This is a genomic window from Serratia sp. Sp408, from assembly GCF_057180665.1.
The window spans coordinates 738,665-796,335 of the sequence record NZ_JBXUFT010000001.1; the positions used below are offsets into that span (position 1 = coordinate 738,665).

Genomic DNA, 57,671 nt, shown 5'->3' on the forward strand with positions numbered 1-57,671 from the left:
TAGCTGATATATTCCGGCCCGGCAACGTCAAAAATACGGCTTTCGTCAGCCGGGTGGTGCAACAGTTCGGCCAGATAGACCAGCAGGTTTTCCAGGGCGACCGGCGACGATTTGGAACGCACCCAGCGTGGCGGCGTGAGGATCGGCAGGTTGTAAACCATGTCGCGCATGATTTCGAACGCCGCCGAGCCCGGCCCGACGATGATACTGGCGCGCAGCTCGGTGACCGGAATACCGCTCTGACGCAGGATCTCGCCGGTCAACTTGCGCGCCAGCAAATGCGGCGAACTTTGCCCTGCCGGCTGTAACGCACCGAGAAAAATCACCTGCTTGACGTTGGAACAGCGCAGGGCATCACGCACGTTTTCGGCGGCCTGACGCTCTTTTTCGATAAAGTCGTCGCCATCACCCATGCCATGGATCAGGTAATACACCACGTCGGTGTCCAATAGCGCGGCCGCCAGCGTTTCCACTTGGTACACATCGACATAACGGCAATCGACCTGCGGCCAGCGTTGCTGCTGCAACCATTCGAGGCGGCGGGCAGCGGCGGTGATGGCATGCCCCTGTGCCGCCAGATGGGGGATCAAGTTTTGCCCGATATAACCACTGGCGCCAAGTACCAGGATGCGTTGGGGGATCATCAGCACGACCTTATGCAACAGATAACGGTAAATACAGCCTAACCTAGCATGCCAACTTTGCGGTATAAATGCACTTTTTGTAAGGATAATGGGTGGTTGCAACGATTGCCGCACGGCGTCACACTACGCGCCGTCACTTTATGCGGGCTTTGCTATGCGATTGAACCTGGTGTGTTATCTGTTATTGGCGCTGGCGTTTGTAGCCAGTTGGTTTTTCCTGCATCCGCTGTGGATGTGGTTGCTGCTGGTGAACCTGCTGACGCTGGTGATCTACGGCGTGGACAAGCTGGCGGCGATCAACGCCTGGCGACGGGTGCCAGAGTTGACGCTGTTGCTGTATGGTGTCGTCGGCGGTTGGCCTGGCGCGTTATGCGGCCAGCAGCTGTTCCGGCATAAAACCAGCAAACAGCCGTTCAAAACCTGGTTTATATTCAGCGTGGTACTGAACGTGGCCGCGATAGCGGCCCTAGGGTACGCGGTTTATGGTCGTTTCCTGTAGCCACCCGCATCGCTGACTACAGCAATAGCGGCAGCGTGGCGCTGGCGGTGGTTTGTAGCGACTGCAGATAGGCGGCATCACGTTGCGCCAGTTCGGTCGCCATTAATTCTACCAGCAACATCGCCCCGACCTTGGCCGGCAGCGCGCCGGCGTTCAGCGGTCCTTCGGGTTTGGCGGCCACCAGCAGAGTATTTGCCAGTTTTGCCAGCGGGCTGCGCTGGTTATTGCTGATGACGATCACCTGCGCATGACGTTGCTTCGCCAGGGTCACCGCATGCAGAACGTCTTTGGTGGAGCCGGAACTGGAAATGGCTATCGCCACGTCGTTTTCCGCCAGCGATGCGGCATTCATTGCCGCCCGGTGCATATCGCTGAACAGCAGCGCCGGCTTGCCGAGACGCAACAGTTTATACTGCAGAAAATCGCCGATAATCGCGCTGGCGGCGACGCCATAAATCTGTATCGAGCGGGCCTGATGCAGCGCCAGTGCCGCCTGCTGCAAAGCCAGCCGATCGAGCAGCGCTCCGGTATCGCGCAGCGCCTGCACGCTCTCTTCCACCAGTGATTCGCTGACGCTCCGATCGTTGGCCGTTTCCTGTGTGCCTTGCTGCACACACAGTGCCAGTGCCATCTTGAATTCGGTATACCCCTTGCAGCCCAGGTGGCGGCAAAGTCGCGTAACGCTGGCTTCGCTGGTGCCACTCTCGCGTGCCAGTTCGGTAATCGTGAAGTAGAGCACCCTGGACGGTTGCTCGATGACATAATTCCCCAATTTGTGCAGCGTCGGGCTGTAACCCGCCAAATCTTGTCGCAGCCGCAACAACAAATTTCCGCTATTCATCACGTTACCCTTTTGATTTGGTCTTTTTCTATTGTGACGGAAAGGCGTTGTCGCCCGCCAGTGAATTCCACGCTTTGTGATGACGATCATCTTTGTGATTAAAATTTTCAGTTATTGATTTTATTTGTGGTAAAAATTTTCATCAATAAAAAATATAAACGAGGAAAATTTATGTCATCAATCGGGGAAACATCGTCGAAAAGCTGGTTCGAAAAAGCCCAGCTTTTCGGTAAATCGTTTATGTTGCCGATCGCTGTGCTGCCAGCCGCCGGGCTGCTGTTGGGCATCGGCGGGGCGCTCTCCAATCCCAATACCGTTGAAGCGTATCCGTTTTTGAATATCGGCTGGCTGCAAGGAGTGTTTAGCGTGATGGCCAGCGCCGGATCGATCGTCTTCGCCAATCTGGCGGTGCTGTTCGCCGTCGGCGTGGCGGTGGGATTGGCCAAAGGAGATAAGGGCACCGCCGGCCTGGCTTCGCTGATTGCCTATCTGGTGATGAACGCCACCATCAATGCGTTGTTAAAAATCAACGGCACGCTGGCGGCTGAAAACCCTGGCGCAGTCGGCCAGGGCATGATCCTTGGCGTTCAGACGCTGGAAACCGGCGTGTTTGGCGGTGTGACGATCGGTCTGGTGACCTGGTATCTGCATAACCGCTACAACAAGATTGCGCTGCCGCAGTTCCTCGGATTTTTTGGTGGTTCACGCTTTATTCCGATTATCAGTTCGCTGGCGGCAATGGCTATCGGGGCGCTGATGACCGCGATCTGGCCGTACGTTCAGCAGCTTATCTTTGGCCTGGGTGGATTGGTGGAGGCCACCGGTTATTTGGGCACCTTTATCTACGGCTTCGTGTTGCGCATGCTTGGCCCGTTTGGGCTGCATCACATCTTTTATCTGCCGTTCTGGACCACCGCGCTCGGCGGCAGCGAGGTGATTCAGGGGCAACTGGTTGAAGGCACCCAGCGTATTTTCTTTGCCCAGCTTGCCGACCCGACCACCCAGCAGTTTTACCTTGGCACCGCGCGTTTTATGTCTGGCCGATTTATCACCATGATGTTTGGTCTGCTGGGAGCCTGTCTGGCGATGTATCAAACCGCCAAACCGGAAAACCGCCAGCGGGTCGGGGGCCTGTTGCTGTCGGCAGCGCTGACCTCTTTTCTGACCGGTATTACCGAGCCGATCGAGTTTTCCTTCCTGTTTATTGCACCCGCGCTGTACGTGGTGCACGCGGTATTTGACGGCCTGGCTTTTATGCTGGCGCATATGCTGCAGATTACCATCGGCCAGACCTTCTCCGGCGGCTTTATCGATTTCATTCTGTTCGGCGTGTTGCAGGGCGAAGCGAAAACCAACTGGATGTGGGTGCCGCTGGTCGGCGTGCCGTGGTTCCTGTTGTATTACTGTACGTTCCGCTTTCTGATTGTTCGCTTCAATTTCAAAACACCGGGGCGTGCTGACGACACGGTCAGCGAAACGGTGCAGTCCGCGTCGGCCCGCGCGCAGCAGATTCTGGCTGCGCTGGGTGGCAAGGACAACGTGGTCGATCTCGACTGTTGCGCCACTCGGCTGCGCGTCACGCTCAAGCATGGTCAACGCGTCAACCAGGCCGAGTTGAAAGCCAGCGGCGCTCGGGCGGTGATCGTGCGCGGCAACGGCGTTCAGGTGATTTATGGCCCGCACGTTACCATTATTAAAAACGAAGTAGAGGAATTATTGGATTTATGACGGTTTCCATGTTGCAGCAGATCAAAGGGAAATTGGTGGTGTCATGTCAGGCGCTGGAAGGCGAACCACTGCACAGCGATTATATTATGTCGCGCATGGCGGTTGCGGCCGAAGCCGGCGGCGCGGCGGCAATTCGCGCCAACGGCGTTGAGGACGTGAAGGCGATCGTGCGTGCCGTCTCGCTGCCGGTAATCGGTATCATTAAACGTGATTATGCCGACAGCGCGGTGTATATCACGCCGACCCTGCGGGAAATCGATGAGCTGATGTGCCTGTCGCCGCAGATGATCGCCATGGATGCGACGGCGCATCCTCGGCCGGGGGGATTGTCGTTGGCTGAGCTGGTGCAGGCGATTCGCAGCAAATACCCACGGCTGTTGCTGATGGCGGATATCGCTACGCTGGCTGAGGCGATCAATGCCGATACGCTCGGCTTTGACTGCATCGGCACCACTTTGCACGGCTATACCGCGGAAACGCAGGGGCGCCAGTTGGCGCAGGATGATTTTTGCTTTTTGCGTGAGGTGCTGGCGGCGGTAGGACGACCGGTGATTGCCGAAGGCAATGTGGCAACGCCGGCCATGGCGGCACGCTGCCTGGCTCTGGGCGCCCACGCGGTCGTGGTTGGCGGGGCGATTACCCGACCGCAACAGATAACCCAGCGGTTTGTGCAGGCGATCGGTGGCTGACGCGACCGCCCTGAACGGAGCAGGGCGGTATTTGCTTCTATCGTTGCTGTTGCAGGAACTCACGCCACAGATTGACCACCTGCTGCAAGTCCTGCCGGCTGACGTCGATGTGGGTGATAAGGCGGGTTAACGGGCCGCTGCTCAGTAACACGCCGCGCTCGCGCATCCACGGGCCCAGCTTGGCCGCCTGTTCTGCCGGTTGACGCAGGTACAGCACATTGGTCTGGGCGCCGGGTTCGACGATCTCCAGGCCGATATCGCGCAACTGCTGTTCCAGCCAGGTGGCATTGTTGTGGTCTTCCCGCAGACGCTCGACGTTGTTTTCCAGCGCATATAAGCCCGCCGCTGCCAGAATACCCGCCTGACGCAGACCGCCGCCGGTCATTTTACGCCAGCGAATGGCACGCTGGATAAATTCGCTGCTGCCGCACAGCAGCGATCCTACCGGCGCGCCCAGGCCTTTCGACAGGCAAAGGGTAAAGGTATCGCAGTATTGCACGATCTCTTGCAGCGGCACGTTGAGCGCCACCGCCGCGTTGAAAATGCGTGCGCCGTCGATGTGCAGCGCCAACTGGCGCTGGCGGCTGAACTCCCACGCCTGCTTCAGATATGCCAGCGGCAGCACTTTGCCGCTGATGGTGTTTTCCAGACTCAGCAGCCGGGTGCGGGCAAAGTGAATATCATCGGGTTTGATCGCGGCGGCGACGGCAGCAAGCGGCAAAGTGCCGTCGGCGTCGGCTTCTATCGGCTGCGGCTGGATGCTGCCCAACACCGCAGCGCCGCCGGCTTCGTATTTGTAGTTGTGCGCCTGCTGACCGACGATATATTCCTCGCCGCGCTGACAGTGGCTCAGCAACGCCACCAGATTGGCCTGGGTGCCGCTGGGCAGAAACAGCGCTGCCTGCTTGCCCGACAGGCGCACCGCTTCAGCCTGTAAGGCATTAACCGTCGGGTCATCGCCATAGACGTCATCGCCGACCTCGGCATTGGCCATGGCGGCGCGCATTGCGGCGCTGGGGCGGGTTACGGTATCACTGCGTAAATCGACAAACATGGACGTCCCTTATTCTGGATATGAAGGTTAGCGTTCCATCATAACCGCAATGGCGAACGGGGAAAGTGAAAACTGGGTGCGACGAATGTCACACCCATGGCCGTTAACGCAGCCAGTTGGTTTTGGCCAATTCGACCACTTCATCGCCGCGGCCGTTGATGATCGCGCGCAGCATATACAGGCTGAAGCCCTTGGCCTGCTCGAACTTGATCTGCGGCGGCATCGCCAGTTCCTGCTTGGCGGTCACCACGTCCAGCAGCGCCGGGCCGGGGTGTGCCAGCATCTCCTGTAGCGCAGCGTCCAGCTCGGAGGCCTTTTCCACACGGATGCCCTTAATGCCGGCGGCGTTGGCGATCGCCGCAAAGTCCGGGTTATGCAGATCGGTGCCGTCGGTCAGGTAGCCGCCGGCTTTCATTTCCATCGCCACAAAGCCCAGCACGCTGTTATTGAACACCACCACTTTGACCGGCAGCGCCAGCTGCGCCAGCGACAGAAAATCGCCCATCAGCATGGTGAACCCACCATCGCCGCACAGGGCAATCACCTGCTTATCCGGCGCGGTGGCCTGCGCACCGATGGCCTGCGGCATGGCATTGGCCATCGAGCCGTGGTTGAACGAGCCCAGCAGCCGTCGTTTGCCGTTCATCTTCAGGTAACGGGCAGCCCACACCGTCGGCGTACCGACGTCGCAGCTAAAGATCGCGTCATCGCTGGCATAACGGCTGATTTGCTGCGCCAGATATTGCGGGTGGATCGGTTGATCGTCATTACAGGTTGCCAGGCCATCAAGATCCTTGCGTGCTTCGCGATAGTGCGCCAGCGCCTTGTCGAGGAATTTGCGGTCGCTCTTTGGATCCAACTGTGGCAACAGCGCGGTCAGCGTGGTCTTGATATCGCCGACCAACGCGGTATTGACCGGACAGTGGGCGCCGATGCTGCCCGGATTGATATCAATCTGAATGATATTGGCGCCGGTCGGATAAAATGCCCGGTAGGGGAACTGGGTGCCGAGCAGCAGCAGCGTATCGGCGTTCATCATCGCATGATAGCCGGAAGAGAAGCCAATCAGTCCGGTCATGCCGACGCTGTAGGGGTTGTCCCATTCAATGTGCTCCTTGCCACGCAGTGCATGCACGATCGGCGCCTGCAGCAGTTCCGCCAGCTTGACCACTTCGTCATGCGCGCCGGCACAGCCGCTGCCGCACATCAGGGTAATGTTTTTAGCGCCGTTGAGCGTTTCCGCCAGCGCGTTCAGTTCGCTCATCGGCGGTTGTACCAGCGGCAGGCGTGGGGTTTGCCAGACGATATTGGCATCTTCCGGCGCCATGCGCAGCGCCACGTCTCCCGGTAGCACGATCACCGACACGCCGCGGTTGAGAATCGCCTTGCGCATGGCGATTTCCAGCACCCGCGGCAGCTGTTCCGGATTAGACACCAGCTCGCAGTAGTGACTGCATTCGCGGAACAGTTCTTGCGGGTGGGTTTCCTGAAAATAGCCGCTGCCGATTTCGCTGGAAGGGATGTGGGCGGCAATCGCCAGTACCGGTACGTGATTGCGATGACAGTCGAACAAACCGTTGATCAGATGCAGATTGCCCGGGCCACAGGAGCCGGCGCAGACCGCCAGTTCGCCAGTCAATTGCGCCTCGGCGCCGGCGGCAAAGGCGGCGACCTCTTCGTGTCGCGTGCCGAGCCATTCAATGGTACCCATGCGATGCAGGCTGTCGCTGAGGCCGTTCAACGAGTCGCCGGTGACACCCCAGATCCGTTTTACGCCAGCCCGGTCCAGGGTTTTGGCGATCAAAGTGGCTACTGTTTGCTTCATGATTCCCCCATCAGGTGAAAACACGCGGCTCATTCCGATGAGATGCGTGCAGAACAACTGCAAGCATAGCTCACAGCCGTGCGTCGTTGGCGTCAGGAACGGTAAAGCGCACCCGACCAGAAATAACCCTAGTCAGCGATGGGGAAATGGTCTTACCAATAAATGCCTTATCGCGGAGATAAGGCATCAAGCGTTTAAGCGAGGGTGACGTCGCCTTGCAGCTGACAGCTGCAGGCCAGCACGTAGCCTTGGGCAATCTCGTTCGGCGTCAGTGTCATACTGCTGGAAGTGGTGTAATCACCGGATAGCACGCGGGTTTTACATGAACCGCACACCCCGGCGCGGCAGGCGGCGGTTACTGGCAATTTATGCATCTCCAGCGCCGCCAGCAGCGTGCTGCCGATCGGTACGCGGAACTCACGCAACGGTTGGCCAATGCGCAGCGCCAGCGAGGTTTCGCTGCCCACGTCGCCGGGGGTCGGCGTGTGGAATTGCTCCTGGTGGAACCGCGCGGCGGGGACGCCAAGCTGCTGGCACAGTTGCTCGACCTGCGCCATGTAGGGCGCGGGGCCGCAGGTCATGACGGTGCGCTGTGCGATGTCCGGCACGGACTGTTGCAGCAGTTGGGCGTTGATACGCCCGCTGAGAAAGCCGCGACGGGCGTCATGTTCGGCCATCAGCGTCAGTTGCAACTGCGGGTGCGCGGCGCACAGCTGCGACCATTGCTCGGCGAAAATCACCTCGTCCGGGTGGCGTACGCTGTAGATCACCTGCACATCGCAGCGTGGGCGATTGACCGCCAGCCAGCGGCACATTGCGATGATCGGCGTTACGCCACAGCCGGCGGCCAGCATCAGATAGCGTTCGCTCGGGTGCTGCAGACAACTGAATTCGCCTTGTGCATCAGACAGCCACAGCGTATTACCGGGTCTGACCGCCTGAGTCAGCCAGCCTGAGCCGACGCCTCCTGGTAGGCGGCGCACGCTGATGCTGATAAAGCGACTCAGGCCGGGTGAGGACGAAAGAGTATAGGCACGCAGTGTTTCATTGCTGTTATCAATACTGACCAGTGCGAACTGGCCAGGCTGATACGGGTAAAAATCGTGGTTTATCAGGTTAAGCGTCCAGACATCGGCGGTTTCCTGCTGGATCGAATGCACCTGCATGCGGTTTGGGCAAAGTGGGCTGGGTTGGGTCATAAGGCACCTCAAAACATACGGGGCTGCCTTAGACAGCCCTGGGAAATAATGGCATCAGCCGAGAATGGTGTGCAGATCCTGCTCAACGCTGGTGATCGGACGCATGCCGAATTTTTCGTTGAGGATCGCCAATAGGTTGTCGGTCAGGAAACCTGGCGCGGTCGGGCCGGTAAAGATGTTTTTCACTCCCAGCGATAGCAGCGTCAGCAGAATCACAATGGCTTTTTGCTCAAACCAGGACAGCACCAGACTCAAGGGCAGATCGTTCACCGAGCAGCCCAGCGTGTCGGCCAGTTTCACCGCCAGCATGATGGCGGCGTAAGCATCGTTGCACTGACCGACGTCCAGCAGACGCGGCAGGCCTTCCAGCGTGCCGAAATCCAGCTTGTTAAAACGATATTTACCGCAGGCCAGCGTCATGATCAGGCAGTCTGAGGGTATGGCGCGGGCGAAGTCGGTATAGTAGCTGCGCTCGCCGCGGCTGCCGTCGCATCCCCCTACCAGAAATACGTGACGCAGTTTTTTGCGGCTGACCAGATCGATCACCGTATCGGCCGCATTGAGTAAGGTCTGGCGGCCGAAACCGACGGTGATCAGATGTTCGATTTCACTGTACGGGAAGCCAGACATGCTCTGCGCCTGTTGAATAATGGCCGAGAAGTCATCGCCTTCCAGATGATTGACGCCTGGCCAGCCGACGATGCTGCGGGTCCAGATGCGATCGCCATAATTGCCGACCTCAGGATCGATAATGCAGTTGGAGGTCATCACGATTGGACCTGGGAATTTGGCGAACTCCACCTGTTGGTTTTGCCAGCCGCTGCCGTAGTTGCCCACCAGGTGTTTGAATTTTTTCAGTTGCGGATAGCCGTGTGCCGGCAGCATTTCACCGTGGGTATAGACGTTGATGCCTTGTCCTTCAGTTTGTTCAAGCAGCATGCGCAGGTCTTTCAGATCGTGGCCGGAAATCAGGATCGCCTTGCCGGCGACCGGACGCACGTTAACGGCGCTGGGCTGCGGATCGCCGTAAGCCTGCGTTTCGCCACGATCGAGGATCGCCATCACGTTGAAGTTCATCTTGCCGATGCCCATCGCGTTATTCAGCAAGGTATCGAGATCGCGCGGCTGGGTGCCGAGCCAGGCCATAAAGGCGTGGTATTCGGCATAAATCTGCGGGTCGAACTGCCCCAGTACGTGTGCGTGCTCCATATAGGCGGCAGCGCCTTTCAGGCCATACAGACACAGCATGCGCAGACCGTGAATATCATCGCCGACCGCGGCCTTGTCGGCGTTCAGGGCGAACTGCGCGGCCTGTTGCCGTAGCGTGTCAATATCGTTGCCGGCCAGTTGCAGCGATGCCAAAGGGTGATCGACCTGCGCCGAGGCGTCCAGCAGGCGACAGCGAGCTGCCAATGTATCACGCAGGGCAAGGGTTTCACGCGCATAGCCAATGATGCGTTCAGAATCGAAATTGACGTTGGTCAGGGTTGCGAAAAAGGCGCGTGGGGCGAAGCTGTCGAGGTCATGATCGACAATCCCCAGGGCGCGAGCCTGTAGCGCCCAGGCGGAAAGTCCTTGTAGCGCAGCCACCAGCAGATCCTGCAGATCGGAGGTTTCCGCCGTTTTGCCGCACATCCCCTGAGCATAAGAGCAGCCGTTGCCGGCAGGGGTACGGATGGTTTGTTCACATTGCACGCAGAACATAGTCGCTTCCTTTTTAAAGTTGCATTTTAAATGCTTGTTTAAAAGCATAGATCGACAATCGGTGCTGAAGAAGTCTTTTATCGAGCAATGTGGGGCAAATTTGATTTAGCGCAAAATTGGCTGAGGATGGGAATTATTTCGGGGGCGCACCCCCGATAGCCATTATGAAAACAGAGCGATTAGCACCGGTGCCAGCAGGCTCAGCAGGAAGCCGTGCACGATGGCCGGCGGCACCATTTCCAGACCGCCACTGCGTTGCAGAACCGGCAGAGTGAAATCCATCGAGGTGGCGCCACACAGGCCGAGAGCGCTTGACCGGCTGCGACGGACCAAGGTGGGGATCAGCATGATCGCCACCAGTTCGCGCGCCAGATCGTTGAAGAACGCCGTGCTGCCAAGCACCGGGCCGTAGGCGTCGGTGATCAGGATACCGGACAGCGAATACCAGCCGAACCCCGATGCCATAGCCAGTCCGGTTTTGAGCGGCAGCCCCAGCAGCAGCGCCGCCAGCGTGCCGCCGGCCAACGCGCTGATAGCCACCGCCATGCCGACCAACATGCCGCGGCGATTGATCACAATCTGGCGCAGCGTCATGCCGCTGTTGCGCAGTTGGATGCCCACCAGCAGCAGCAGGAAAATCAACGCGTATTCACTGCCGGTGGCGGCGTGTTCAAACCACGACCACTGCGTCAACCCAAGGGCGAAACCACCCAGCACCACGCCGCAGAGCTTGAGAGATTCCAACGCCATATGCAGGCGCGACGGTAGCTTTTCCTGTTTATGGCCGTTGCGCCAGGGGTGATTGCGTTCCAGTAGGTACAGCGCCAGCAAATTGGCGCAAAAGATACACAGGAAGAATACCGCGGTGTACTGCAGGATCAGTAGCAGATTACTGCTGAGGTTCTCCAGAAACGCCAGGCTGATCCCCATAAAAAACAGAATGACGTATACCATCCAACTTAATAGTCGGTTAATACGTTGGATGAGCGTTTTGCTGCGCAACGGGATCAGATAACCGATAATCAGCGGCAACAGAATAATCAGCAGACCGGAATACATGATGAAACAATCTTCCTTGGATTGGGATAAGGCGAGGCCAACACGCTAACCAAAAGCCGTCATGGAGTAAAGCGGCAGATTTATGCTGGTCTGCTTGACCTGCAAGGGGTTTTTTGACCATGCTCTGGAGGTCACCCCATTCGGGACGGTGATGGTTCGCACGGGAGGCGACGGATGTACTTAGAACGGGTTGAGATTGTAGGTTTCCGTGGCATAAATCGGCTGTCGCTAACGCTGGATGACAACACGCTGTTGCTAGGGGAAAACGCCTGGGGTAAATCCAGTCTGCTGGACGCGTTGACATTATTGCTGGCACCGGAACAGGCTCTCTATCGCTTCGAGCCTCATGACTTCCATTTTCCACCGGGGGATGAGGCGGCGAAGGAGCGGCATCTGCAAATCATTTTCACTTTCTGTGAAAAGGATGTCGGCCATGCCCACCTACCGCGCTATCGCCATCTGTCGCCGTTGTGGATCAAGGGAGCCGATGGGTTGAACCGTATTCATTACCGTTGTGAGGGCGAACTGGCCGATGATGACACGGTATGTACCTGGCGCGGTTTCCTGGATGCCGAAGGCTATCCATTGCAATTGCACCATATCGATCAATTGGTGCATGCGCTTATTCGTATTCACCCGGTGCTGCGGCTGCGCGATGCGCGCTTTATTCGCCGTCTGCGTAACGACACGCACAACCAGCGGTTACCGGTCGACCATCAGGCGATGACCGAACAATTGAATCAGCTAACGCGAGAGCTGGTGCGTAACCCGCAAAAGCTGACTAACGGCGAGTTGCGCCAGGGGCTGGCGGCGATGCAGCAACTGCTGGAGCACTATTTTGCCGAGCAGGGGGCACAGGTCAGCGGGCCGCGCCGACGCCGACAGCAGCAGGAACAACAGGCATGGCGCTCGCTTGACAGCATCAATCGGATGGTTGCCGAGCCGAACAGCCGCAGCATGCGACTGATACTGTTGGGGATGTTTTCCACCTTATTGCAGGCCAAGGGCAATGTGGCGCTGGAGCCGCACGCGCGGCCTTTGCTGCTGGTGGAAGATCCGGAAACCCGTTTGCACCCAATCATGCTGTCGGTCGCCTGGGGATTGCTCAACCAGCTGCCATTGCAGCGCATTACCACCACCAATTCCAGCGAGCTGGTGTCGCTGGTGCCGGTCGATCAGGTTTGCCGACTGGTGCGCGAATCCGGCCGGGTCGCCACCTATCGCCTTGGCCCGCAGGGGCTTGGTGCCGAAGATGCCCGGCGCATTGCCTTCCATATCCGTTTCAATCGGCCGTCATCGCTGTTTGCCCGTTGCTGGCTGCTGGTAGAAGGGGAAACCGAAGTCTGGCTGCTGAACGAACTGGCGCGTCAATGTGGCTATCATTTTGAAACCGAAGGCGTACGGGTGATTGAGTTTGCCCAGTGCGGTCTGAAGCCGTTGCTGAAGTTTGCTCGCCGCATGGGTATCCAGTGGCATGCGCTGGTGGATGGCGATGAAGCCGGTAAAAAATACGCCAATACCGTGCGCAGCGTGCTGGAACATCATGGCGATATTGAACGCGATCGTCTGACTGCCTTGCCGGCAATGGACATGGAACATTTCATGTACAAGGAAGGATTCAGCCCGGTCTATCACCGCGTGGCGTCGGTGCCGATTAACGCGCAGGTGCCGATGCGCAAGGTGATTTTGAAGGCGGTGCATCATTCCTCGAAACCGGATTTGGCGATCGAGGTTGCGTTGCAGGCCGGCGAGTGGGGCACCGATTCGGTGCCGCCACTGTTGAAAAAAATGTTCTCGCGGGTGATTTGGCTGGCGCGCGGCCGGGCCGACTAACCTTGCGCTCCGGGGTTAGCGAGCAAAGTGCGTTGCCAGCGTAAACGCCAACTCATCGAGTAACTGGTAGCGACGGCGGTATTCGGCGCGCTTTTTGCTGGCAATTTCCACCAGCGGCTTGCGTGCAATACGATCCGGCAGCAGAAAATAGCCATTGGCCAGCGGCTTGCCGCCCATCGACAGCCAAAACTGATCGTAATCGGCATGCAGCTTGTCGCGCTTTTTACTTTTATATCGCCAGTTCTGGTAGATATGGGTGCCGTTGCCGACGGCGACCAATTGCTGGATCCCCAAATGGCGTGCCAGATGTCCCACGCCTTCCAGTACCAGGCGTTTTGGGAACAGACCGTGACAGGCCTTGGTGGTTTGCTGGATTTCCGCGTGCGGCACCTCATGGTTCGCGCCTTGCAGACCGCCGATAAACAGCGTCGGCTGCTGCTGAAAATGCATCAGGGTAAAGGTGATTTCCGCCAGCATCACGCCGCCGGCGTTACGCAGCAATAGCGTCGCCTCTCCTTCTTTATTCAATTTATCAATCGCCGCCAGTTCCAGCGTAATGCGTTCGCCATTTTTATCGCTGGCGCTGGCGATGGTCATCGGCTGTGGAGCGAGGTGACCGATACGCAGTTTCATCGGCATGCGCTGGGCGATCAGATCATAGTGATCGCGCAGTGCGAACAGGCTTTCTAGCTGAGTCATGTTCGCCGCCAGATACGGCCGGTGCAGTTTGCACGGCAGGTTGGGCTGCGCGCGCAAGATTTCTTCCCGCAGCGGGTTGCTGGCCAGCGTATTCATCAGACCGCAGGTGGTGCGCCAATGTAACAGCGAACGGCTGACAAACTTGAGACGGAATGCGGTTTTGTGCCAGGCCTGGCTGGGCGCCAGCGAGCCGTTGATCAGCGAGAGCATCAGTTGCAGACCGTTAAGCGGCCGAGTGGATACGAGGGGATAGCTGAGCTGTGACATGATGTGATCCTTGGCGGTATTGAATGCGCGTATTTCATCAAGCAGTCACTAAACGAGAGTTCAATACCGGGGTCTGAACAGGGGCGGCCGTGCGTAATGTTGAGCTTAGGTTTAGTTATTAGGCTGCGGTCATGATAATTTAGCCCCGCTGCCGGCGTGAGCAGTGACATTTGGTCATAGACAGGAATATATATTGATGTGGTTTAAAGGACGCAAGCGACGCTGGGTGTTGGTCGTTGCCCTGCTGGCGATGGTGGCGGCGCTGGTTTATTGGCGCGTCAGCCATCCGGCGGCGGTGAATTTCAAAACGGTCAAGGTTGCCAAACGTGACCTGCAACAGAATGTACTGGCAACAGGGCAACTGGATGCGGTGCGCAAGGTTGACGTTGGCGCACAGGTCAGTGGCCAGTTGGAAAGCCTGACCGTTGAAATCGGCGACAAGGTGAAGAAAGGGCAGTTGCTGGGGGTCATCGATCCGCAACAGGCACAAAACAGCATTCGCGAAAGCGAAGCGACGCTGCGTGAACTGCACGCGCAACTGAACCAGGCGCAGGCCGAACAGCAACTGGCGGCGGTGACCTTGCAGCGTAACCGCGAATTGGCCCGGCTTCAGGCGGTGTCACGTCAGGATCTCGACAAATTCGCCACCGAACTGGCGGTGAAAAAGGCGCAGGTAGAAACCACCCGGGCGCAGATTGCCAAGAATCAGGCCAGCCTGGATACCGCGAAAATCAACCTGGCGTATACCCGTATTGAAGCACCGATGGACGGCGACGTGGTGCAAATCACCACGCTGCAGGGCCAGACGGTGATTGCGGCACAGCAGGCACCGAACATTCTGACGCTGGCGGACCTGAGTACCATGCTGGTGAAGGCGCAGGTGTCAGAGGCGGACGTCATCCATCTGCGACCAGGGCAGAAAGCCTGGTTTACCGTGCTTGGCGATCCGAGCAAACGCTTTGACGGCGTGCTAAAGGATATTCAACCCACGCCGGAGAAGGTCAACAACGCCATCTTCTACTATGCGCGTTTTGAAGTGCCGAATCCGCAGGGGCTGTTGCGTCTGCAGATGACTGCACAGGTACATATCCAGCTTGGCGGCGTCAGTCAGGCCACGGTAATCCCGCTGGCAGCGCTGGGCGAACAGATCGCCGATAACCGCTATTACGTTGCGCTACTGCGACAGGGTAAAGAAGAAAAGCGTGAAGTGACCATCGGTATGCGTAATAACGTCGATGTGCAGATCCTGAAGGGATTGGGCGTGGGGGATGAGGTGATCGTCAGCCGCGGCGGCGCGGAGGCCAACTGATGGCGAGCTTGTTGGAACTTCACGGCATTCGGCGCAGCTATCAATCCGGCGAGCAGACGGTGGACGTGCTGAAGGACGTGTCGCTGAGCATCGACGCCGGTGAAATGGTGGCGATTATGGGCGCTTCCGGCTCCGGCAAGTCGACGCTGATGAATATCCTTGGTTGTCTGGACCAGCCGAGCGCCGGTACCTATCGGGTGGCCGGGCAGGATGTGGCCACGCTTGACGGCGATGCGCTGGCGGCGTTGCGGCGCGAGCACTTCGGTTTTATCTTCCAGCGCTATCATTTGCTGCCGCACCTCAGCGCCTCGCACAATGTCGAGGTGCCGGCGGTGTATGCCGGACTGGGCAAGGCGGCGCGCCGCGAACGGGCGGAGGCGCTGTTGCGGCGGCTGGGGCTGGCGGAGCGCGTCAATTATCGGCCAAGCCAGCTTTCCGGCGGCCAACAACAGCGTGTCAGTATTGCCCGTGCATTGATGAACGGCGGACAGGTGATACTGGCGGATGAGCCGACCGGCGCGCTCGACAGCCACTCCGGCGAAGAGGTGATGGCGATCCTCAAGCAGCTGCGTGAACAGGGGCATACGGTGATCATCGTAACCCACGATCCGGCGGTGGCGCAGCAGGCGGAACGGATCATCGAAATCCGCGACGGCGAAATCATCGCCGATTCTCGACCGGTGTCGGCAGAGCGGCCGCAGGCCAAGGCGCTGGAACTCGCCACGCCGGCGCCGTCCTGGCAGCAGATTGGCGGGCGGTTTCGCGAGGCGCTGGTAATGGCCTGGCGCGCGATGGCGGCCAACAAGATGCGTACCGCGCTGACCATGCTCGGCATCATCATCGGCATTGCGTCGGTGGTGTCGATCCTGGTGATTGGCGATGCCGCCAAACAAATGGTGCTGGCGGATATCAAATCCATCGGCACCAACACCGTTGATATCTATCCTGGCAAGGATTTCGGCGACGACGATCCCACTTACCGCCAATCGCTGAAGTATGACGATCTCGATGCGCTACGCGAACAGCCGTATGTCAGCGCGCTGTCGCCATCCATTGGCAGCAGCATGCGGTTGCGCTTTGGCAACGTCGACGTGGCGGCCAACGTCAACGGCGTCAGCGAGCAATATTTCCGCGTATACGGCATGGGCTTCAGCCAGGGGACGGGGATCGACGCGCTGCAGCTGCAATCGCAGGCGCAGATCGCGGTGATCGACGAAAATACCCGGCGAAGGCTATTTCCGCATAGCCGTAACGTCATCGGCGAAGTGATTCTGGTTGGTAATATGCCGGCGACGGTGATTGGCGTGGCGCAGCAAAAACAGTCGATGTTTGGCAGCAGCAAAACCCTCAGCATCTGGATACCGTATAGCACCATGGCCAATCGCCTGATGGGCAACGCCTATTTTGATTCGATCACCGTGCGCATACGTGAGGGCTACAACAGCCAGGAAGCCGAGCAGCAGTTGACGCGCCTGCTGACGCTGCGGCACGGTAAAAAAGACTTCTTCACCTACAACATGGACAGCCTGGTGCAAACCGCAGAGAAGACCACCCGTACGCTGCAACTGTTCCTGACGCTGGTGGCGGTGATTTCGCTGGTGGTCGGCGGCATTGGGGTGATGAATATCATGCTGGTGTCGGTCACTGAACGCACGCGTGAAATCGGTATCCGCATGGCGGTTGGCGCCCGATCCGGCGACGTATTGCAACAGTTTCTGATAGAAGCGGTATTGGTGTGTCTGGTAGGCGGGGCGTTGGGGATCATGCTGTCATTAGCCATTGGGCTGCTGGTGCAATTGGTGCTGCCTGGCTGGCAGATCAGTTTCCCGCCGGCGGCGTTGGTGAGCGCGTTTGCCTGTTCGACCGGCATCGGCGTGGTGTTTGGCTATCTGCCGGCGCGTAATGCTGCGCGTCTGAACCCGATTGACGCATTGGCGCGCGAGTAATAGAGTAAATAAAAATGCCAGTCATACGGCGGCTGGCATTTTTGACATGGCATTGCAGATCGACTGCTTCTGCGGGAAACGTTCAGGCCAGCGCCTCGCTTTCCAGGGGCACAATAAGACTCGCATGGTTTCCTTTGGGGCCTTGGTGTACGTCAAACCTGACCTGTTGGCCCGCCTTCAACGTTCTGTAGCCATCCATCTTGATTGTCGAATAATGTGCGAAAATATCTTCGCCGCCGCCTTCAGGGCAGATAAAACCGAAACCCTTGGCGTTGTTGAACCATTTAACAGTACCCGTCTCCATGCTTCTACATCCCTCGCAACGCTATTTTAAGTGAGATGAATAACTGATTTCTGGTGAGCGCGCAGTGGTTAAAAGACCAACAGCTCACGAATTTACACTCTAGAGCAAATGATCATCACGTCAAGCGATCGGCTTTTGTCGGGCGGCAGCAGTTCACCAAAGTTTGAAGCAGGTAACGCTATTGACATGCTTTGGTAACAAAATATCAGTGATTTCAGCGACGGTCTCGCAGCGGCACAATACGACCGAAGATGATAAAATAGTAACGATCCCCGTTTGAATAACCTGAACGCGACCCCATATCTGAGGGTACACAAGAGAAGACGAGCAGCGATGGGCAATAACAACGACTGGCTAAATTTTGAACACTTAGCCGAAGAAAAACAAATCGATGCGGTAAAACCGCCGTCAATGTATAAAGTTATACTTAACAACGACGATTACACACCGATGGAATTTGTGATTGACGTTCTGCAAAAGTTCTTTTCTTATGATATTGAACGCGCAACGCAACTGATGCTCACGGTCCACTATCAAGGCAAGGCGATTTGCGGGGTATTCACCGCCGAGGTGGCGGAGACCAAAGTCGTCCATGTGAACCGGTACGCAAGGGAGAACGAGCATCCGTTGCTTTGTACGCTGGAAAAAGCCTGAACAGGCGATTTATTGGGGAGGTGCTTATGCTCAATCAAGAACTGGAACTCAGTCTCAACATGGCTTTCGCCAGGGCGCGTGAGCACAGACACGAGTTTATGACCGTGGAGCACCTGTTGCTGGCGTTACTCAGCAACCCTGCCGCGCGTGAAGCGCTCGAGGCATGTACGGTGGATCTGGCGGCATTGCGTCAGGAACTGGAAGCCTTTATCGAACAGACCACGCCAACGCTGCCCGCCAGCGAAGAAGAGCGCGACACACAGCCGACGCTCAGCTTCCAGCGCGTACTCCAGCGTGCGGTCTTCCATGTACAATCTTCCGGCCGTAGTGAAGTTTCCGGTGCCAACGTGCTGGTGGCGATTTTCAGCGAGCAGGAATCACAGGCGGCTTACCTGCTGCGCAAACACGACGTCAGCCGTCTTGACGTGGTGAACTTCATTTCTCATGGCACACGTAAAGACGAGCCGGGCCAGGCACCGAACGCGGAGAACCCGGTAAACGAAGAGCAGTCCGGAGGGGAAGACCGTATGGAAAACTTCACCACCAACCTCAATCAGCTGGCCCGCGTGGGCGGGATCGACCCGCTGATTGGCCGCGACCGCGAACTGGAACGCGCGATTCAGGTGCTGTGCCGCCGTCGTAAAAACAACCCGCTGCTGGTGGGGGAGTCGGGCGTCGGTAAAACGGCCATCGCCGAGGGGCTGGCGTGGCGTATCGTGCAGGGCGACGTGCCGGAAGTGATGGCAGACTGTACGCTGTATTCGCTGGATATCGGTTCGCTGTTGGCGGGTACCAAATACCGCGGCGACTTCGAAAAACGTTTCAAAGCCCTGCTCAAGCAGTTGGAGCAGGATCAGAACAGCATTCTGTTTATTGACGAAATCCATACCATTATCGGCGCCGGTGCCGCTTCCGGTGGGCAGGTTGACGCCGCCAACCTGATCAAACCGCTGTTGTCGAGCGGCAAGATCCGGGTGATCGGTTCGACCACCTATCAGGAATTCAGCAATATTTTCGAAAAGGACCGGGCGCTGGCTCGTCGCTTCCAGAAAATCGACATTACCGAGCCGACGGCGGAAGAAACCGTCCAGATCATCAATGGCCTGAAGACCAAATATGAAGCGCACCACGACGTGCGTTACACCGCCAAAGCGGTGCGGGCGGCCGTTGAGCTGTCGGTGAAGTACATCAACGATCGTCATTTGCCGGACAAGGCGATTGACGTGATCGATGAAGCCGGCGCGCGTAGCCGTCTGATGCCGGTCAGCAAGCGCAAGAAAACCGTTAACGTGGCGGACATTGAATCTGTGGTGGCGCGTATTGCGCGTATCCCGGAGAAAACCGTCTCTGCGAGCGATCGCGACGTGCTGAAAAACCTGGGCGATCGTCTGAAGATGCTGGTGTTTGGCCAGGATCCGGCGATCGAGGCATTGACCGAAGCGATCAAGATGAGCCGCGCAGGCCTGGGGCACGAGCGCAAACCGGTCGGTTCCTTCCTGTTTGCCGGTCCGACCGGCGTCGGTAAAACCGAAGTCACGGTACAATTGGCGAAGGCGCTGGACATTGAGCTGCTGCGCTTTGATATGTCCGAATATATGGAACGGCATACCGTCAGCCGTCTGATTGGCGCACCTCCGGGCTATGTCGGTTACGATCAGGGCGGTTTGCTGACCGATGCGGTCATCAAGCATCCGCATTCGGTGGTGCTGCTGGACGAAATCGAAAAGGCGCATCCGGACGTGTTCAACCTGCTGCTGCAGGTGATGGACAACGGAACGCTGACCGATAATAACGGCCGCAAGGCGGATTTCCGCAACGTGATCCTGGTGATGACCACCAACGCCGGCGTGCGTGAGACCGAACGCAAGTCGATCGGCCTGATCGAGCAGGACAACAGTACCGACGCGATGGAAGAAATCAAGAAAGTGTTCACGCCGGAATTCCGTAACCGTCTGGACAACATTATCTGGTTCAACCATCTGTCCACTGCGGTTATCCAGCAGGTTGTCGACAAGTTTATCGTCGAACTGCAGGCGCAGCTGGATGCGAAGGGGGTATCGCTGGAAGTCAGCGACGACGCACGCGACTGGCTGTCGGTGAAGGGCTACGATCGTGCGATGGGTGCTCGTCCGATGGCGCGTGTGATGCAGGAAAACCTGAAGAAACCGTTGGCCAACGAATTGCTGTTTGGTTCGCTGGTGGAGGGAGGATCGGTGAAGGTCGAGCTGGACAAGGAAACCCAGAAGCTGACCTACCATTTCCTCAGTGCGCAAAAACGCAAGGCGGACGAAGGCGTGCATTGATTGCCGCTGGGTTAAATAACAAAAAGCGATGCTTCGGCATCGCTTTTTTTACGCGTGCAATTCGCGTACGGCACAAATAGGCGAGCCCTCTCAGTTTACCTACGCACGACCAACGGGGTAATGAACGTTGCGGCGGGGATAAACGGAAAGGGCTCCGGAGGGATTTACATCCTCGGTGTCGCCAGCGACTGGCGACCAGTTAGCCGATTAACGGCTACGGAAGACAATGCGGCCTTTGCTCAGGTCGTACGGGGTCAGCTCTACAGTGACTTTGTCGCCCGTCAGGATGCGGATATAGTTTTTACGCATTTTACCGGAGATATGAGCGGTTACCACGTGCCCGTTTTCCAATTCAACGCGGAACATGGTGTTCGGCAGCGTATCAAGAACGGTGCCCTGCATTTCAATATTGTCTTCTTTGGCCATCGAATCCTCTAGGTGTAACTACCTTAGTTTTTAACCGGCAAGATAATGCCGAAAAACCCACATTATGTAAAGAAGTGTCGGTGAACATTGCACCGTTTCCGCAAAATTAGTTTGTTGGGGAGGGTGGTTCAACCTGCTGTGGGGGTAACGCTTGCGGCATCCAGCACTCCGAGGCTAACGTCCGGCGCTGAAGGTAACTGAGCTGCTGCAAAAATTGGCGGCGAGGGATTTCGCGTGCGCCAAGCCGGGAAGTGTGCGCGTTAAGCACCTGACAGTCAATCAATTCACCGCCGAAAGCTGAAAAATGCTGGCAAAAGGCCATCAATGCGCATTTCGAGGCGTTGTCAGTGCGGCTGAACATCGATTCACCGCAAAACAGCGCGCCCTGCGCCACGCCGTACATGCCGCCGACCAGTTGTTCGCCTTGCCATACCTCAACCGAATGCGCATGGCCGAGCTGGTGCAACTGAAGATAGGCGCGTTGCACTTCCGGGCCGATCCAGGTGCCTTCGAGCGGCCGTTCGGCGCAGGCGGCGATCACGGCGGAAAAATTATGGTTCAGGGTAATGCGAAAAGGGTTGCCGCGCAGGAAGCGCTTGAAACTGCGGCTGAGGTGGCGTTCGTCAGGGAACAGCACCGCGCGCGGATCCGGTGACCACCACAGAATTGCCTCCCCCGGCGAATACCAGGGGAAGATGCCGCGCTGATAGGCCGCCAATAGCCGTGGCGCGCTCAGGTCGCCGCCGATGGCCAACAGCCCGTTGGGATCGCGCAGCGCGGCCTCTGGCGAAGGGAACGCCAGTGAATGCGACGAGAGCTTGACGATACGCATAAATCTCCTTAGCGGCCTGTACAGCGCGAATCAGATACGTTGCCGGAATTGGGCGTAACGACCTTGCAGCCGCAGCAGGGTAGCATGGTTTCCCTGTTCAACAATCTGCCCGCCGTCCATCACGCAGATGCGGTCCATATGCTCCAGACCGTACAGGCGATGGGTGACCAGAATCAGCGTCCTGCCCTGACAATGCAGGCGCAGCAGCGCCAGGATCTGCTGCTCGGTTTCCGCATCCAGGCCCTCGGTCGGCTCATCAAGCAACAGTAACGGCGCCGGATGCAGTAGCGCACGGGCGACGCCCAGACGGCGTTGCTCGCCGCCGGAAAGCTGACGACCGCCTTCGCCCAGCCAGGCGTTCAACCCGTCATTTTCCAACAGTTTTCCCAGACCTACCTGTTCCAGCACCGTTTTCAGCGCGGCATCGTCTGCGTCTGGTGCCGCCAGCAGCAGGTTTTCACGCAGGGTGCTGCTGAATACGTGTACACGCTGGCTGACGACGCTGGTCATGGCGCGCAGCGTGTCTTCAGCGTAGCTGGCCAACGGCTGGCCGTTCAGCAATATTTCACCGCTGTCGGCGTTCCAGGCGCGGGTCAGCAGTTGCAGCAGCGTTGATTTACCACAGCCGGTTCGCCCCAGCAGGGCGATATGCTCGCCGGCTGCCACCTGCAATGCCACGTTACGCAGCACCGGCTGCGGTTGCTGCGGGTAGCTGAAGCAGAGCTGTTGCAGGCTTAGCGCGGCGCTGTCTTTTGCCTGCGGCCCGTGATTTGGGAAAATCACCTCTGGCTGCTGATCGATCAACTGCTTGACGCGGGTGGCGGAAGCGATGACCTGGCCCAGGTGCTGAAAGGCACCGGCCACCGGCATCAACGCTTCAAAACAGGCCAGCGCAGTGAAGACGAACAATGCGATCAGCGCGCCGGGTTGGTTATTGCCGCCCACGCCGTTGGCGGCCAGCCACAGCAGCAGGGTAACGGTCACGCCGCTGGCCAGGATCATCAGCGCCTGCGCCTTGCCGCCCAGCGAGGCCTGCTGCCATTGACGACGTTGCCAATGGCGCTCGGTGGTGGTCAACGCCGCGCGGAAACGCTGCACCGCGCCGAATACCACCAGTTCAGCCTGGCCTTGCAGCCAGGCGGTGAGATCGGTGCGGTACTGGCTGCGCAAGGCGGTCAGTTCACCGCCAATCGGTTTACCGAGGCGATAAAACAGCGGCGGTACCAGTAACAGCAGCAACAGCAGAATGCTACCCAGCGTCAATGCCAGCGCGGGGTCGATAAAACTCAGGCCGAAGGTCACTACGGCGATCACCACCGCGGCGCTTACCAACGGCGAAATCACCCGCAGATACAGATGATCGAGCGTATCAACGTCCGCGACCAGTCGGTTCAGCAGCTCCGCCTGGCGGAAACGGGCCATGCCGCCCGGCGACAGCGGCAGGATCTTTTTAAAGGTGAACACCCGCAGATGCGACAGCACGCGGAAAGTGGCGTCATGGCTGACCAGCCGTTCGGCATAGCGCCCGGCGGTGCGGAAAATCGCCGCGCCGCGCACGCCGGCGGCCGGCAGCATGTAGTTGAACGTATACAGCCCGGCCAGTCCGGCCAGCGCCGAGGCGGCAAGGAACCAGCCGGACAGCGCCAGCAGGCCGATGCTGGCCAGCAGAGTGATGATGGCCAGCAGAATACCCAGCGTCATCAGCAAGGCATGGCGGCGATACAACGCCAGAAACGGCAGCAAAACGCGCATGATTATAGCTCCCCGCTGCGGTGTGCGATCAAGGTGGCAAATAGCCCGGATTGGGCGCCCAGCGTGGCGTAATCGCCTTGCTGGACGATTTGTCCGTTATCCATTACCCAAATTTGGTCGAAGTCTTCGGTATCTTCCAACTGATGGGTGACCAGCAGAGTGGTTTGCCGACGGGAAGCGGCGTTGAGCGCCTGCATCACCAGCCGTTCGCTGTGGGCGTCCAGACTGGCGGCGGGCTCGTCGAGCAATAATAGCTGGCGTGGGCTGATCAACGCCCGCGCTACCGCAACCCGCTGCGCCTGGCCGACCGACAGCCGCGCTGCGCTATCACCCAGAACGGTCTCCAGACCATCAGGCAACTGCGGCAGGAACTCATTGACATAGGCCTGTTCTACCGCCTGTTGCAACTGTTGTTCATCGGCCTGCGCATTGCCCAGCAGGATGTTGTCACGCAGCGTCTGTGCCGGCAGATGAGGATTTTGCCCAACCCAGCCGAGCCGCTGTCGCCAGCCTTCCGCGTTCAGATCGCGCAATTCGATGCCATTGATGCGCAGCGAGCCGCGATAGGGCAGGAAGCCGAGCAGCAGATTCAGCAGCGAACTTTTACCCGCACCGCTCAACCCCACCAGCGCAATACGCTGGTTGGCCGGCAGGGTGAAACTCAATGGCCCGGCCAGCAGCACGCCTTGCGGCGACAGGATTTCCAACTGCTCGGCGGTCAGCGTGAGCGCATCGTGCTCATTCAGCGTCAGCGTGCCGTTGCCGATCCCGTCAGCTTCGGCACTGAGGAAGGTTTCCAGCATTTCAGCGGCCCCTACCGCCTGAGCCTTGGCGTGATAGAACGCGCCCAAATCGCGCAACGGCTGGAAGAATTCCGGCGCCAGAATCAGCACCAGAAAACCGGCAAACAGCGTGACGCCAGTGCCGTAACTGCCAAAGTTCAACTCGCCCAGGTACGAGAAACCAAAATAGACCGCGACCACGGCGATCGACAGCGAAGCGAAAAACTCCAGCACTGCCGAAGAAAGAAAGGCCATGCGCAAAACCTCCATGGTGCGACGACGGAAGTCTTCGGAGGCGCTAGCGATATGGTCGGTTTCTGCCTGCCCGCGGTGGAACAGGCGTAGGGTGTCCAGACCGCGCAGCCGATCGAGGAAATTGCCGCTCAGGCGCGCCAATGCCACGAAGTTGCGGCGGTTGGCGTCGGCGGCGCCCATGCCGACCAACGCCATAAACAGCGGAATCAACGGTGCGGTGACCAGCAGAATCAGCCCGGCGGCCCAGTTGATTGGCAGTACGGTGACTAAAATCAGCAACGGAATGAATACCGCCAGGTACATTTGCGGCAGATAACGCGAATAATAATCCTGCATATCCTCGATTTGCTCGATGATGATCGACGCCCAGCTGCCGGCCGGCTTGCCCTGAACCCATGCGGGCCCTAGCCGTTGGAGTTTGTCCAGCACCTGCTGGCGTAGCCGTTGGCGGATCGCCTGGCCGCAAAGGAAGCCCACGCGTTCGCGCAGCCAGCTCAACAGCGCCCGCAGCACAAAAGTGGCGACCAGCCAGATAAACCACGGGGTCAGTTGATCGCGTGGCGTGTGTTCGACGATCAGCGCATGAAGCAGGGCGGCCAGGAGCCAGGCCTGTGCGACAATCAATATGCCGCTGAACAATCCGAGTAACATGGAAAGGCGTAACCAACGCTTTGCCAAAGCGCTCTGTGTCTTAAGCCATTGGGTGAGCTGGTGCTGTCTGGTTTTTTTCATCAGGAGTGTCTGCGTCGCCGACGCCTGTGATCACAGGCTTGGTTAACATACTGTTAAAAAAAGTGTTTGCTTCAACCGGAAGCGCACAAGTGAAGGTCAATGTTACCTCGTCACTGCGCAGACTGAAAAGCAATAAGGCGACCAATTGGCCGCCTTATTTGTCAATATCGGTAAGGACTGACTGGAGGGGTTACAGCACTTCAGCCTGAGCGATGCCGTCGAGGTAACGTTCCGCATCCAGTGCCGCCATACAGCCGGTGCCGGCAGAGGTGATCGCCTGGCGGTAGATATGATCCATCACGTCGCCAGCGGCAAACACGCCAGGGATACTGGTTTGGGTGGCATTGCCGTGGATACCGGACTGTACCTTGATGTAGCCGTTTTCCAATTCCAGCTGGCCGCCGAAGATACCGGTGTTAGGGCTGTGGCCGATGGCGATAAACACCCCGGCAACCGCCAGGTCGCTGGTGCGTTCTTCATGCCGGGTGCTGCGAATGCGCACGCCGGTTACGCCCATTTCATCGCCCAGTACTTCGTCCAGAGTATGGTCGGTGTGCAGCACGATGTTGCCGTTGTTGACCTTTTCCATTAACCGGTCAATCAGGATCTTCTCGGAACGGAAACTGTCGCGACGGTGAATCAGATGCACTTCTGCGGCGATGTTGGACAAATACAGCGCTTCTTCCACGGCGGTATTGCCGCCGCCGACCACCGCCACTTTCTGGTTGCGATAGAAGAAACCGTCACAGGTGGCGCAGGCGGAAACCCCTTTACCCTTGAATGCCTCTTCGGTTGGCAGGCCGAGGTAGCGGGCGGAAGCGCCGGTAGCGATGATCAGCGCGTCGCAGGTGTATTCACCGCTGTCGCCAACCAGGCGGAATGGACGGTTCTGCAACTCCACGCTGTTGATATGATCAAAAATGATTTCGGTCTGGAATTTTTCTGCGTGCTCGCGCATGCGTTCCATCAGCACGGGGCCTGTCAGGCCTTCCGCGTCGCCCGGCCAGTTCTCCACTTCGGTGGTGGTGGTCAGTTGACCGCCCTGTTCCATGCCGGTAATCAACACCGGATTCAGGTTTGCGCGTGCCGCATACACTGCCGCGGTGTAGCCCGCTGGGCCAGAGCCCAAAATCAATAACTTGCTATGTTTAGCCGTGCCCATGAATAACCTCTTTTCCCACAATGGCGGACAATGAAACCGATTGTAGGGAAAATGCGACAGTAAAAAAAGCACCAGCGGATGTTGTTAACGATTTGTTTGATAGCTATTGCCTATTAATTAATAAGTTGCCAGCGAGGGCAGAGCAAAATACAGCAATTTAATTTATATGAGCCACTGCGGAAAGAATAAACGGCAATGAATGAAAATTCACATTTTTGCCGGGTTTATGCCGCTATCTGCCACGCTTTTTCCACCAGCGATTCATAACCAAAAATGGGGCGCTGACTTTTCTTAACGGTACGTTCTTCTGATTTTGCTTCTTTTACTTTGACAATCCGCTGCGCATTTGCGAAAACATCATAGGAAGAAGAAATTATCCCCGCGCACAGGGTTTGACAGACAGGCTGTGCAACGGGAAAAGAGGGTAGTGAAGAAGCACTAACGCAGTCGGTTTCCAGTCGAAATCGGCGGCAAACAACAGGCATCGGGTCTTCGCTTGGAACGAGCCCTTAACACATTGACGTTGGCTAGGGTGTGGCAAGTGCAGGGAAGAAAATAAGAGAGACAATAAGAATGGCAGACAATAAGAAACGCCCGGGTAAAGATCTCGACCGTATCGATCGCAACATCCTGAATGAACTGCAAAAGGATGGCCGCATTTCGAACGTTGAGCTTTCAAAGCGCGTGGGGTTATCCCCAACGCCGTGTTTGGAACGTGTGCGTCGCCTCGAGCGTCAGGGTTTCATTCATGGTTATACCGCATTGCTTAATCCGCATTATCTGGATGCATCGCTGCTGGTTTTTGTAGAAATCACCTTGAACCGTGGCGCGCCAGACGTATTTGAGCAATTCAATTCGGCAGTACAGAAGCTTGAAGAGATTCAGGAGTGTCATCTGGTGTCCGGCGATTTCGACTATCTGTTGAAAACCCGCGTACCGGATATGTCGGCTTACCGTAAACTGCTCGGCGAAACGCTGCTGCGTCTGCCGGGGGTAAATGACACCCGTACCTACGTGGTTATGGAAGAAGTGAAACAGAGTAACCGTCTGGTTATCAAAACACGGTAAGGTGCAGGTGCAAAACCTGATAAAATTCGTTACACTCCTGTTTATTCATACAGTTTCGGCGCCGGGGAAGCTTCTCGGCGCTGTTACGTTATCCGCTAACAGGAACCTGGAGAGCCTTTCTTGAGCCAGGAATACACAGAAGATAAAGAAGTTACCCTAAAGAAACTCAGCAGTGGCCGCCGGTTGCTGGAAGCTGTGTTGATTGTGGTAGCGATTTTTGCCGTTTACCTCATGGCTGCGCTGGTCAGTTTCAATCCATCTGATCCGAGCTGGTCACAGACCGCATGGCATGAGCCGATTCATAATCTGGGCGGTGGCGTAGGGGCCTGGTTGGCCGATACACTGTTCTTCACCTTCGGGGTGCTCGCCTACGCGATACCACCGATCATGGTCATCCTGTGCTGGGTCGCTTATCGCCAGCGCGACAGCGGTGACTATATCGACTATTTTGCGCTGTCACTGCGCCTGATCGGCACATTGGCGCTGGTACTCACCTCGTGTGGGCTGGCGGCGCTTAACGTCGATGACCTCTATTACTTCGCTTCCGGCGGCGTGATCGGCAGTCTGCTGAGCAACGCCATGCTCCCGTGGTTCAATGGCATTGGCGCTACTTTGGCTCTGCTGTGCATATGGGCGGCCGGTCTGACGTTGTTCACCGGCTGGTCCTGGCTGGTGATCGCCGAAAAGATCGGCGGTGCGGTGCTGGGCGTGGCGACCTTTATGACCAACCGTTCGCGCCGTGACGAGAGTTATCATGACGATGACTCTCGTTATATCGATGAGCCGGAATCTGCAGGCCATACAACTGCGCCCACGCTTGCCGCGACTGCCGCCAGCGATAACGACGACGTGCTGTTCTCTGCGCCTTCCGTAACCGAAAGCGCACAGCAGGCGGCCGACCCGCTCGATACTCTGCGTGCCACCGACGATGAGCACACCGGCGTTGACCAGGTGGTGCCTGAGGCTGCGACCACGGCAGCGGCCTCGCCGGCGGTGCCGGCTGCTGCAGCGGTGCCAACGGCTGCGGTGACCGCTGCGCCACAGGCGCCGACGTCGGTCAGCCAGCAGCCAATGAGCGCTCAGCCGGATAACGCGCTGCCGCCGTTGTATTCTTTTGAAATCCCGGAAGAAACGCCAACGCCGAAAACGCCGCATCAGGTTGATCCCTATCAGGATGCCGATGAGCCGCCCCTGGGCGACTGGCAAACTGCGCCGGCCACGCCGCATGAATCATCGCCGTTTGATTTCTCTGCGGCGCAGCGCGCCAGCAGCGAGGTTGAGGTAGGCAACGGCTTTGCCGCCGCAGACGCCGCCTCGCCGGTTGACGGCAAACCACAGGTTGACGCCGCGGCTGCAGCCAGCGTTGCCGCTGCAGCCGCCAATACCTTTATGCCGGCATTCAGCGCCACCAGCGACGCCGGTGCACAGGTAAAACAGGGGATCGGCCCTGAACTGCCTCGGCCAAACCCGGTACGCATCCCGACGCGTCGCGAACTGGCTTCCTACGGCATCAAGCTGCCTTCGCAGCGTATGGCCGAACAGGAACAGCGCAGCCGCGACGAAGCGCCACAGCCTGCCGCCAGCACCAACCCGCAAGACGATGAGGCGCTGCAAGAGGCCGCACTGCGTCAGGCATTCGCCGAGCAACAAAGCCAGCGCTATGGCGAGCAACTTCCGCAGGATGATGAAGAGGCGTTGCAAGAGGCCGCGCTGCGTCAGGCATTTGCCGAACAGCAGCAGGCACGTTACGCCGAAACGTCGCAGCCGCAAGCCGAGCCAACATCACGCTCGGTTGATACCAGCAATGCGTTCAGCTTCTCGCCGATCGACGATCTGGTTGATGATGGTCCAAGCGAGCCGCTGTTTACCCTTTCACCGCAGGCGGAAGCGGCGCAGCCCGAGCAGCAACCTCATCAGGCTCCGCCGCAACAACCGGTGCAGCCAGCTTATCAACAGCCGCAACAGCAGGCCTACCAGCCGCCGGAACAGCCGCCACATTACGGGCAGCAACAACCGCAATCGCCAGCTTATCAGGCTCAGCCGCAGCAACCGGTGCAGCCAGCTTATCAGCAACAGCAACAGCAGGTTCAGCAGCAGGCCTATCAGCCGCCGTCGCAACCTGCCGCGCCGCAGCCGCCAGCGATGGATAGCCTGATCCATCCGTTCCTGATGCGCAACGACCAACCGTTGCAAAAGCCTACCACGCCGTTGCCAACGCTGGATCTGCTGACCGAGGCGCCAAAAGAAGTCGAGCCGGTGGATTCGTTCGCACTCGAGCAAAAGGCGCGCCTGGTTGAAGCCAGCCTGGCGGATTACCGTGTGAAGGCTGACGTGGTCGATATTCTACCGGGGCCGGTAATTACCCGTTTTGAACTGGATTTGGCGCCAGGGGTGAAGGCTGCACGCATCTCCAACCTGTCGCGCGACCTGGCACGCTCCCTGTCGACGCCGGCAGTCCGCGTGGTGGAAGTCATCCCCGGCAAGCCTTATGTTGGTCTGGAACTGCCGAACGCCAAACGCCAAACGGTATATCTGCGTGAAGTGCTCGATTGTCCGGCGTTCCGTGATAATCCGTCGCCGCTGTCAATCGTACTGGGCAAGGATATTTCCGGCGAGCCGGTGGTGGCGGATCTGGGCAAAATGCCTCACCTGCTGGTGGCCGGTACGACCGGCTCCGGTAAGTCGGTGGGCGTTAACGCCATGATCCTCAGTATCCTGTATAAAGCCACGCCGAAGGAAGTGCGCTTTATCATGATCGACCCGAAAATGCTTGAACTGTCGGTCTATGAAGGTATTCCGCATCTGTTGACCGACGTGGTTACCGACATGAAGGACGCCGCCAATGCCTTGCGCTGGTGTGTCGCCGAAATGGAGCGTCGTTACAAGCTGATGTCCGCACTGGGCGTGCGAAATATCGCCGGCTACAACGAGCGCGTCGATCAGGCCGAAGCCATGGGGCGGCCAATCCCGGATCCATTCTGGAAGCCGAGCGACAGCATGGACATCACGCCGCCGGTATTGGAAAAAGAACCGTACATCGTGGTGATGGTCGACGAATTCGCCGATCTGATCATGACGGTCGGCAAGAAGGTCGAAGAGCTGATTGCCCGCCTGGCGCAGAAAGCGCGTGCGGCCGGTATTCACCTGGTACTGGCGACCCAGCGTCCTTCGGTGGACGTTATTACCGGGTTGATCAAAGCCAACATTCCAACGCGTATCGCCTTTACCGTGTCGAGCAAGATTGACTCACGCACCATTCTCGATCAGGGCGGTGCCGAATCCTTGCTGGGGATGGGTGACATGCTATACCTGGCGCCCAACTCTTCCATTCCGGTACGTGTGCACGGCGCCTTTGTGCGCGATCAGGAAGTGCATGCGGTGGTCAAGGATTGGAAAGCGCGTGAGCGGCCCCAATATAAAGAAGGCATCCTCAGCGCCGGTGACGATGGCGAAGGCGGTGCCGGGGGCGGGATCGACGGTGATGAGGAGCTGGATCCGCTGTTTGATCAGGCGGTGGAGTTTGTGGTCGACAAACGTCGCGCCTCTATCTCCGGCGTACAGCGCCAGTTCCGTATTGGTTATAACCGCGCGGCGCGTATCATCGAACAGATGGAAGCGCAGGGCATTGTCAGCGAGCAGGGCCACAACGGCAACCGTGAGGTGCTGGCACCGCCACGGCATGAATGATTGCTGACCGATCGTTGAAACTCATAAAGGGCCGCTCTGCGGCCCTTGTGCAAAGAAGCGTAAAACCGCGCCTTCTCGGAATATTGGCCGTTTTGCCGCCCGGCGGCATTCGGTAAAGTGGGGGCGTTACGGGTCATTTGATCCGCATGGGCTTGCCCTGCGGTAAACGCATTGAATAAGGTATCTGGAATAATGAAAAAACTGTTAGTTGCCTGTTGTCTGCTGTCCGGGTTCGCTTCTACTTCTGTGCTGGCCGATGCCGCACAGGATCTGCAGACTCGCCTGGCGAAAGTGAACAGTTTCCACGCCAGCTTTACCCAGACCGTGACCGGCGGCGATGGTTCGGCGGTGCAGCAGGGTGAGGGCGAACTCTGGGTCAAGCGTCCCAATCTGTTTAACTGGCACATGACCTCGCCGGACGAAAGCGTGCTGGTTTCCGACGGTGAAACGCTGTGGTTCTATAATCCCTTTGTCGAGCAGGTTACGGCAACCTGGCTGAAAAGCGCCACCGGTAATACGCCGTTCATGCTGATCACCCGCAACAGCCCGAGTGACTGGAAGCAGTACAACATCAAACAGAAAGGCGATGATTTTGAACTGACGCCAAAGTCCAGCAGCGGCAACCTGAAGCAGTTTGCGATTTCTGTGACCAATAGCGGGACCATCAAGAGCTTTGCGGCGGTAGAACAAGACGGCCAGCGTAGCGCTTATGCCTTGAAAAGCCAGCAGAATACCACAGTTGACGCCGGCAAATTCAAATTTACCCCGCCAAAGGGGGTGACGCTGGACGACCAGCGCCAGTGAGGTTTGCGTGAGTAATAATCTGTCGCTCGATTTTTCCCACAATGAATTCCAACCGTTGGCTGCGCGTATGCGGCCAACAACGTTGGCGCAGTACATCGGTCAGCAACATCTGCTGGCGCCGGGCAAACCGTTGCCGCGGGCCATTGAGGCCGGGCAGTTGCATTCGATGATTCTATGGGGGCCGCCGGGCACCGGGAAAACCACGTTGGCAGAACTGATAGGCCGTTATGGTCAGGCCGACGTAGAGCGCATTTCTGCCGTTACCTCCGGCATCAAGGAGATCCGCGAGGCAATCGAGCGTGCACGGCAGAACCGCGATGCGGGGCGCCGCACCATTCTGTTCGTCGACGAAGTACACCGTTTCAACAAGAGTCAACAGGATGCCTTCCTGCCGCACATTGAAGACGGCACCATCACCTTTATCGGCGCCACCACGGAGAACCCGTCCTTCGAATTGAATTCGGCATTATTGTCGCGTGCGCGCGTCTACTTGCTGAAAGCGCTGACCGCTGATGACATCAGCCAGGTGCTGGACCAGGCGATGAACGACAGTAGCCGCGGCTTTGGCGGCCAGAATATCGTATTGCCTGAAGAGACGCGGCGCATGCTGTCGGAACTGGTCGGTGGCGATGCACGCCGTGCGCTCAACAGTCTGGAAATGATGGCAGACATGGCGGAGGTCGACGATCGCGGCCAGCGGGTGCTGACGGCGGCACTGTTGAAAGAGGTTTCCGGTGAACGCAGCGCGCGCTTTGATAATAAAGGCGACCGCTATTACGATCTGATTTCCGCCCTGCACAAATCGGTGCGCGGCTCGGCGCCGGACGCTGCTCTGTACTGGTATGCGCGCATCATTACCGCCGGCGGCGATCCGCTCTATGTGGCGCGCCGCCTGCTGGCGATTGCCTCGGAAGACGTCGGCAACGCCGATCCTCGCGGCATGCAGGTGGCGATTGCCGCCTGGGATTGCTTTACCCGCGTCGGCCCGGCCGAAGGCGAGCGGGCGATAGCGCAGGCCATCGTCTATCTGGCCTGCGCACCGAAAAGCAACGCGGTATATACCGCCTTCAAGGCGGCAATGCGCGATGCCAAAGAGATGGCCGACTACGATGTGCCGGAACACCTGCGCAACGCGCCAACCAAGCTGATGAAAGAAATGGGCCTGGGTGCGGAATACCGCTATGCGCACGATGAACCCAACGCGTACGCTGCCGGCGAGAACTATTTCCCGCCTGAAATGGCCAATACGCGCTACTATCAACCGACCGCGCGCGGTCTGGAAGGTAAAATCGGTGAAAAGTTGGCATGGCTCGCTGAGCAGGATCAAAATAGCCAGACAAAACGCTACCGCTAGCGTTGCCGTTGCGGTAAGGTTAGCAGGTATCACTCTTCCTTTATGCGGCTTTTCATTAGCGGCATAGAACGACAAATTTTCTTTCAATAACAACAAGCACAGGATTAGCATGCTCGATCCCAATCTGCTGCGTAACGAGCTAGACGCAGTCGCCGAAAAACTGGCTCGCCGAGGCTTTAAACTCGATCTGGATCTGCTGCGTTCACAAGAAGAACGCCGTAAAGTGTTGCAGGTAGCAACCGAAACGCTGCAAGCAGAACGTAACTCCCGATCGAAATCCATCGGCGCGGCAAAAGCGCGCGGGGAAGACATTGAGCCGCTGCGTCGCGAAGTTAACGATCTGGGTGAAAAGCTGGATGCCGCCAAGGCGGAGCTGGACAAGCTGCAAAGCGAAATCCGCGACTACGCGCTGGCGTTGCCAAATCTGCCGGATGATTCTGTGCCGAACGGCAAAGACGAGAGCGAAAACCAGGAAGTCAGCCGCTGGGGCGAACCGCGTCAGTATGATTTCAGCGTGCGCGATCACGTCGAGCTTGGCGAAATGGCCGGCGGTCTGGATTTTGCCTCGGCGGTCAAGCTGACCGGTGCACGCTTTGTGGTGATGAAAGGGCAGATAGCCCGCATGCACCGTGCGCTGGCGCAGTTTATGCTGGATCTGCACACCGAACAGCATGGTTACCTGGAAACCTACGTACCGTATCTGGTCAACCACGCGACGCTGTACGGTACCGGGCAACTGCCGAAGTTTGGTGAAGATCTGTTCCACACCAAGCCGCTGGAAGAAGAATCCGACAGCAGCAACTATGCGCTGATCCCGACCGCAGAAGTGCCGTTGACCAACCTAGTGCGCGACGAAATTCTGGAAGAAGAATCCCTGCCGTTGAAAATGACCGCGCATACGCCTTGCTTCCGTTCCGAAGCTGGCTCCTATGGGCGTGATACCCGAGGTCTGATCCGCATGCACCAGTTCGACAAAGTCGAGATGGTGCAGATTGTACGTCCGGAAGATTCGATGGATGCGCTGGAAGAACTGACCGGTCATGCCGAGAAAGTGTTGCAGCTGTTGAACCTGCCATACCGCAAGGTGCTGCTGTGCACCGGTGATATGGGCTTTGGTTCCAGCAAAACCTACGATTTGGAAGTATGGCTGCCGGCGCAAAATACCTACCGTGAGATCTCCTCATGTTCCAATATGTGGGATTTCCAGGCGCGTCGCATGCAGGCTCGCTGCCGTAATAAAACCGAGAAAAAGCCGCGACTGGTGCATACCCTGAACGGTTCCGGTTTGGCGGTTGGCCGCACCCTGGTGGCAGTGCTGGAAAACTATCAGCAAGCCGATGGCCGTATCCAGGTGCCTGACGTATTGCGTCCGTACATGGGCGGTCTGGAATACATCGGTTAACAAACCATCGATCTCACTGAAAGCGCCTTAGGGCGCTTTTTTTTTTCACTCGGCGCTGGCGGCTTGGGTGAAAGTCCTACTGCCGGAAAAACTTTCCCGCTTTATTGATAGCAGACAAAGTTTGCTACTCATTTCTGGGTAATATCCCTCACTATGGAGGGGTTATTTCGTTGCCATAAAATCACAAACGCATCCTCTGCACTCCTCCAGCCATCTGTGCATCACCAGACATGGTATTCCCAGGATTGGGATAAATTTGGAGTGAGCGTATGTCGGAAACTACAACGAGCGTGCTGACCAGGGAAATCAGTCGTCGGAGCTTGGTGAAAACCGGCTCGATGGCAGGACTGGCACTGGCTGCCAGTGGCATATCATTGCCATTTAGTCGCCGGGTGCTGGCGGAAGCGGTCAGTCATGCTGCGGCTAAAACCGCCGAGGATAAAGTGGTGTGGGGGGCGTGTTCGGTTAACTGCGGCAGCCGCTGCGCGCTACGCCTGCATGTGCGTGACGACGAAGTCTACTGGGTGGAAACGGATAATACCGGCACCGACAGTTATGGTGATCATCAGGTTAGAGCCTGTTTGCGTGGACGTTCCATTCGGCGTCGCATTAACCACCCTGAACGACTCAACTATCCGATGAAGCGCGTCGGCAAACGCGGCGAAGGCAAATTCAAACGCATCAGTTGGGAGCAGGCTTACAGCGAGATTGTCAGCAACCTGCAACGCATCGTTGCCAACTATGGCAACAAAGCGGTTTACATCAATTACACCTCCGGCATCGTCGGCGGCAATATCACCCGCTCGTCTCCCTACGCCTCGCTGGTGGCACGCCTGATGAACTGTTACGGCGGTTTTCTCGGTCATTACGGCACCTACAGCACCGCACAGATTGCCTGTGCCATGCCGTATACCTACGGCAGCAACCAGGGCAACAGCACCTCGGACATTGAAAACAGCAAGTTGGTGGTGCTGTTCGGCAATAATCCGGCCGAAACCCGAATGAGCGGCGGTGGCATTACCTATTATCTGGAACAGGCGCGTGAACGCTCTAATGCGCGGATGATCGTTATAGATCCCCGCTATACCGATACCGCCGCGGGCCGCGAAGATGAGTGGATCCCGATCCGTCCGGGTACCGACGCCGCATTGGTCGCCGGCATGGCACACGTGTTGATCGCCGAAAACCTGGTCGATCAGCCGTTTCTGGATAAATACTGCGTTGGCTATGATGAAAAGACCTTGCCCGCCGGTGCGCCGGCCAACGGTCATTACAAGGCATACATCCTTGGTCAGGGGGATGACGGTATCGAAAAAACCCCGGCCTGGGCAGCAGGCATCACCGGTATTCCTGCTGAACGCATCATCAAGCTGGCGCGCGAGATCGGCAGCACCAAACCGGCTTATATCTCTCAGGGCTGGGGGCCACAGCGCCAGGCCAACGGCGAGTTGACCGCGCGGGCCATCGCCATGCTGCCTATTTTGACCGGTAACGTCGGCATTAACGGCGGCAATAGCGGCGCGCGCGAGTCCACCTATACCATCACTATCGAACGTATGCCGGTATTGGAAAATCCGGTTAAGACGCAAATATCCTGCTTTAGCTGGACCGATGCCATCATGCGTGGGCCGGAGATGACCGCCACAGCTGACGGTGTGCGCGGTGAGGATAAACTGGGGGTACCGATCAAGTTCATCTGGAACTATGCCGGCAATACTCTCACCAACCAGCATTCGGACATCAATAAAACCCATGACATTTTGCAGGATGACAGCCGGTGCGAAATGATTGTGGTGCTGGAAAACTTTATGACCGATTCGGCGAAATATGCCGATATTCTGCTGCCTGATCTGATGACCGTCGAACAGGAAGACATCATTCCCAACGACTATGCCGGCAATATGGGATATCTGATATTCATTCAGCCCGCCACCTCCGCCAAGTTTGAACGCCAGCCAATTTATACCGTGATGAGTGAAATAGCGCGTCGTCTGGGGCCGGAGGTGCATCAGAAATTCACCGAAGGACGCACGCAGGAGCAATGGCTACGCTACCTGTACGCCAAAATGCAGGCGCGCGATCCGCAACTGCCGTCCTATGAAGCGCTGCGCGAGATGGGGATTTATAAGCGCAAAGATCCGGCCGGCCATTTTGTTGCCTATCAGCAGTTCCGCCAGGATCCGCAGGCTCATCCACTCAATACACCTTCCGGCAAGATTGAAATCTATTCCGCCCGGCTGGCCGAAATTGCCGGCAGCTGGCAACTGCAACCCGACGAAACCATCAGCCCGTTGCCGGTTTACGCTTCAACCTTTGAAGGCTGGGACGATCCGCTGCGCCAAGAGTATCCGCTGCAAATGTTTGGTTTTCACTATAAGGCGCGTACCCATTCGACCTATGCCAACATCGATGTACTACAGGCCGCTTGCCGGCAGGAGGTGTGGATCAATCCGCTGGATGCGCAAGCGCGTAATATCGCGCAAGGCGACAGGGTGCGGGTATTCAACCCGCGCGGCGAGATACGCGTGGCCGCCAAAGTAACGCCGCGCATCATGCCTGGGGTGGTTGCCATGGGACAGGGGGCCTGGCATCAGGCCAACATGAAAGGCGATCGTATCGATCATGGCGCCTGTATGAACACCCTGACCACTCACCGGCCTTCACCATTGGCAAAAGGCAATCCGCAGCATACCAATCTGATTCAAATCGAGAAGCTGTAACCGCGGGCTGACGCCCGTTTTTACCATTTTTGTTGCCGCAGCTTGGCAGTGCGGCGAATTGAAGCAACCCAGAGCGATATCATTATGAGTGAAAAAGAAACGCCAGTCCGGTCCGGTTTTGCGTGTACCAGGCGCAAATTGGTTAAGAATACCGCCATTGGCAGTCTGGCGCTGATGGCTGGCGGCATTTCATTGCCGTTTACCCGACGGGCGGTGGCGCAGGATGCTACGAACGCGCCGACAACGTCTCAACCCGAGGAGAAGATTGTCTGGAGCGCCTGCACCGTTAACTGTGGCAGCCGTTGCCCGCTGCGCATGCATGTGGCGGACGGTGAAATTTGTTACGTCGAAACCGATAATACCGGCAGCGATGACGATGAAGGTCTGCATCAGGTACGCGCCTGTCTGCGCGGTCGGTCGATGCGGCGTCGGGTGTATAACCCGGACCGACTGAAGTATCCGATGCTGCGGGTCGGCAAGCGCGGAGAGGGTAAATTCAAGCGCATCAGTTGGGAGGAGGCCTTCGCACGCGTTAGCGACAACCTGCAGCGAATTATCCGCGATTACGGCAACGAAGCGATTTACCTTAATTATGGCACCGGCACCCTGGGTGGCACCATGACCCGTTCATGGCCGCCTGGCGCGACGCTGATCGCCCGCCTGATGAATTGCTGCGGAGGTTATTTAAATCACTATGGCGATTACAGTTCGGCGCAGATTGCCGCAGGTCTCAACTACACCTACGGCGGTTGGGCCGACGGTAATAGCCCGACCGACATAGAAAACAGCAAACTGGTAGTGATGTTCGGCAATAATCCCGGCGAAACCCGAATGAGCGGCGGTGGGGTGACTTATCTGCTGGAGCAGGCGCGTGAACGCTCTAATGCGCGGATGATTGTCATTGATCCCCGTTATACCGATACCGCCGCGGGTCGAGAGGATGAGTGGATCCCGATCCGGCCGGGAACTGATGCGGCACTGGTCGCCGGTATGGCTCACGTGTTGATCGCCGAAAACCTGGTCGACCAGCCGTTTCTGGACAAATACTGCGTTGGCTATGATGAAAGAACCTTGCCCGCCGGCGCGCCGGCCAATGGTCATTACAAGGCTTACATTCTGGGTCAGGGTGACGACGGCATCGAGAAAACCCCTGCCTGGGCAGAAAAGATCACCGGTATTCCGGCTGCGCGCATCATCAAGCTGGCGCGCGAGATCGGCAGCAGCAAACCGGCCTATATCTGTCAGGGCTGGGGGCCGCAGCGCCATGCCAACGGAGAAATCACCACACGCGCCATCGCCATGCTGGCGATCCTGACCGGCAACGTGGGCATTAACGGTGGCAACAGCGGTGCGCGGGAAGGGTCGTACAGCCTGCCGTTTGTCCGTATGCCGACGCTGGAAAACCCGGTAAAAACCAGCATTTCGATGTTCTTGTGGACCGATGCTATCTGGCGTGGCCCGGAAATGACCGCCAAACGCGATGGCGTACGCGGCAAGGACAAGCTGGATGTGCCGATCAAGTTTATCTGGAACTACGCCGGTAACTGCCTGATCAATCAGCACTCGGATATTAACCGTACCCATGACATTTTGCAGGATGAACAGCAGTGCGAAATGATCGTAGTGATTGATAACCATATGACCTCCTCGGCGAAATATGCCGATCTGATCCTGCCGGATTGTACCGCGTCAGAACAGATGGACTTCTGCCTGGATGCCTCCAGCGGCAATATGGGGTATGTGATTTTTGCCAATCAGGCGATCAAACCGCGTTTCGAATGCAAGACCATTTATGACATGACCAGCGAAATCGCCCGACGCATGGGGGTTGAGCAACAATTTACCGAAGGCCGCAGCCAGGAACAGTGGCTGCGTCATCTGTATCAACAATCGCGCGACAGGATCCCGGGGCTGCCGAGCTTTGAACAGTTCCTGGCCCAGGGCATTTACAAGCAACGCGATCCGGACGGTCATCATGTCGCCTACCGCGCTTTCCGTGCCGATCCGCAGGCCAATCCGCTGACCACGCCGTCGGGCAAGATCGAAATCTACTCTGCGGCACTGGCCGACCTGGCAGCAAACTGGGAGTTGGCCAAGGACGACGTGATTCATCCCTTACCGGTCTACGCCGCCGGATTCGAGAATTACGACGATCCGTTGGCCGGCCAATATCCGCTGCAATTGACCGGTTTTCACTACAAGGCGCGCACCCATTCCACCTATGGCAATGTCGACGTACTGCAAGCGGCCTGCCGCCAGGAAATGTGGATCAACCCGCTGGATGCCAAACAACGTGGCATCAACCACGGCGATCTGATTCGGGTGTTCAACCAGCGTGGCGAAGTGCGGATTAATGCCAAAGTCACGCCGCGTATGCGGCCGGGCGTGGTGGCGCTGGGCGAGGGTGCCTGGTATTCCCCGGATGGCAGCCGTATCGATCACGCCGGCAGCATTAACGTACTGACCAGTCAGCGGCCATCGCCACTGGCGAAGGGTAACCCGTCTCATACCAACCTGGTACAGGTTGCCAAGGTTTAAGGAGTAGCTGATGACTACGCAATACGGATTTTTTATTGATTCAAGTCGTTGCACCGGCTGTAAAACCTGCGAGCTGGCATGCAAAGATTATAAAAACCTGACGCCTGACGTCAGCTTCCGCCGTATCTATGAATATGCCGGTGGTGATTGGCAGCAGGATGGGGACGGCTGGCAGCAAAATGTCTTTGCCTATTATCTGTCGATCGCCTGCAACCATTGTGAACAGCCGGCCTGTACCCAAGTGTGCCCGACAGGGGCGATGCACAAGCGTGATGACGGCTTCGTGGTCGTCAATGAAGAGGTCTGCATTGGTTGTCGTTATTGCCATATGGCCTGTCCTTATGGCGCGCCGCAGTACAACGCCGCCAAAGGACATATGACCAAGTGTGATGGCTGCTATCAGCGGGTAGCCGAGGGTCGCAAACCGATCTGCGTGGAGTCTTGTCCCCTGCGTGCGCTGGACTTTGGCCCGATTGACGAATTGCGCCAACAGCATGGTCAATTGGCTCAGGTTGCTCCGTTGCCGGCGGCGCATTTCACCAAACCGAGCATTGTGCTCAAACCGAACGCCAACAGTCGGCCAACCGGTGATACCACTGGCCATCTGGCCAATCCGAAGGAGGTTTGATATGGGTATGGGATGGCATGAATGGCCGCTGATGCTGTTTACGGTATTGGGCCAATGCGTGGTGGGCGGCGTGATGGTGACGGGATGGGTGCTGATTAAAGGGCAACTGACCGCGCGTGAAACGCAGGCACTGCATCGATCAATGTTCTTTCTGTGGCTATTGATGGGGATTGCCTTTGTTGCTTCCGTTTTGCACCTCGGTTCGCCGCTGCGGGCGTTTAATTCGCTCAATCGCGTGGGCGCTTCGGCGTTGAGCAATGAAATTGCCAGCGGTTCGCTGTTCTTTGCCGTGGGCGGCATTTACTGGCTGCTGGCGGTATTGCACAAGATGCCACCGGCGTTGGGCAAGCTGTGGCTGGGGCTGACCATATTGCTGGGGCTGTTGTTTGTCTATGCCATGACGCGGGTCTATCAGATAGATACGGTGCCGACCTGGTATAACGGTTACACTACGCTCGGCTTCTTCCTGACGGTGTTTATCGCAGGGCCGATGCTGGGCATGCTGCTGTTGCAGGCTGCCGGGTTGAGGTTGGCCTGGCGTAATGTGCTGATGATGATTGGCGTGGTTGCGCTGCTGATCAGTCTGGGAGCTGCGATGATGCAGGGCAGTGAACTGGCGACCATCAGCAGTTCGGTCCAGCAGGCGTCGGCATTGATTCCACAGTATGGTCAGTTAATGGTCTGGCGTTTGCTGCTGCTGCTGCTGGTGTTGGGGTTTGGCTGTTGGATCTGCCCACAGTTGCGCCGTGGTAACGCGAGCGTGGCGGCGTTGGCGCTCGGCCTGATACTGATAGTGGCCGGGGAACTGATTGGCCGCGGGGTATTTTACGGCCTGCACATGACCGTCGGTATGGCGGTGGCGGGTTAATATTGACTACGGGTGCCGTTGGCGCCACTGGATTTCTCATCGTTTTACGGCGGCAGCGACGTGACCGCCGGCGGTCTGGCAAAAAACGGTGTGAACGGTGGCGATTGACGGTGCCCTGTTGGAAATCTGATGCTTATGAAGCTTGATAATATTGCGTTAACCGGCCGTGTGCTGGGGGTGTTGCTGTATGCGCCGCCTGAGAGTGATGAATGCCGTGCCTTGCTGGCGACGATGGCAGACCCGGTCTGGCTGGCGGAGTGGCCTTATGGCGAGAACCAGGCTGCGGCGCAACTGATAGCCGAAGGCATTAAGGATCAACAGTCGGAGACGCTTTGCGAGGCTTATCAACGGCTGTTTGTCGGCCCGTATGCCTTGCCGGCGCCGCCGTGGGGCTCGGTCTATCTGGATAAAGAGAACGTTTTGTTCGGCGATTCTACGTTGCGACTACGCAAATGGCTGAGGAATAATGGTATTGATACTCAGCGCGAACAGAACGAACCGGAAGATCATCTTGGCACTTTGCTGATGATGGCCGCCTGGCTGGCGGAAGAGCAACAGGGCCGGTTGTTGCAGGCGCTATTGAGCCAGCATCTGTTGCCTTGGGCGCCACGTTTTCTGAGTTTGCTGGAACAGCATGCCGTCCATCCGTTCTATCTGGGGCTGGCGCAGTTGGCACAAAGTACGCTGAGCGCGTGGGCAGAACAATGCAGCGAACCGGTAGTCGAGCTGGAGCTGCATTTCTGATGAAAAGTGAACCGTCGCTGAGTGCTGAAGGCAGCCAGCGTCGACGGCTGTTCACCGGTTGGGTTACGCGCGCCAGGCAAGCGGAGATGGCTCCCACGCCGCCCAGCGCACGTCCACCGCAGGCGTTGCCCGAAGCACTGTTCTGCGCGGCTTGCAACGGCTGTGGTGACTGTAGCGACGCCTGTCCTTATGGATTATTGACGGTGCAGCAGGGCAAGGCTGTGCTCAACGTCGAGTTTACCGAGTGCGATCATTGCCTGAAATGCACATCCGCTTGCCAGACCGGCGCGTTACGCGCCGGCATGCCGAGCGACACCACTCTGCGGCCGCAAATCAGCGCGAGCTGTCTGGGGCTGCGGGACGGCTGCCGGATGTGCGTCATCAGCTGCCCGCAACGGGCGCTGTCGTTCAACCAGACGGCCAACGCTGAAGCTCAGTGGCAGTGTGACGATCGGCAATGCAATGGTTGCGGACTGTGCAAATTATCCTGCTGCCATGGCCATATTGTGCTGGTACCCACCGGCGAAAAACCTCTGCCGCCCCGCCTGTGAACGAGACTCCAGAAATTTAATAAACATATTGTGCGATCATCATGGATTAGCCGATTGACTTTTTTATCGCCAGTGGCATGATGCGCGCACTCTCATTGCGTGTTCGGTTCCCATTTCACTATGTCCGCATATTCTCGCCCAGTGCTACTCCTGCTCTGTGGCTTATTGTTGCTTACGGTTTCAATTGCTGTATTGAATACTTTAGTCCCCCTTTGGTTAAACCACGCTCAGTTGTCAACCTGGCAAGTGGGGATGATTGGATCTGCATATTTTACTGGCAATCTTGTGGGCACCCTGGTGGCCGGTAAACTCATCAAACGTATTGGTTTCACCCGTAGTTATCATCTTGCCTGCCTGGTTTTTGCCGCTGCAACGGCCGGTATGGCGCTTTCCCTGGATTTCTGGAGCTGGATGGGCTGGCGCTTCTTTGCCGGCGTAGGGTGTTCCTGGATTTGGGTGATCGTTGAAAGTGCCTTGCTGCGCAGCGGCAACCTGAGTAATCGTGGTCAACTGTTGGCTGCTTACATGATGGTGTATTACCTCGGTACGGTGCTGGGCCAACTGCTGCTGAGCATGCTGCCTACCCAGTTGCTCAGCGTATTGCCGTGGGTCACTGCTCTGGTGATCACTGCCATGCTGCCGATGTTGTTTGCGCGGGTTAACCGTGCGGAAGATGAACCGCAGCAAGCAGCGGTCTGGCCGATGCTGAAGCGCCGCAGCGCACGTCTTGGTATCAACGGCTGCATTATTTCCGGCGTTGTACTCGGTTCTTTGTATGGGTTAATGCCATTGTATTTGTCGCATCAGGGTTTTAGTGACGCCAACGTCGGTTACTGGATGGCATTGCTGGTCAGTTCCGGCATCGTCGGGCAGTGGCCGGTCGGGCGCATGGCCGACCGCTACGGTCGGTTGCTGGTATTGCGCATTCAGGTCTTTGTGGTGATTGTGGCCAGCGTGGCGATGCTGGGCAACTATGCGATGGCGCCGTCGCTGTTTATCCTCGGCTGTGCCGGTTTCACCCTGTATCCAGTGGCGATGTCCTGGGCCTGTGAGAAGGCGATGCCGCATGAGCTGGTGGCGATGAACCAGGCGCTGCTGATGAGTTACACCATCGGCAGTCTGGTAGGGCCATCCATGACGGCGATGCTGATGCAGAGCTATTCCGACCGCCTGCTGTTTGTGATGATTGCGGCCGTGGCGCTGGTATATCTGATGATGCTGCTGAAGCGGCCGGATCGCCATCACACGCCGCTGGCTGCCGCCTGAAACTAAAAAACCCGGCGCAATGGCACCGGGTTTTTTGATCCTGGCAGGGAAATCAATACATCACGGTGTGACCGTAACTCTCCAGGATCCCCTTGACGCGATCCATGGTATCCGCTTTTGGCGGATGCACGCCGTCCAGTTTGTACTCTTCCCCCATCGCCACCCATTTGTGTTTACCCAGCTCATGGTAGGGCAGCAACTCGATTTTTTCGATGTTAGCCATGTCCTTGGTGAACTCACCCAGCAAATGGGCAGACCGATCGTCGTCTGACCAACCCGGCACCACTACGTAGCGGATCCAGGTGCGTTGATTGCGTTTCGCCAGATAGCGCGCAAATTCCAGCGTGCGGTGATTGGACACCCCAACCAGATTCTGATGAATATCGTCATTCATTTGCTTGAGATCGAGCATCACCAGATCGGTGGTGTCCAGCAATTCGTCAATCACCGGATCGTAACGACGCACAAACCCGTTAGTGTCCAGGCAGGTATTGATACCTTCCTGATGACAGGCGCGGAACCAGTCGCGCACGAATTCGGCCTGCAAAATGGCTTCACCACCCGATGCGGTCACGCCGCCGCCGGAGGCGTTCATGAAATGGCGATAGGACACGGTGTCCTTCATCAATTCTTCGACGGTGACTTCCTTGCCGCCATGCGTATCCCAGGTGTCGCGGTTATGGCAGTAAAGGCAGCGCATCAGGCAGCCCTGAAAGAAGACGATAAAGCGGATCCCCGGGCCATCAACGGTGCCACAGGATTCGAATGAGTGGATACGACCTTTCACAGACATTGCAGGGGTTTCTCCAAAATTGACTGTCAAACGCAGTCTAAAAAGTAGGCGTATAGCGGTCGGCAGGGATCAGCGATGCGGCAGCAGGGCAGTGCCCGAGTGCCAGGGTGGAACGATGCCTGTCGCCGGCTATTTACCGGATAACTGTTTTGCCGGATATCCATCGATTATAGACCTCTGGCAAAACAGACTCTGCAGAGTCAGGGGGCGAGCATGATGTGTTAAAAAGGCCGGAAAATCCGGCCCCGGTGAGCAATCGGCTGGCCGAGAGGGGTTAACCACCCGACCAGGCAGAGGATTACATCGACTGAGTGAAAGTACGGGTAATCACGTCTTGCTGCTGTTCTTTGGTCAGCGAGTTGAAGCGAACGGCATAGCCGGAGACGCGGATGGTCAACTGAGGATATTTCTCAGGATCTTCCATGGCTTCCAACAGCATTTCACGGTTCATGACGTTAACGTTCAGATGCTGGCCACCTTCGATTGACGCTTCATGGTGGAAGTAACCGTCCATCAGGCCCGCCAGGTTGGCTTTACGCACGTTGTCATCCTTGCCCAGCGCGTTAGGTACGATGGAGAAGGTATATGAGATACCGTCTTTGGCGTAGGCAAACGGCAGTTTGGCAACGGAGGTCAGCGAGGCCACTGCGCCTTTCTGATCGCGGCCGTGCATTGGGTTGGCACCAGGACCGAATGGTGCACCGGCGCGGCGACCGTCTGGCGTGTTACCGGTTTTCTTACCATATACCACGTTGGAGGTAATGGTCAGCACGGACTGGGTCGGCACCGCATTGCGGTAGGTACGCAGTTTCTGAATTTTCTTCATGAAACGTTCTACCAGGTCGCAGGCAATGTCATCGACGCGGGCGTCGTTGTTACCGAATTGCGGGTACTCGCCTTCGATTTTAAAGTCTACCGCCAGGCCGTCTTCGTCACGGATGGTAGAGACTTTGGCGTACTTGATGGCAGACAGCGAATCGGCAGCCACTGACAGGCCGGCGATGCCGCAGGCCATGGTGCGGTAAACGTCACGGTCATGCAGCGCCATCAGGGCAGCTTCGTAGCTGTACTTGTCGTGCATATAGTGAATGATGTTCAACGCGGTTACGTACTGTTTTGCCAACCAGTCCATAAAGTGGTCCATGCGATCCATGACTTTGTCATAGTCCAGCACGTCATCCATCATTGGCGCTTCTTTCGGACCAACCTGCATTTTCAGTTTTTCATCAACGCCGCCGTTGATGGCATACAGCATGGTTTTCGCCAGGTTGGCGCGCGCACCGAAGAACTGCATTTGCTTGCCGACCACCATTGGGCTGACGCAACAGGCGATGGCATAGTCGTCGTTGTTGAAGTCCGGACGCATCAGGTCATCGTTTTCATATTGTACGGAAGAGGTATCGATAGACACCTTCGCCGCGTATTTCTTGAAGTTCAACGGCAGTTTTTCTGACCACAGAATGGTCATGTTTGGCTCTGGCGACGGCCCCATGGTGTACAGGGTATTCAGGAAGCGGAAGCTGTTTTTGGTGACCAGCGTACGGCCGTCAACGCCCATACCGGCCAGCGACTCGGTGGCCCAGATTGGGTCGCCGGAGAACAGTTCGTCATATTCCGGTGTACGCAGGAAGCGCACCATGCGCAGCTTCATCACCAGGTGGTCAATCAGCTCTTGCGCCTGCTCTTCGGTCAGTTTGCCGGCTTTGAGATCGCGTTCGATGTAGACATCGAGGAAGGTGGATACGCGACCAAAGGACATTGCTGCGCCGTTCTGGGATTTTACCGCGGCCAGATAACCGAAGTAGGTCCACTGCACGGCTTCCTGTGCGGTGATGGCCGGGCGGGAAATGTCGCAGCCGTATTTGGCGGCCATTTCTTTAATCTGGCCCAGCGCACGGTGCTGCTCGGCAATTTCCTCGCGCAGCTGGATAGTCATTTCCAGGTCTTCGCCGTTTTCCAGTTTGTCTTGCAGCGACTTGAACTGGTTAAGCTTGTCAGCCATCAGATAGTCGATACCGTACAGCGCTACGCGGCGATAGTCGCCGATGATACGGCCACGGCCATAGGCATCTGGCAAACCGGTCAGTACGCCGGATTTGCGGCAGTTCAGAATGTCTTTGGTATAAACATCGAACACGCCCTGGTTATGGGTTTTGCGATATTCGGTGAACACCTTTTTCAACTGTGGATCCAGTTCGCGGCCATAGACCTTGCAGGAACCTTCAACCATTTTGATGCCGCCGAACGGGATCAGCGCGCGTTTCAGCGGAGCTTCGGTCTGCAAACCAACGATGGTTTCCAGATTCTTGTTAATGTAGCCCGCGTCGTGAGAAATGATGGTAGAGGCGACGTTGGTGTCGAAATCAACCGGCGCATGAGTGCGGTTTTCCAGTTTGATCCCTTCCATGACCTGGTCCCACAGGGTGGTAGTGGCTTGAGTGGCGCCGGCCAGGAACGATTCGTCACCTTCATAAGGCGTGTAGTTTTTCTGAATGAAGTCACGGACGTTGACTTCGTTCTGCCAGTCACCTTTGCTGAAACCTTCCCAGGCCTGGGCTAACTTTTGGTTAAGTTCGGTCATTGTACACCTACCTTCTAATTGTGGATTTCGAACCCGGCGTTGCGATAGCGGCTCAGTGCTGCCGATCACCACGCAGATATATTACCCAGTAAGTCAACCCAACCAGCAGACCGCCACCGATGATATTACCGAGGGTGACAGGAATCAGGTTGTCGATGATAAAATTGCTTACGGTCAGGTGAGCGAATTGCTCGGGCGTTGCTCCTACGGCCTGCCAGAACTCCGGCGTGGCGAGATGCTTGATTACGATGCCCATCGGGATCATGAACATGTTGGCGATACTGTGCTCAAAACCGCTGGCAACGAACATGGCGACCGGCAGAACCATGGCGAACATTTTGTCCATCAGGCTGCGGCCGGAGTAGCTCATCCACACTGCCAGGCAGACCATCAGGTTAGCCAGAATGCCGAGTGACACGGCTTCAACAAAGGTGTGATGCAGTTTGTGATCGGCAGTCTGCAACACGTTCAACCCCCACAGGCCGTTGGCCGTCATATATTCGCCGGAACACCACATCAGGGCGACGAAGAACAGTGCGCCGATCAGGTTACCAATATAGACATTAAGCCAGTTAGTTGCCAGTTGGCGCCAGGTAATACGGCCGCTGGCCTTGGCAATCACGGTGAGGACGGTGGAGGTGAACAGGTCTGCACCGCAGACCACCACCAGCATCAGTCCCAGAGAGAAGCAGATACCGCCGACCAGTTTGGCCAGGCCGAAGGGCACCGCTGCGGTGCCGGTGGTAGCGGTGATATAGAAGACAAAGGCGATTGAAATGAATACGCCTGCGGTTATGGCCAGATAAAACGTTTTAAGCGGCTGCTTGGTCGCTTTATATACGCCCGCATCTTCGGCGACTTTCGCCGTTGCGGCAGGTAATAACAGATCGAAAGGATTGTCTGCTTTCACGCTAGCTCTCGCTCAAAAGGGTTATAACAACGCAATGAGATACTAGCAAAGCGGTATGCGGTAAAAGTTGATTTGGATCATGATGGGCCAAAGTAGAAGGGTCAGAAACGCGAAAATTTTGGCAAAAATTAACTCAACTATTTGTTTTTTATCTAAAAAATTTTTTTTAAACTTTGCATTCTTTTTTGAATGGATGGGCGGGGATGCTAGTCTAACGGTTAATTTTTTGTATTTATTTTGCCGTCAAAGGGCAAAATATCATCGTGCAATTAACCTGAATTTAACTTTCTTGTAACCATTGCAGGTCGGGGGAGATTTGCCCTGTGGGGCGCAGATCGCCACCAGATGAAAATGCGCCGGTTTCCCGGCAACATTAGGGTGCTGATCATCGGGCGATTGACAGGCACCGGCGGCAAGCCGTGCGGTGCCCGATCGCGGGTTAGGCTTTTGCCCAGTGGCGGCGTTTCGCCTGCTGCAGTTTTTCGTAGGCAGCCAACAGCGCCTGGTGCGCCGGCAGTGCTTGCAGATCGCTGTCGATGGCGAACAGACCGTTAAAACGCGCTTCGCCGCTCATGGCCGCGGAGGCGGCATCAACGGCTTCCTGGCCGTACATCTTCACAAAGGCGCCGTAGTACTGGGCCGGATCGCGGTCCGGTTCCTGCGCGAGCAGCAACAGCGTTTGCAGACAGCGGTAATAGTTGCTGCGTTGCGCGCTAAGCACCGAGGCGTTGAAGTCCTGCGTCCATTCGGTCCAGATTAGCGCCTGATCCATATCGCCGCCGGCCAGCGCCAGCATCGACTTCAGCTCACCGACGCGCAGCGTGTGCCAGGCGTTGTCCTTACCGGAGGCAATGCCCAACAGTTCGCGTACGCGGGTGAAATCATCCAGCCCTTCATCATCCAGACGTTCGATCAGCGCCAGATATTCCTCCGGCGCCCAGTCGCTGTCCGGCAGCGCCAGCAGCAGATCGCGCAGATGTGCGCCCATGCTGTTGTTGGCCAGCAGCAGATCTTCGGCCGGATAAATGTCGGACATCCCCGGTACGATGATGCGGCAGGCGTAGACGCCCAGATGTTCATAGTCGGCGATGTACACTTCCGCGTCTTCTTTCTTGAAGATCTCCATCAGGGTTGCGAACTCTTGCTGGGTACTGCCGCTGAAGCTCCAGTCGACGAAGGGATAATCCGCATCCCGCTTGAACATATCCCAGGAAATCAGGCCGCTGGAATCAATAAAGTGCGTTTCGAGATTGGCGTGTTCGGCCACTTCTTCGTCATCGAAGGTCGGCGCGGTGAACACGTCGAGATCCTTCAGACTGCGGCCCTGCAACAGCTCGGTCACGGTGCGCTCCAGCGCTACGCCGAAATCGGGATGGGCACCGAACGAGGCAAAACAGGTCCCGTTGGCCGGGTTGAACAATACCACGCAGATCACCGGGTAGTCGCCGCCCAGCGAAGCATCATAGGACAGGATCGGGAAGCCTTCTTCTTCCAGTTTGGCGATGGCTTCAACCACCCCGGGATAGCGGTTCAGCACCTCGGCCGGGATCTCCGGCAGGCTGATTGACTCGGCGATGATGCGGTTTTTGACATAGCGCTCGAACACTTCCGACAGGCCTTGCACACGCGCCTCGCTGGCGGTGTTGCCGGCCGACATGCCATTGGAAACGTACAGATTGCCGATGATGTTCATCGGGATATATACCGTTTCCTGATCGGACTGGCGGGTGAACGGCAATGCACAGATACCGCGATCGCCATTACCGGATTGCAGGTCGATCAGTTCGCTGGCGCGTACTTCCTGCTCAGGATTGTAGAACGCATGCAGGCGCTGATCGAGGATACCGGCCGGCAGGGAATCATCCTCCGGGATCGGGAACCACTTCTCGTTGGGATAATGTACGAAATCGCCCTCGGCGATCTGCTTGCCCAGGTAGAAGTCGGCAAAGAAATAGTTGGTCGACAAGCGTTCGAAATATTCGCCCAAAGCGGAAGCCAGCGCGGCTTTTTTGCTGGCGCCTTTGCCGTTGGTGAAGCACAGCGGGCAATCGCGATCGCGAATATGCACCGACCAAACGTGTGGAACCGGATTAAGCCAGGAAGCTTCTTCGATATTGAAACCCAGGTCGCTTAATTTCTGTTGGAAACGGCTGATGGAATCTTCCAGCGCGGCGTCTTTACCGGGGATAAAAGTCTGCGTCATTGTCTTCACTTTTTGAGCGTACTAAAAACGCGCAATGATACGGGTTTTTGCCAGCAAGCTCCATGTATTCCTAAAGCGCAGCGGGTGTCACAGTTTTCATCGTGGCAAGGGGGATAATCCAGCGCATTATTCATCATGGAGAAAGCGAATGAAATCAATGAAAATCAGCGTACTGGCGGGGTTATTGGCCGGATTTAGCGGGACGGCGCTGGCATTGCCATCGATCACCATTCTGGCCACCGGCGGCACCATTGCCGGCGGTGGCGAATCAGCAACCCAGTCCAGTTATACCGCCGGGAAGTTGGGTGTTGATGCCCTGCTGAGCGCGGTACCGCAGTTGAAACAGTTGGCGAATGTGCAGGGGGAACAGCTGGTAAGCATCGGTTCACAGGATATGAATGACCAGGTGTGGCTAACGCTGGCAAAGAAAATCAACGCCGATTGCGCCAAAACCGATGGCTTTGTCATCACTCATGGTACAGATACGCTGGAGGAAACTGCCTATTTTCTCGATTTAACGGTGAAGTGCGACAAACCGGTGGTGATGGTCGGTGCGATGCGCCCGGCAACGGCAATGAGCGCCGATGGCCCGTTCAATCTGTATAACGCGGTGCTGACGGCTGCCGATCCGCAATCTGCCAACCGGGGAGTGCTGGTGGCAATGAACGAAACGGTGCTGGATGCCCGCGACGCGACCAAAACCAGCACCACTGCGGTCCAGGCCTTCCAGTCGCCGAACTTTGGCCCGCTGGGTTACATCCACAACGGCAAAATTGATTATCAGCGCACGCCGCAACGTAAACACACCACCGCGACGTCGTTTGATGTCAGCAAGCTGGATACCCTGCCGAAGGTTGGCATTATCTACAACTATGCCAACGCGTCCGATGCTCCGGCCAAGGCGTTGATCGCCGAGGGTTACCAGGGGATTATCAGTGCCGGCGTGGGCAACGGCAACCTGTATAAAACCGTCTTCGACACGCTGGCGAGCGCCGCGCACCACGGTGTGGCGGTCGTGCGTGCCTCTCGGGTTCCGGGGGGAGCCACCACCGAAGATGCAGAAGTCGATGATGCAAAATACGGTTTTGTTGCCGCCGGTGCGCTCAATCCGCAAAAAGCCCGCGTATTGCTGCAGTTGGCGCTGACGCAAACCAAAGACGCCCGCCAGATACAGCAACTGTTTAACCAATATTGAGAACTGGAGCGCGTCCTGTCAGGGCGCGCACCTCCCAATGTCAACGCAACGGCTAAGCTATAAGGCATCTTTCTTGCTGGAGGAGTAGTCTGCATGCGTGCGTTCGATATTAAGCGTATGGCGTTTGATGAAACATCCGTGGCGTTTCTGGCGGAGGTGGCAGCGCGAAGTCTGTTTACCTTCCTGCTGGTGTTCCTGTTTCTGAAAATGTCGGGGCGCCGTGGCGTCCGGCAGATGTCACTGTTTGAAGTGCTGATTATCCTGACGTTGGGCTCCGCCGCCGGAGACGTGACCTTCTATCATGATGTACCGCTGCTGCCGGTGTTGACGGTATTTGTCAGTATCATGGTGCTGTACCGGGTTTCCACTTTTCTGATGGACCGTCACCGCAAGGTGCAGGACTGGATGGAGGGACGGGCGTTGGTACTGGTCGACGACGGGGTATTTGCCTGGGATACCATGCGTCAGGAGAACATTACCCATGACGAATTCTTTATGGAGCTGCGGCAGGCCGGCGTCGAGCACCTGGGGCAGGTGCGGCTGGCGATTCTGGAAGTCAATGGCGGCATTTCGGTCTATTTTTACCCGCCCGATCGGGTTCGACCCGGTTTGCCGGTGTTGCCATCGCAGTGCGTGACCGCCGTCGATCGGGTTGAACAGGACGGCGATTTTGCCTGTAGTATTTGTGGCATGATTGCACCGCTGCTCAGTACGCAGCAGCATCAGTGTCCACGCTGCAAGAATGACCGCTGGATCGCCGCACTTTCTCATCGACGAGTTGGCTGAATACAGCATAAAAAACCGTGATAAGCCGCTGAATTGGCCGGTGTCATAGCGTTTTATCGCAAAAAATGGCCAACGTATGGCAGAGGCTGTTACCGCCGTTGTAGGCTGTTTCCCGCCGTCGGGCGAATAAGCGTTGCAGCGGGGGGGCGCGAGTGATAAAACCGATGTGCTGGATATCACATTATCCGGCCAGGGGCGTATTTCGGTTAGCCAAGCTGATTGGCGAAATAGTGAATGTGGTGAGGGGAAATGACTCAGGTTTATAATTTTAGTTCTGGCCCGGCTATGCTGCCGGTAGAAGTTTTGCGTCGCGCGGAACAGGAACTGTGCAACTGGCACGGCCTCGGTACATCGGTGATGGAAATCAGTCACCGCAGTAAAGAGTTCATCGCGGTGGCCGAGCAATCCGAACAGGATCTGCGCGACCTGTTGAAAGTCCCCTCCAACTATAAAGTCCTGTTTTGCCACGGCGGCGCGCGTGCGCAATTTGCCGCGCTGCCGTTGAACCTGCTCGGTGAGCAGACAACCGCCGATTACATTGACGGCGGTTATTGGGCGCACAGCGCGATCAACGAAGCAAAAAAGTACTGTTCGCCAAACGTGATTGACGTTAAAACCACCGTTGACGGTTTGCGTGCCATTGTGCCGATGAGCCAGTGGCAGCTCAGCGATGACGCGGCTTACGTTCACTATTGCCCGAATGAAACCATCGACGGCGTTGCCATCGATGAAACGCCAGACTTCGGCGACAAAGTGGTGATCGGCGATTACTCTTCGACCATTCTTTCCCGTCCGCTGGACGTTAGCCGCTTCGGGGTAATTTATGCCGGCGCGCAGAAGAACATTGGTCCGGCCGGCCTGACGCTGGTGATCGTGCGTGACGATCTGCTGGGCAAGGCGCGTCGCGAAGTCCCGTCCATTCTTGATTATACCGTGTTGGCCGAAAACGACTCGATGTTCAATACGCCGCCGACGTTCGCCTGGTATCTTTCCGGTCTGGTGTTCAAGTGGTTGAAGGAACAGGGTGGGCTGGTCGAGATGGAAAAACGCAATCGGGCCAAAGCCGATCTGCTGTACACCACCATTGACAGTTCCGACTTTTATCGCAGCCAGGTGGCGAGCACCAACCGCTCGTGGATGAACGTACCGTTCCAACTGGCCGATGCGGCGTTGGATTCGCTGTTCCTCAGCGAAGCCGAAGCCATTGGCCTGCAGGCGCTGAAAGGCCACCGCGTGGTCGGCGGCATGCGCGCCTCTATTTACAATGCGATGCCACTGGCTGGCGTGCAAACATTGACTGATTTTATGGTGGACTTTGAACGTCGCCATGGTTGAGTGCCGTCGCCCCCGATAGTGGGCGAGGTTGGCTGTTGTTGCAATAAAGCGGCTCCGGCATGATTCCCGGGGCCGTTTCGTTTATCAGATTTGGAGAGTTTTGTTCACATGGTGGATTCCCTGACGTTACAACCGGTTGCTTTGGTCAATGGCACCGTCAACTTACCCGGCTCCAAGAGCGTTTCCAACCGGGCTCTGCTGCTGGCGGCGCTGGCGGCGGGCACCACCCGGCTGACCAACCTGCTGGACAGCGATGACGTGCGGCACATGCTGAACGCGTTACAGGCGTTGGGGGTAAGTTATCAACTGTCTGCCGATCGCACCGTTTGTACGGTTGACGGCGTCGCCGGGCCGCTGGTGGCCAAACAGCCGCTGGAGCTGTTCCTTGGCAATGCGGGTACCGCCATGCGTCCGTTGGCTGCGGCATTGTGCCTGGGTAACGGCGAGGTGGTGCTGACCGGTGAACCGCGCATGAAAGAGCGGCCTATCGGTCACCTGGTCGACGCCTTGCGTCAGGGCGGCGCGCAAATCGACTATCTGGAGCAGAGTGACTATCCGCCGGTGCGACTGCGTGGCGGGTTTAGCGGCGGCAACGTTAGCGTCGATGGCAGCGTTTCCAGTCAGTTCCTCACCGCGCTGCTGATGACTGCACCGTTGGCTGAGCAGGATACGCATATCCATATCAAGGGCGAGCTGGTATCCAAACCGTACATCGACATCACGCTGCACCTGATGCGTACCTTCGGGGTTGAAGTCAGCCACGAGGATTACCGCGTGTTCCACATTCGCGGGCAGCAAACCTATGTGTCGCCAGGTGATTACCTGGTGGAAGGCGATGCGTCTTCGGCCTCGTATTTTCTGGCAGCGGCGGCGATCAAGGGCGGAACGGTGCGCGTAACCGGTATCGGTACCCACAGCGTGCAGGGCGACACCAAATTTGCCGATGTGCTGGCGAAGATGGGCGCGCATATTACCTGGGGTGATGATTTCATCGAATGTCACCGCGGTGAACTGAATGGTATCGATATGGACATGAACCATATCCCGGATGCCGCGATGACCATCGCCACCGCCGCGTTGTTTGCCAACGGCCCAACCACGCTGCGCAATATTTACAACTGGCGGGTGAAGGAAACCGACCGTCTGGCGGCGATGGCCACCGAGTTGCGCAAGGTTGGCGCGACGGTCGACGAAGGCGAAGACTACATCCACGTAGTGCCGCCGGCCAAATTGCAGTTTGCGGAAATCGGCACCTACAACGATCACCGCATGGCGATGTGCTTCTCGCTGGTGGCGTTGTCCGACACGCCAGTGACCATTCTTGATCCTAAATGCACGGCCAAGACCTTCCCGGACTATTTCGACCAGTTGGCGCGTATCAGCCAGTTGGCGTAACGGATCCCTTGTTGATATAGGCTCTTGAACGGGCCTTTATTATTTTTATCCGTCAAGTTCCCTGTTTCTTCTATACTTTTTTCCCATCAGTGGCCTTATTTTCGCCAACCGGAGAGATGCAGGGTAACAGTTGACCCGGTACCCGCGTATAATACGCCACCGAATCCGCCCCGACTGGGCTGGACGGCAGGGACGCGTATATTTTGCTGTCGCCGCGATGTTGGCGGCAGTTGAGTCCCTGTGAGGTTTTTTACCCGAAGGAGAGAGAAATGACGGCTACAGCCCCGGTGATAACCGTTGATGGACCAAGTGGCGCAGGCAAAGGCACCTTGTGCCAGGCATTGGCCGAATCCCTTGGCTGGCGTTTGCTGGATTCCGGCGCAATCTATCGCGTGCTGGCCCTGGCTGCGCTGCATCATCAGGTTGATATCACGTCAGAGGAAGCGCTGGTCCCGCTGGCCGCCCATCTCGACGTCCGTTTTGTTGCTGAAAACGGCAAGCTGCAAGTGATTTTGGAAGGTGAGGATGTCAGCAATGAAATCCGCACCGAAACCGTAGGCAATACCGCGTCTCAGGCCGCCGCTTTTCCGCGGGTGCGCGAGGCGCTGCTGCGTCGCCAGCGGGCATTCCGCGAGGCGCCAGGCCTGATTGCCGACGGCCGCGATATGGGCACGGTGGTGTTTCCCGACGCGCCGGTCAAGATTTTCCTTGACGCCAGTTCGGAAGAACGCGCACACCGCCGCATGCTTCAGTTGCAGGAAAAGGGCTTTAATGTTAACTTTGAACGTCTTTTAGCCGAGATAAAGGAACGGGACGACCGTGACCGTAATCGGCCGATTGCGCCTCTGGTGCCGGCTTCCGATGCCCTTGTGCTGGATTCGACCAGCATGTCGATTGACGAAGTCATCCAGCGTGCGCTGGCATATGCGCATAAAGTTCTGGCGTTGCCGCAGCAATAAGCGCGGCGGCGTTTTTGGCTTTTTGTCAAATTTGTCATCGAATTGACATAGCAGTATCATGATATATCGGGTAAAATTTTACCCCTGTAACCTAAACCCAGTCGGCATGGAGCCAATGGCCGGGTATGTTAAACAACCCCATTCGGCGGGACGCTAAATGGACGTTAAACTAAAGAACCCTGAAGATTAACAACATGACTGAATCTTTCGCTCAACTCTTTGAAGAATCCCTGAAAACAATCGAAACCCGCCCGGGTTCCATCGTTCGTGGCGTTGTAGTTGCTATCGACAAAGACATCGTACTGGTTGACGCCGGTCTGAAGTCTGAGTCTGCCATCCCGGCTGAGCAATTCAAAAACGCCCAGGGCGAACTGGAAATCCAGGTTGGCGACGAAGTTGACGTTGCTCTGGATGCAGTAGAAGACGGCTTCGGTGAAACCCTGCTGTCCCGTGAGAAAGCTAAACGTCACGAAGCTTGGATCACGCTGGAAAAAGCTTACGAAGACGCTGAAACTGTTACCGGTGTTATCAACGGCAAAGTCAAAGGTGGCTTCACTGTTGAGCTGAACGGCATCCGCGCGTTCCTGCCAGGTTCTCTGGTAGATGTGCGTCCGGTACGCGACACGCTGCACCTTGAAGGCAAAGAGCTTGAGTTCAAAGTCATCAAGCTGGACCAGAAACGCAACAACGTTGTTGTTTCTCGTCGTGCAGTCATCGAATCCGAGAACAGCGCAGAGCGCGATCAACTGCTGGAAAACCTGCAGGAAGGCATGGAAGTCAAAGGTATCGTCAAGAACCTCACTGACTACGGTGCATTCGTTGATCTGGGCGGCGTTGACGGCCTGCTGCACATCACCGACATGGCTTGGAAACGTGTTAAGCACCCAAGCGAAATCGTCAATGTGGGCGATGAAATCACTGTTAAAGTGCTGAAGTTCGACCGCGAGCGTACTCGTGTTTCCCTGGGCCTGAAACAGCTGGGCGAAGATCCATGGGTTGCTATCGCGAAACGTTACCCAGAAGGCACCAAGCTGACTGGTCGTGTTACCAACCTGACTGATTACGGCTGCTTCGTAGAAATCGAAGAAGGCGTTGAAGGTCTGGTACACGTTTCTGAAATGGATTGGACCAACAAAAACATCCATCCGTCCAAAGTTGTTAACGTGGGCGACGTAGTGGAAGTTATGGTTCTGGACATCGATGAAGAACGTCGTCGTATCTCCCTGGGCCTGAAGCAGTGCAAATCCAACCCATGGCAGCAGTTCGCAGAAACCCACAACAAGGGCGACCGCGTTGAAGGTAAAATCAAGTCTATCACTGACTTCGGTATCTTCATCGGCCTGGACGGCGGCATCGACGGCCTGGTTCACCTGTCTGACATCTCCT

General features: G+C 57.1%; 44 protein-coding genes and 2 pseudogenes (2 of these 46 running past the window's edge). 27 read left to right on the forward strand and 19 right to left on the reverse strand.

From position 1 onward, the window contains the following. Positions 1–644, reverse strand: the 5' portion of a protein-coding gene (locus tag AC2AXP_RS03570) for a DUF2867 domain-containing protein (RefSeq protein ID WP_484381413.1). The gene continues 796 nt to the left of window position 1, outside the view; only the first 644 of its 1,440 coding nucleotides appear in the window; it begins with the start codon at positions 642–644; its stop codon lies beyond the left edge, outside the window. A gap of 154 nt (positions 645–798) precedes the next feature. On the opposite strand from AC2AXP_RS03570, the gene AC2AXP_RS03575 reads away from it, so the two are divergent. Continuing rightward, the gene (locus tag AC2AXP_RS03575; RefSeq protein WP_004965029.1) at positions 799–1,143 is read left to right on the forward strand and encodes a DUF1294 domain-containing protein; all 345 of its coding nucleotides are present in this window, start codon (positions 799–801) and stop codon (positions 1,141–1,143) included. A 16-nt stretch (positions 1,144–1,159) separates the two neighbouring features. Here the strand turns inward: AC2AXP_RS03575 and AC2AXP_RS03580 are convergent, their stop codons facing one another. After that, positions 1,160–1,987, reverse strand: a complete 828-nt coding sequence (locus AC2AXP_RS03580) for a MurR/RpiR family transcriptional regulator (RefSeq protein ID WP_484381414.1) — start codon at positions 1,985–1,987, stop codon at positions 1,160–1,162. 168 nt (positions 1,988–2,155) lie between these two features. Between AC2AXP_RS03580 and AC2AXP_RS03585 the strand changes: the two genes are divergently transcribed. Both AC2AXP_RS03585 and AC2AXP_RS03590 read left to right on the forward strand, forming a co-directional pair. Continuing rightward, positions 2,156–3,712: a PTS transporter subunit EIIC gene (locus AC2AXP_RS03585; protein WP_371901480.1), complete on the forward strand. Its 1,557-nt coding sequence runs from the start codon at positions 2,156–2,158 to the stop codon at positions 3,710–3,712. Beyond that, positions 3,709–4,401, forward strand: coding sequence for an N-acetylmannosamine-6-phosphate 2-epimerase (locus AC2AXP_RS03590; protein ID WP_004965024.1), 693 nt, complete (start codon positions 3,709–3,711; stop codon positions 4,399–4,401). The genes AC2AXP_RS03585 and AC2AXP_RS03590 overlap by 4 nt, the downstream gene beginning before the upstream one ends. Before the next feature lie 37 nt (positions 4,402–4,438). On the opposite strand, the gene ltaE is transcribed toward AC2AXP_RS03590, so the two are convergent. The 5 genes from ltaE to AC2AXP_RS03615 all read right to left on the reverse strand — a co-directional run bounded on the left by ltaE (position 4,439) and on the right by AC2AXP_RS03615 (position 11,242). Beyond that, a complete protein-coding gene (gene ltaE, locus AC2AXP_RS03595) occupies positions 4,439–5,455 on the reverse strand; it encodes a low-specificity L-threonine aldolase (protein WP_004965022.1) in 1,017 nt (338 codons plus the stop codon). 103 nt (positions 5,456–5,558) lie between these two features. Next, positions 5,559–7,280 (reverse strand): ubiquinone-dependent pyruvate dehydrogenase, encoded by a 1,722-nt coding sequence (gene poxB, locus AC2AXP_RS03600; protein ID WP_484381415.1) that lies wholly within the window; start codon positions 7,278–7,280, stop codon positions 5,559–5,561. A gap of 194 nt (positions 7,281–7,474) precedes the next feature. Continuing rightward, positions 7,475–8,479, reverse strand: coding sequence for an NADH oxidoreductase (gene hcr / locus AC2AXP_RS03605; protein ID WP_039992276.1), 1,005 nt, complete (start codon positions 8,477–8,479; stop codon positions 7,475–7,477). Between the two features lie 54 nt (positions 8,480–8,533). Next, positions 8,534–10,183 carry a hydroxylamine reductase gene (gene hcp, locus AC2AXP_RS03610; protein ID WP_039992275.1) on the reverse strand — a complete coding sequence of 550 codons (1,650 nt, stop codon included), beginning with the start codon at positions 10,181–10,183 and terminating at the stop codon, positions 8,534–8,536. A 162-nt stretch (positions 10,184–10,345) separates the two neighbouring features. After that, the gene (locus AC2AXP_RS03615; RefSeq protein ID WP_004965015.1) at positions 10,346–11,242 is read right to left on the reverse strand and encodes a LysO family transporter; all 897 of its coding nucleotides are present in this window, start codon (positions 11,240–11,242) and stop codon (positions 10,346–10,348) included. 174 nt (positions 11,243–11,416) lie between these two features. Between AC2AXP_RS03615 and AC2AXP_RS03620 the strand changes: the two genes are divergently transcribed. Further along, positions 11,417–13,075, forward strand: coding sequence for an ATP-dependent nuclease (locus tag AC2AXP_RS03620; protein WP_004965013.1), 1,659 nt, complete (start codon positions 11,417–11,419; stop codon positions 13,073–13,075). Positions 13,076–13,090: 15 nt separating this feature from the next. Here AC2AXP_RS03620 and AC2AXP_RS03625 read toward each other — a convergent pair whose 3' ends face one another. Next, on the reverse strand, positions 13,091–14,041 hold the full coding sequence (locus AC2AXP_RS03625; RefSeq protein ID WP_004965011.1) for a VirK/YbjX family protein: 951 nt from the start codon (positions 14,039–14,041) through the stop codon (positions 13,091–13,093). Between the two features lie 196 nt (positions 14,042–14,237). Here AC2AXP_RS03625 and macA point away from each other — a divergent pair, with 196 nt between their 5' ends. Together macA and macB are read left to right on the forward strand one after the other, a co-directional pair. Continuing rightward, complete coding sequence (macA, locus tag AC2AXP_RS03630) at positions 14,238–15,350, forward strand: macrolide transporter subunit MacA (protein ID WP_004965010.1); 1,113 nt, start codon at positions 14,238–14,240, stop codon at positions 15,348–15,350. Next, positions 15,350–17,296 carry a macrolide ABC transporter ATP-binding protein/permease MacB gene (gene macB / locus AC2AXP_RS03635; RefSeq protein ID WP_004965009.1) on the forward strand — a complete coding sequence of 649 codons (1,947 nt, stop codon included), beginning with the start codon at positions 15,350–15,352 and terminating at the stop codon, positions 17,294–17,296. Before macA ends, macB begins: the two co-directional genes overlap by 1 nt. An 82-nt stretch (positions 17,297–17,378) precedes the next feature. On the opposite strand, the gene cspD is transcribed toward macB, so the two are convergent. Further along, on the reverse strand, positions 17,379–17,600 hold the full coding sequence (gene cspD / locus AC2AXP_RS03640; protein ID WP_004965007.1) for a cold shock-like protein CspD: 222 nt from the start codon (positions 17,598–17,600) through the stop codon (positions 17,379–17,381). Positions 17,601–17,933: 333 nt separating this feature from the next. On the opposite strand from cspD, the gene clpS reads away from it, so the two are divergent. Further along, positions 17,934–18,254, forward strand: a complete 321-nt coding sequence (clpS, locus tag AC2AXP_RS03645; RefSeq protein ID WP_004928347.1) for an ATP-dependent Clp protease adapter ClpS — start codon at positions 17,934–17,936, stop codon at positions 18,252–18,254. 26 nt (positions 18,255–18,280) lie between these two features. Next, positions 18,281–20,557 (forward strand): ATP-dependent Clp protease ATP-binding subunit ClpA, encoded by a 2,277-nt coding sequence (clpA, locus tag AC2AXP_RS03650; protein ID WP_004965004.1) that lies wholly within the window; start codon positions 18,281–18,283, stop codon positions 20,555–20,557. Between the two features lie 207 nt (positions 20,558–20,764). Here clpA and infA read toward each other — a convergent pair whose 3' ends face one another. The 6 genes from infA to AC2AXP_RS03680 all read right to left on the reverse strand — a co-directional run bounded on the left by infA (position 20,765) and on the right by AC2AXP_RS03680 (position 26,983). Next, a complete protein-coding gene (gene infA / locus AC2AXP_RS03655; RefSeq protein ID WP_002211347.1) occupies positions 20,765–20,983 on the reverse strand; it encodes a translation initiation factor IF-1 in 219 nt (72 codons plus the stop codon). A gap of 106 nt (positions 20,984–21,089) precedes the next feature. After that, entirely contained in the window at positions 21,090–21,815 is a 726-nt protein-coding gene (aat, locus tag AC2AXP_RS03660) for a leucyl/phenylalanyl-tRNA--protein transferase (RefSeq protein WP_004964997.1), read from the reverse strand. Positions 21,816–21,845: 30 nt separating this feature from the next. Beyond that, a complete protein-coding gene (cydC, locus tag AC2AXP_RS03665; RefSeq protein ID WP_004964994.1) occupies positions 21,846–23,567 on the reverse strand; it encodes a heme ABC transporter ATP-binding protein/permease CydC in 1,722 nt (573 codons plus the stop codon). Positions 23,568–23,569: 2 nt separating this feature from the next. Then, positions 23,570–25,336: a heme ABC transporter permease/ATP-binding protein CydD gene (gene cydD / locus AC2AXP_RS03670; protein WP_484381416.1), complete on the reverse strand. Its 1,767-nt coding sequence runs from the start codon at positions 25,334–25,336 to the stop codon at positions 23,570–23,572. A 190-nt stretch (positions 25,337–25,526) separates the two neighbouring features. After that, on the reverse strand, positions 25,527–26,498 hold the full coding sequence (trxB, locus tag AC2AXP_RS03675) for a thioredoxin-disulfide reductase (RefSeq protein ID WP_004964987.1): 972 nt from the start codon (positions 26,496–26,498) through the stop codon (positions 25,527–25,529). Positions 26,499–26,722: 224 nt separating this feature from the next. Beyond that, positions 26,723–26,983: a hypothetical protein gene (locus AC2AXP_RS03680; RefSeq protein WP_127913612.1), complete on the reverse strand. Its 261-nt coding sequence runs from the start codon at positions 26,981–26,983 to the stop codon at positions 26,723–26,725. 88 nt (positions 26,984–27,071) lie between these two features. Here AC2AXP_RS03680 and lrp point away from each other — a divergent pair, with 88 nt between their 5' ends. The 13 genes and pseudogenes from lrp (at position 27,072) to AC2AXP_RS03745 (ending at position 44,128) form a co-directional block, all read left to right on the forward strand. Continuing rightward, positions 27,072–27,566: a leucine-responsive transcriptional regulator Lrp gene (gene lrp, locus AC2AXP_RS03685; protein WP_004928318.1), complete on the forward strand. Its 495-nt coding sequence runs from the start codon at positions 27,072–27,074 to the stop codon at positions 27,564–27,566. Between the two features lie 231 nt (positions 27,567–27,797). Next, a pseudogene (locus AC2AXP_RS03690) lies at positions 27,798–28,199 on the forward strand (DNA translocase FtsK 4TM domain-containing protein); the annotation flags it as partial. Positions 28,200–28,865: 666 nt separating this feature from the next. Next, positions 28,866–31,253 (forward strand): annotated as a pseudogene (locus AC2AXP_RS03695) (DNA translocase FtsK); the annotation flags it as partial. A 192-nt stretch (positions 31,254–31,445) separates the two neighbouring features. Next, positions 31,446–32,057 (forward strand): outer membrane lipoprotein periplasmic chaperone LolA, encoded by a 612-nt coding sequence (gene lolA, locus AC2AXP_RS03700; protein ID WP_004964982.1) that lies wholly within the window; start codon positions 31,446–31,448, stop codon positions 32,055–32,057. A gap of 67 nt (positions 32,058–32,124) precedes the next feature. After that, on the forward strand, positions 32,125–33,411 hold the full coding sequence (locus AC2AXP_RS03705; protein WP_004964980.1) for a replication-associated recombination protein A: 1,287 nt from the start codon (positions 32,125–32,127) through the stop codon (positions 33,409–33,411). A gap of 109 nt (positions 33,412–33,520) precedes the next feature. Then, positions 33,521–34,813 carry a serine--tRNA ligase gene (gene serS / locus AC2AXP_RS03710; RefSeq protein WP_004964977.1) on the forward strand — a complete coding sequence of 431 codons (1,293 nt, stop codon included), beginning with the start codon at positions 33,521–33,523 and terminating at the stop codon, positions 34,811–34,813. A 269-nt stretch (positions 34,814–35,082) separates the two neighbouring features. Next, positions 35,083–37,533 carry a selenate/tellurate reductase subunit YnfE gene (gene ynfE / locus AC2AXP_RS03715; RefSeq protein ID WP_198772754.1) on the forward strand — a complete coding sequence of 817 codons (2,451 nt, stop codon included), beginning with the start codon at positions 35,083–35,085 and terminating at the stop codon, positions 37,531–37,533. 84 nt (positions 37,534–37,617) lie between these two features. Next, positions 37,618–40,071, forward strand: coding sequence for a dimethylsulfoxide reductase subunit A (gene dmsA, locus AC2AXP_RS03720; protein ID WP_004964972.1), 2,454 nt, complete (start codon positions 37,618–37,620; stop codon positions 40,069–40,071). Positions 40,072–40,081: 10 nt separating this feature from the next. Next, a complete protein-coding gene (locus AC2AXP_RS03725; protein ID WP_004964969.1) occupies positions 40,082–40,699 on the forward strand; it encodes a DMSO/selenate family reductase complex B subunit in 618 nt (205 codons plus the stop codon). A 1-nt stretch (position 40,700) separates the two neighbouring features. Then, on the forward strand, positions 40,701–41,567 hold the full coding sequence (locus tag AC2AXP_RS03730) for a DmsC/YnfH family molybdoenzyme membrane anchor subunit (RefSeq protein WP_484381417.1): 867 nt from the start codon (positions 40,701–40,703) through the stop codon (positions 41,565–41,567). Positions 41,568–41,702: 135 nt separating this feature from the next. Then, positions 41,703–42,311 (forward strand): Tat proofreading chaperone DmsD, encoded by a 609-nt coding sequence (dmsD, locus tag AC2AXP_RS03735; protein ID WP_039992804.1) that lies wholly within the window; start codon positions 41,703–41,705, stop codon positions 42,309–42,311. Then, a complete protein-coding gene (locus AC2AXP_RS03740; RefSeq protein ID WP_004964958.1) occupies positions 42,311–42,862 on the forward strand; it encodes a 4Fe-4S dicluster domain-containing protein in 552 nt (183 codons plus the stop codon). The genes dmsD and AC2AXP_RS03740 overlap by 1 nt, the downstream gene beginning before the upstream one ends. A gap of 120 nt (positions 42,863–42,982) precedes the next feature. Further along, a complete protein-coding gene (locus tag AC2AXP_RS03745) occupies positions 42,983–44,128 on the forward strand; it encodes an MFS transporter (protein WP_039992270.1) in 1,146 nt (381 codons plus the stop codon). Between the two features lie 52 nt (positions 44,129–44,180). Here the strand turns inward: AC2AXP_RS03745 and pflA are convergent, their stop codons facing one another. The 4 genes from pflA to ycaO form a co-directional block, all read right to left on the reverse strand. Further along, positions 44,181–44,921 carry a pyruvate formate lyase 1-activating protein gene (gene pflA, locus AC2AXP_RS03750; RefSeq protein WP_004964954.1) on the reverse strand — a complete coding sequence of 247 codons (741 nt, stop codon included), beginning with the start codon at positions 44,919–44,921 and terminating at the stop codon, positions 44,181–44,183. Between the two features lie 298 nt (positions 44,922–45,219). Next, on the reverse strand, positions 45,220–47,502 hold the full coding sequence (gene pflB / locus AC2AXP_RS03755) for a formate C-acetyltransferase (RefSeq protein ID WP_004964952.1): 2,283 nt from the start codon (positions 47,500–47,502) through the stop codon (positions 45,220–45,222). A gap of 52 nt (positions 47,503–47,554) precedes the next feature. Beyond that, the gene (gene focA, locus AC2AXP_RS03760; RefSeq protein ID WP_004964949.1) at positions 47,555–48,412 is read right to left on the reverse strand and encodes a formate transporter FocA; all 858 of its coding nucleotides are present in this window, start codon (positions 48,410–48,412) and stop codon (positions 47,555–47,557) included. A gap of 439 nt (positions 48,413–48,851) precedes the next feature. Next, positions 48,852–50,615 carry a 30S ribosomal protein S12 methylthiotransferase accessory factor YcaO gene (gene ycaO, locus AC2AXP_RS03765; RefSeq protein ID WP_484381418.1) on the reverse strand — a complete coding sequence of 588 codons (1,764 nt, stop codon included), beginning with the start codon at positions 50,613–50,615 and terminating at the stop codon, positions 48,852–48,854. 148 nt (positions 50,616–50,763) lie between these two features. On the opposite strand from ycaO, the gene ansB reads away from it, so the two are divergent. The 6 genes from ansB to rpsA all read left to right on the forward strand — a co-directional run. Then, entirely contained in the window at positions 50,764–51,810 is a 1,047-nt protein-coding gene (gene ansB / locus AC2AXP_RS03770; protein WP_484381419.1) for an L-asparaginase 2, read from the forward strand. A gap of 93 nt (positions 51,811–51,903) precedes the next feature. After that, the gene (locus tag AC2AXP_RS03775) at positions 51,904–52,596 is read left to right on the forward strand and encodes a DUF421 domain-containing protein (protein ID WP_004964821.1); all 693 of its coding nucleotides are present in this window, start codon (positions 51,904–51,906) and stop codon (positions 52,594–52,596) included. Between the two features lie 249 nt (positions 52,597–52,845). Continuing rightward, positions 52,846–53,931: a 3-phosphoserine/phosphohydroxythreonine transaminase gene (gene serC / locus AC2AXP_RS03780; RefSeq protein ID WP_198772746.1), complete on the forward strand. Its 1,086-nt coding sequence runs from the start codon at positions 52,846–52,848 to the stop codon at positions 53,929–53,931. 108 nt (positions 53,932–54,039) lie between these two features. Then, positions 54,040–55,326, forward strand: coding sequence for a 3-phosphoshikimate 1-carboxyvinyltransferase (aroA, locus tag AC2AXP_RS03785; protein ID WP_004964814.1), 1,287 nt, complete (start codon positions 54,040–54,042; stop codon positions 55,324–55,326). 269 nt (positions 55,327–55,595) lie between these two features. Then, entirely contained in the window at positions 55,596–56,285 is a 690-nt protein-coding gene (gene cmk / locus AC2AXP_RS03790; protein ID WP_004964810.1) for a (d)CMP kinase, read from the forward strand. Between the two features lie 194 nt (positions 56,286–56,479). Then, on the forward strand, positions 56,480–57,671 hold the 5' portion of the coding sequence (gene rpsA, locus AC2AXP_RS03795; protein ID WP_004964807.1) for a 30S ribosomal protein S1. 482 nt of this gene lie beyond the right edge of the window; only the first 1,192 of its 1,674 coding nucleotides appear in the window; it begins with the start codon at positions 56,480–56,482; its stop codon lies beyond the right edge, outside the window.

Coding starts and splice junctions, on each gene's coding strand:
- AC2AXP_RS03575 (WP_004965029.1), top strand. CDS start 799: ATGCGATTGAACCTGGTGTGTTATCTGTTATTGGCGCTGGCGTTTGTA.
- AC2AXP_RS03585 (WP_371901480.1), top strand. CDS start 2,156: ATGTCATCAATCGGGGAAACATCGTCGAAAAGCTGGTTCGAAAAAGCC.
- AC2AXP_RS03590 (WP_004965024.1), top strand. CDS start 3,709: ATGACGGTTTCCATGTTGCAGCAGATCAAAGGGAAATTGGTGGTGTCA.
- ltaE (WP_004965022.1), bottom strand. CDS start 5,455: ATGTTTGTCGATTTACGCAGTGATACCGTAACCCGCCCCAGCGCCGCA.
- poxB (WP_484381415.1), bottom strand. CDS start 7,280: ATGAAGCAAACAGTAGCCACTTTGATCGCCAAAACCCTGGACCGGGCT.
- hcr (WP_039992276.1), bottom strand. CDS start 8,479: ATGACCCAACCCAGCCCACTTTGCCCAAACCGCATGCAGGTGCATTCG.
- hcp (WP_039992275.1), bottom strand. CDS start 10,183: ATGTTCTGCGTGCAATGTGAACAAACCATCCGTACCCCTGCCGGCAAC.
- AC2AXP_RS03615 (WP_004965015.1), bottom strand. CDS start 11,242: ATGTATTCCGGTCTGCTGATTATTCTGTTGCCGCTGATTATCGGTTAT.
- AC2AXP_RS03620 (WP_004965013.1), top strand. CDS start 11,417: ATGTACTTAGAACGGGTTGAGATTGTAGGTTTCCGTGGCATAAATCGG.
- AC2AXP_RS03625 (WP_004965011.1), bottom strand. CDS start 14,041: ATGTCACAGCTCAGCTATCCCCTCGTATCCACTCGGCCGCTTAACGGT.
- macA (WP_004965010.1), top strand. CDS start 14,238: ATGTGGTTTAAAGGACGCAAGCGACGCTGGGTGTTGGTCGTTGCCCTG.
- macB (WP_004965009.1), top strand. CDS start 15,350: ATGGCGAGCTTGTTGGAACTTCACGGCATTCGGCGCAGCTATCAATCC.
- cspD (WP_004965007.1), bottom strand. CDS start 17,600: ATGGAGACGGGTACTGTTAAATGGTTCAACAACGCCAAGGGTTTCGGT.
- clpS (WP_004928347.1), top strand. CDS start 17,934: ATGGGCAATAACAACGACTGGCTAAATTTTGAACACTTAGCCGAAGAA.
- clpA (WP_004965004.1), top strand. CDS start 18,281: ATGCTCAATCAAGAACTGGAACTCAGTCTCAACATGGCTTTCGCCAGG.
- infA (WP_002211347.1), bottom strand. CDS start 20,983: ATGGCCAAAGAAGACAATATTGAAATGCAGGGCACCGTTCTTGATACG.
- aat (WP_004964997.1), bottom strand. CDS start 21,815: ATGCGTATCGTCAAGCTCTCGTCGCATTCACTGGCGTTCCCTTCGCCA.
- cydC (WP_004964994.1), bottom strand. CDS start 23,567: ATGCGCGTTTTGCTGCCGTTTCTGGCGTTGTATCGCCGCCATGCCTTG.
- cydD (WP_484381416.1), bottom strand. CDS start 25,336: ATGAAAAAAACCAGACAGCACCAGCTCACCCAATGGCTTAAGACACAG.
- trxB (WP_004964987.1), bottom strand. CDS start 26,498: ATGGGCACGGCTAAACATAGCAAGTTATTGATTTTGGGCTCTGGCCCA.
- AC2AXP_RS03680 (WP_127913612.1), bottom strand. CDS start 26,983: ATGCCTGTTGTTTGCCGCCGATTTCGACTGGAAACCGACTGCGTTAGT.
- lrp (WP_004928318.1), top strand. CDS start 27,072: ATGGCAGACAATAAGAAACGCCCGGGTAAAGATCTCGACCGTATCGAT.
- lolA (WP_004964982.1), top strand. CDS start 31,446: ATGAAAAAACTGTTAGTTGCCTGTTGTCTGCTGTCCGGGTTCGCTTCT.
- AC2AXP_RS03705 (WP_004964980.1), top strand. CDS start 32,125: ATGCGGCCAACAACGTTGGCGCAGTACATCGGTCAGCAACATCTGCTG.
- serS (WP_004964977.1), top strand. CDS start 33,521: ATGCTCGATCCCAATCTGCTGCGTAACGAGCTAGACGCAGTCGCCGAA.
- ynfE (WP_198772754.1), top strand. CDS start 35,083: ATGTCGGAAACTACAACGAGCGTGCTGACCAGGGAAATCAGTCGTCGG.
- dmsA (WP_004964972.1), top strand. CDS start 37,618: ATGAGTGAAAAAGAAACGCCAGTCCGGTCCGGTTTTGCGTGTACCAGG.
- AC2AXP_RS03725 (WP_004964969.1), top strand. CDS start 40,082: ATGACTACGCAATACGGATTTTTTATTGATTCAAGTCGTTGCACCGGC.
- AC2AXP_RS03730 (WP_484381417.1), top strand. CDS start 40,701: ATGGGTATGGGATGGCATGAATGGCCGCTGATGCTGTTTACGGTATTG.
- dmsD (WP_039992804.1), top strand. CDS start 41,703: ATGAAGCTTGATAATATTGCGTTAACCGGCCGTGTGCTGGGGGTGTTG.
- AC2AXP_RS03740 (WP_004964958.1), top strand. CDS start 42,311: ATGAAAAGTGAACCGTCGCTGAGTGCTGAAGGCAGCCAGCGTCGACGG.
- AC2AXP_RS03745 (WP_039992270.1), top strand. CDS start 42,983: ATGTCCGCATATTCTCGCCCAGTGCTACTCCTGCTCTGTGGCTTATTG.
- pflA (WP_004964954.1), bottom strand. CDS start 44,921: ATGTCTGTGAAAGGTCGTATCCACTCATTCGAATCCTGTGGCACCGTT.
- pflB (WP_004964952.1), bottom strand. CDS start 47,502: ATGACCGAACTTAACCAAAAGTTAGCCCAGGCCTGGGAAGGTTTCAGC.
- ycaO (WP_484381418.1), bottom strand. CDS start 50,615: ATGACGCAGACTTTTATCCCCGGTAAAGACGCCGCGCTGGAAGATTCC.
- ansB (WP_484381419.1), top strand. CDS start 50,764: ATGAAATCAATGAAAATCAGCGTACTGGCGGGGTTATTGGCCGGATTT.
- AC2AXP_RS03775 (WP_004964821.1), top strand. CDS start 51,904: ATGCGTGCGTTCGATATTAAGCGTATGGCGTTTGATGAAACATCCGTG.
- serC (WP_198772746.1), top strand. CDS start 52,846: ATGACTCAGGTTTATAATTTTAGTTCTGGCCCGGCTATGCTGCCGGTA.
- aroA (WP_004964814.1), top strand. CDS start 54,040: ATGGTGGATTCCCTGACGTTACAACCGGTTGCTTTGGTCAATGGCACC.
- cmk (WP_004964810.1), top strand. CDS start 55,596: ATGACGGCTACAGCCCCGGTGATAACCGTTGATGGACCAAGTGGCGCA.